Origin of the sequence: Cognatundibacterium luofuense (assembly GCF_018139685.1) — a bacterium.
In the GTDB taxonomy this organism is placed as follows: domain Bacteria; phylum Pseudomonadota; class Gammaproteobacteria; order Burkholderiales; family Burkholderiaceae_D; genus Undibacterium; species Undibacterium luofuense.
On the sequence record NZ_JAGSPN010000010.1, the window covers coordinates 115,343 to 172,634 of the forward strand.

Genomic DNA, 57,292 nt, shown 5'->3' on the forward strand with positions numbered 1-57,292 from the left:
CGACATCTTTTCGCTGTGCGGCGTTATGATGAAGCATGTCATTCGATTAATGCCAGACCAGATAAATAATGAGTGTGTTGCAGTTGACGGAATCAAAGCAGACAGACCAGTCAGATATCAGTCGCTTACGGCTGGGTCTGTTGTTGTCGTTACTGGTACATGTACTGTTGTTGTCACTGCAGTTTGGCGGTGACAGCAAGGAAGCCGCTGAATCATCCGAAGCCGGAGCAGTCGCCGATCCGGTGTCGCCGCCTTTGCAAATCCGTTTGCAAACGACAGAACCACCAGTGTCACAAGAGAAAACTGCACAAGCTGTGGTGCCGCCGGTGCCAGCTCTGCAGTCTGCGGTCAGCGCACCTGAGAAACCTGCGGAAACAAGGCCTGCGGTGCGTACCGGAATTCAACTGGTGGACTTGCCAAAACCTGTAGCAGTTAAAGAGGCTGCTGCTGAAAAAGCGCAGGCCAGACCAGCCCGTGCGATCAAAAAAGCGCCGGTCGCCGCAAAAAAAGGTATGCCGGATGCCGCACCGCTGATCATTGCGCAAGACCGCTTTCGTGTAGACAGCTTTACTGTGGCCAATCCGCATCCCGATGATCCTGTTAAAACGCCGGGTACGGCAGAGCAGGGCAGCGACACGCCGCAAAAAGTTGCGGTCAGTGAGGAAGTGCCCAAAACCATCACGGAACCCGAAACCAAGCCGGAAACGAAGCCTGAAGCTGAGCCGGAAACCGCGCCCGCCAAATATGTTCCGGCACCGGAAAAAGTACAGGCACGCCAGAAAACGCTGGCACCCGATGTCAATTTGCTGGCGACAAGGGCGTCGAATGCGGATCTGACGAAAGCGATGCAATCGGACGTGAAGGTGCAGGCAGACGAAATTCGCACAAAAATCGCTGCCGAACAAAAGCAACTGCGTGAGCAGGAAGCAGCAAGAGCGCGGGAAGCGCAGCGACTGGCGGAACAGCAACTTGCAGAGCAGCGTGCGGCTGAGCAGAAAACAGCGGAAGCCCAGCGTGTACAGCAAAGTCTGGCAAGTCTGGATCAGATGGCGTCTGCTGTCCTTGTGAACCGCAAGCAGGAACCGGTGCAGGATGCGGTGGCACAACATCTGCAGGAACAAATGGCGGCAGAGCGTGAGTTGCGCCGTCAGCGCACACGCGAACAGGCGAATTTCAGGGTGACTGACCGCGAGCAACAGGAACAAATCGCGGCTGCCGCCAAAGTGCCGGAATTGCCGAAGCGCGAAACAGAAGCGGTGCAGTCGCAACTGGATCAGCAAGCGGCGGCCAGCCGTCAGCAGCAAAAAGAAGAAATGCGTCGTGCAACAGAAAACCGGCTGGCGCAGATGGCTGCGGCGCAGGCCGAGGCCGGACGTTTGCAAAGTAAGCCGGTCACCACCGGGACTGGTGCAGAAGGTAAGGGAAGCGGTGCGCGTCCGGATGGTAGTGCCGCAACGCCGAAGGCTGGTGTTGCTCAGGGCGGTGGCAGTGACCCGCTGGCGACAGGTTCTAGTAAAGGTAATGAAGTGGTTTCTGCAGGCCCCGGCGATTTTGCGAGCCGTCTGAGAGATCAGGCGCGCGGGCTGAATTTGCTGAAGGGCGCGCCGCCAACCAATATGCTGACCGAGGGCGGACGTCGCAAGCTGTATCTGGGCGCTACCGAACGCAGCGTGCATTTACGCATGTATGCGGAAAGCATCGCCCAGAAATGGGAGCGTAACGGCAATCTGAATTACTCTGACAGCGCCCGCAATAAATCGCGCGGCGATGCGGTGGTGACCGTGGTGATCCGTAAAGATGGCAGTGTGGAGGAAGTGGTGATTCACCGTTCCAGCGGCAGTAACGAACTGGATCAGGCGATCCGGAATATTGCGAAACTGAATGCCCGTTATGCGATCTTTCCGGAGGCAATCAGTGCTGATTACGACGTGCTGGAAATCCGTAAAGTCTGGCGTTTTGATGAGCGTCTGAGTATCGGTGAAGAGTGGCGCTGAGTAAGCATCTGCTGTGTGGCCGTACAATGGCTGAAATTGCCTCAAATGCGGTGTTCTGCACAGCGATCCGGCGGTCGTCGGCAGAAAGTCCGGGCCTCCGGAATGACCAGATGACGATAGCTGCATCATTGCGATCTGTCGCTGCGTTGAAAAAACGGTTTTTGCGGACATATTTTGCGCTGCTCGTTGTCTTTCTTCATCGCACCGTTTTGCCTTCTGGGCCGGTGGGCGGGGGATTGCTGTGAATTGATGGTGTATCCGTTTTCAGGATAAAGAAGCATGAATATTTTGATCACTGGCGGTACCGGCCTGATCGGCCGCCGATTATGTGCAGATCTTCTTCGTCAGGGACATCAGCTGACGGTGCTGAGTCGTCAACCCGGTGAGGTTGTACGGCGTTGCGGTGCCGGCGTGAAAGCGATTGACAGCCTTGATGCTTACACGCCGGATTGTGTGTTTGATGCGGTCATTAATCTGGCCGGCGAACCCATCATCGGCGCACGCTGGACCGATGCCCGCAAAGCCCGGCTAAGGGAAAGCCGGATCTTTCTGACCGAATGTCTGGTGCAGAAAATGCGCGAAGCACGGGTAAAGCCTGCGGTTTTGCTGAGCGGATCTGCCATCGGCTTTTACGGCGATTCCGGTGATGAACGGATTGATGAAACCCGTGCAGCAGGCGGTGATTTCGGTGCGCAACTCTGCGTGGACTGGGAGGCCGCAGCCTTGTCTGCTGCGCGTGATGGTATCCGTGTGGTGTTATTGCGTACCGGTGTGGTGCTGGACACAGAAGGCGGCGCACTGACGAAAATGCTGCTGCCGTTCCGGCTAGGTCTGGGCGGTAAAATCGGTAATGGTCAACAGTGGATGAGCTGGATTCACTATCAGGATTATGTTGGGCTGATCAGTGTGCTGTTGCAGGATCAGCGCATCAGCGGCAGTGTGAATATGGTCGCGCCGGGGGCGGTGACCAATACAGAATTCACACAGGCACTGGCCGCGCAGCTGCACCGGCCAGCGCTGCTGACCACGCCGGCATGGGCTTTGAAACTGGCAATGGGTGAAATGGCGATGTTGCTGACCGGCGGACAGCATGTGTTGCCGGCACGGGCGCAGCGCGCTGGTTTTCAGTTCCGTTATCCGAAAATTCAGGGCGCGCTGGCTGACTTATTGTCTGCCCGGTAGCAGCTTAAGGAAGGGCAGTCGGGTTGGCGAGATAGTTGGTGCTCAGAGTTTTAAACTGTCCGCCATCGGTGTTAATGCTGGTCTGATTGACTTCGCCGGTACTGAATACCACGCCCAGCCCGCCAGCGGCGACCATTTCCGCAGTGTGGGTCAGGAAGTAGCTGGCGCGGTTGTCGCGGTAACGTCCGGCAACGCCGCCTGGTGTCGATGAAGGCACGCCCAGCGGTGTCTGCCACCAGATGACCGGCAATTGCAAACCTGTGTTGTAGCTCTTGGTCAGCGCAAAATGCTCGGTGAAATTCGGCGATGTCTTATTCGTCGCATCCCAGTACCAGCCGGTTCCGGCACGCTGGCAATATGATGGTTGCGGGCTGACTTCAAAGCAGCCGGAATCGCGATCCAGTGTCTGCATCACAATGAAATCCGCTTTGTCAGCGCCCAGTTTTTGCATGTAACCCAGCGCAGTGGAATACAGATCACCGAACAGTGCTGGCGGAAAGCCGACATAGGCATTATTCGGCGCATATTTGCGTGCGATCTGAATCAGACACTGGGCAATGCCAGTCACGTTATCAGGCTGATTCGTACAATCCTGATCAAAGCTGACCAGCGCTTTCACGGTGGAAGGATCTGCATTCACCGACAACCTTTGGGTATACCCCCAGAAATCCGGTTCAAAATTCACCAGTACCGGCTTGCCGTAAGTCGCGATTTGCTGAAACAGCAAGCGTACATTATTCCAGTAGCCGGTCATGAAAGTCTGATTCGTGAGGCCGGACAGATTGCCATCGCCGTTGCTTGCCATCTGATACAGCGTGAACATCGGCACTGCACCGAGCGTGTCAGCATTTTTCGCGACGACCTGCACATACGCACCGGACGGACTGTTCCATGTTGGCCATGAACCGGCACCGACGCCATTCAGATACTGATCATAAATATCAATGCGGATGTTCTGCTTCTGAATATCGGCGACGCTGGTGGTTCCCAGACCGACCAGAAAACGGCTGCTTTTGCCGAGCTTGGCTGCCAGCGCGGCAGCTTTTTTCTCCAGCGTGACTGCCGTTCCGCCACCCGTGCCGCCGCCTGTACCACCACCGGACGTACCGCCTGAACCACTGCCTGACCCCGTACCGGAACCGGACGTACTGGTTGCGGAATCCGTGGAACTGCTGCCTCCGCCACCTCCGCAGGCGGCAGCAAAAAGAACGATCAGGGAGGCAAAAATGGCAGGCGTTTTCATAATAACTATCTGGTTTCGGCGAATGAAATTTTCTCTGACTGTACAATAGCAGACTTTCCGTAGCCCTACCTGAGCGAGCGTAAAACAATGTTAGTTAAACGAATGCCGTGCCAGCAGTGCTTACGGATGCAGTGTCTGTGTCACCGGGTTGTTTCCGTAGATAACGGGATTCCTTTGCTGATCATCCAGCATCCGCTGGAACTGACGCATCCCAAAGGCAGCGGGCGATTACTGCATCTGAGTCTGCAGCAGTCATCGCTGATCAGCGGCGAAACATTTGATGAGAATGATTTACGTGGCGAGCTTTTCACCAGCGTTGCAGATGCTGCGCTCGCGGGAACGGTTTTGCTGTATCCCGATACCAGTCTGGATCAGTCGGAAGATGTGGTGCAGGGACCGCTGCATGTCTGGCCGGAAGATTGTCGTCCGCAAAGGCTGGTTGTGATTGACGCTACGTGGCGTAAGAGCCGGAAAATACTGTACGCCAATCCCTTGCTGCAAAAATTACCTCGACTGAGTCTGACAGATGTTGAAACCGGCAGTTACCGGATTCGTAAGGCGCATCGCGAAGGGCAATTGTCGACGCTGGAGGCCAGCGTGCTGGCATTGTCGCGCTGGGATGGAGACTCAGTTTATACGCCCTTGCTTTCGGCATTCAGTGCGCTTATGCAGGACTATGAAGATAATCTGCAGGCACAGAAAAACAAAAAAGCCCTGTCGTGAGAGACAGGGCTTTTTTTATACTGGTACTGGATTTGTCCGGCTGATGCTGGTTTTTAAGCAGTTAAGAACAGTCAAGCCGGTTGTAAGGGATCACAGCAGTACGTTAATGATCGCGTTACCGATACCCATCAGTGCTGCACCGGAAATCAGGCCTGCACAGATTGGTTCGCAACCTTCCACCCAGAACTGGTGACCGGAGGTTTTCGGATCAGGATGTTTGCGACCCATCCACCAGAACAGCGCTGCGCCTATCCACATTGCCAGACAGGAATCCGGTGGCAGTACCACACCCAGACCGATCGAAACAGCCGACAACGGGAATTTACCCTTGGTCACGATACGACTGACTTCGATGACGACGGCTGCAATTGCAGCAACTGCCATCGCAATAATCGCAGATGCAGGCAGGCTGCTGACGCCCTTAGCGATCAGTTCCGCAACACCTTTCCATTGCATTGCTGCAGGGAAAGCGAATTTTTCAGAAATGATGGTCGCGGTTGAGCGCAAACCGTCAGCATCCGGCGGCAGGAATAACAGGTAGTAAAGCGGAATACAGGCGATAGCACCGGAGAAAATGCCGATCACGTGGCCAACCGCTTGCTGACGTGGCTTTGCACCCAGCATGTAGCCCGGTTTGATATCAGACAGCAGATTGGATGCATTCGACGCGACTTCGGCAGTCATACCGGCCGGAATCAGATTGCTGGCCGGATTGCTGGAATCAATCGCACCCATACTGAACTGGGTGATTTTCGACAGTGCGCCGGTCGGTGTCCAGGAAGTCAGCGCCATTGCATTGGCACAAATGACGGTCAGGATAAAGATCAGTGGCAGACTGATGAAGGACAGTAACCATGGCACATTGAAGAACTCATGTGTAGTCCATGCAGCCAGAACACTGAAAATCGGGATGCCGATGTAAGATACCATCAGTGGCAGTTCGATGTGTGCGACAGGGTCCGGGCCGGTATTCTGTTCTTTTTTACCGAAGCCTTTGAACAGGCCGGTGAACAGTTCAGGTTTTGCCAGCAGACCGACAATCGAACCAACCACCATGATGGCGACCGCCCACCACAGGCCCCACTGGTTGACGATTTCAACGCGGGAAATAGGAACCACTTTGCCGCTCGGTGCAATGCGTTCGATGATATCGCCACGCTGAATCATCCACGGAGCGAGGAATACGAAGTTAATGATGGAGCCGAGCAGGATACTGTTCGCAACGCGGATACCCATCAGACCACCAACACCGACCATGGCCAGATCAGCATTAAAGCGCAAACCCAGTGCACGGAAATCGGTGCCGAGAATTTTCGGAATCAGCAAATCGGCTTTTGCCGCATACATGTAGTAGTAGTCGTCAAAACGCTCATGTAAATGCCACGGTTCAACCAGACCGGCCCATTTATCCATCATCAGCAATTTGAACTGAATCAGTTTCATCCAGCCATCGCTGACAATCGCCTGGAATGCGGCAGTCCACAATGCGGTTTTTGCCAGCAGTTTGGCCTGGCGCATACCGGTGTCACCATCGTCGGAATACAAAGTATCCAGCACCACGCCACAAGCACGGCCTTCTGGAAACGGCAACTGATCTTCATTGATGAAGCGGCGTTTCAGCGGGAATGCGACCAGTACACCCAGAATCGAACAAGTCGACATCCAGATCATCATTTGCCACCAAGGGATGATTTTTCCGGTAATCAGCATATAGGCTGACAGCGCGGAAATCATTGGCATCACCATGTAGCCGGCAGCGGTGGCGATGGATTGCGAGCAATTGTTTTCCAGAATCGTGAAATCTTTTGCCAGACCGGAACTTGCCAGTAAGCGGAACAAAGCGAAAGCAAGAATCACGGAAGTCAGCCCGACGCCGATGGAGATGCCGGTTTTACCACCGATATACAGTGCAGTACCGGACAAAATGCCACCCAGCAAAAAGCCGGTCAGGGCAGAGCGCAGCGTCAGCTGTGCCATATCGCCGCGATAAACGTTTTTTAACCACCATTCATCTTTCTGCGCCCGCGTCCAGGTGCGGATCTGCTCATCAGATAGTTGCTGCAGGGCCATTGTGTCTCCAGAACAAATTGAAAATCGGATTGCTTTTGTCTGATACGATTTGCTGCAATATGCAGTAATCCGTTACAAAAGCTGAAAATATACTTACAGGTGCGGCAGTATCTAAGTGCCGGTTTGCCCTGTCAAGTCGCATTGCGGTAAAGACGGCCGCACATGCAGGAATGTTGTGTTTTGATGAATTTCCGGTCGCTGAGTTCTCAGATTCCGGAAAAATAAAAAGCCCCGTGAAATTCACGGGGCTTTGACTCAGCAGACTGAGGGGGATGATTACATCATGCCGCCCATGCCACCCATACCGCCCATGTCAGGAGCAGCTGGTTTGTCTTCAGCGATTTCAGCAACCAGAGCGTCAGTTGTCAGGATCAGGCCAGCAACCGATGCTGCATTTTGCAGTGCAGAGCGGGTTACTTTTGCCGGATCCAGAATACCCATTTCGATCATGTCGCCGTAGGTGTCGTTTGCAGCATTGAAACCGAAGTTGCCGGAACCGTTAACGATAGCGTTAACAACAACGCTTGGTTCGCCACCAGCGTTAGCAACGATTTCACGCAGAGGTGCTTCGATTGCTTTCAGAACCAGTTTGATACCGGCTTCCTGATCAGGGTTGTCGCCTTTGATTGCGCCAACTGCAGCACGTGCACGCAGCAGAGCAACGCCACCGCCTGGCACAACGCCTTCTTCCACTGCTGCACGGGTAGCGTGCAGAGCATCTTCAACGCGTGCTTTTTTCTCTTTCATTTCAACTTCGGTTGCAGCACCGACTTTGATCACAGCAACACCGCCTGCCAGTTTGGCAACGCGCTCTTGCAGTTTTTCACGATCGTAGTCAGAAGTTGCCTGTTCGATTTGCGCGCGGATTTGTTTTACGCGTGCTTCGATGTTGGCAGCTGCACCAGCGCCGTCAATGATAGTGGTGTTTTCTTTACCGATTTCTACACGTTTTGCCTGACCCAGATCTTGCAGAGTTGCTTTTTCCAGTGTCAGACCAACTTCTTCAGCGATCACATTGCCACCTGTCAGGATAGCGATGTCTTCCAGCATGGCTTTACGACGGTCGCCGAAGCCAGGTGCTTTTACTGCGGATACTTTCAGGATGCCGCGCAGGTTGTTCACAACCAGAGTTGCCAGTGCTTCGCCTTCTACATCTTCAGCGATGATCAGCAGCGGACGGCCGGCTTTTGCAACTTGCTCCAGAACTGGCAGCAGATCACGGATGTTGGAGATTTTTTTGTCGAACAGCAGGATGAACGGGCTTTCCAGAATCGCAGACTGTTTTTCAGGGTTGTTGATGAAGTATGGAGACAGGTAGCCGCGGTCGAATTGCATACCTTCAACGATATCCAGTTCGTTTTCCAGGGATTTACCGTCTTCAACAGTGATTACGCCTTCTTTGCCGACTTTTTCCATTGCGTTAGCGATGATTTCGCCGACTGCAACGTCAGAGTTAGCAGAGATAGAACCAACCTGAGCGATTTCTTTGGAAGTCGTGGTTGGTTTGGACATGGTTTTTACTTCGGCAACCAGAGCTGCAACCGCTTTGTCGATACCGCGTTTCAGATCGGTAGGATTGAAGCCTGCTGCAACGTATTTGAAGCCTTCGCGAACGATTGCTTGTGCCAGTACGGTTGCGGTTGTTGTACCGTCACCTGCGTTGTCGGAAGTTTTGGAGGCAACTTCTTTAACCAGTTGCGCACCCATGTTTTCCAGCTTGTCTTTCAGTTCGATTTCTTTTGCAACGGAAACACCGTCTTTAGTCACGGTAGGCGCGCCGAAAGAGCGTTCCAGAACTACGTTACGGCCTTTAGGGCCCAGAGTGACTTTTACTGCGTTTGCCAGAACGTTTACGCCGTTAACAACTTTTGCACGTGCGTCATCGCCAAATACAACTTGTTTTGCTGCCATGTTTATTCTCCAGAATAATTCGGATTAATTCAGTACGGGAAGCGCGGGATTACTTCTGAATGATCGCGAAGATGTCTTCTTCACGCATTACCAGATATTCCTGACCATCCATTTTGACTGCCTGACCAGAGTATTTGCCGAACAGTACGCGGTCGCCGACTTTTACTTCCAGCGCGCGAACGGAACCGTTATCCAGCTGTTTACCTGCGCCAACGGCCAATACTTCACCTTGGTCTGGTTTTTCAGCTGCAGCGTCAGGCAGAACGATACCGGAAGCGGTTTTTGTTTCTTGATCCAGACGTTTAACGATCAGACGATCGTGCAGGGGACGAAGGTTCATACGAGCTCCTTTAATTAACGAGTCATTACCAGAAATTGATTTTTAGGGCTGGGGAGAAAGCCATTGTTAGCACTCTATCCCAACGAGTGCTAATTATATGGGCGACCTATGGGCATTTCAAGGAAGAAAAAAGCAGGAAATTTGCACTTACTTCCTTATTTCGTTCGGCAGTGCAGGAAAAACGGCTTTACCAGTCGGTGTAAATGGCCTGTTTTTTTGTAAGTGGTATTGCTGTTCCGCTTAGATGTTTGTTGGCCCGGCAGCCTGTCAGCGGTTTAAATTAGCCATCGGAAAAAACGGATTCAGCGGTTCGGAGGTCGTTGCCAGAGAATGTGAGTTATTGTCACGAGTGAGCGCAATTCGCTGAAAATGTACGAAAATAGTGCATATCAGAAAGCTATTTGCATTGATCTGGTGCGGATAGTAATTGTAACGGCAGGTGAGTGCGAATGCTCTCAGGCGATACGGTAAGGCAGGAGACGGTGGTGAAACGATTGTGCAAGGGAATCTTTTTGTGTCTGGCGCTGATGCCAGCATGGTGCCTTGCTATGTCAGTGGTATTCATCAACCCCGGGAAAAAAGATGAAATTTTCTGGCTGACGGCAGCCCGCAGTATGGAAGCTGCAGCTGGTGATCTTGGCATTCAGCTGGAAGTGATCTATGCCGAACGTAACCACCTGAATGCGCTGCGTTTTGCGCGCCAGCTGGCGGAACGTCCGCGTCATCAGCGTCCCGATTATTTGATTCTCAGTAACGATTACGGCGTCGGCCCCGAGGTGCTCCGCCTGCTGGAGGGCACCGGAATCCGTACTTTTTTTGCCTACAGCGGCATTACCGATCCGCGAGACCGCCAGAAAGTACAGGCACCGCGTAAGGTATACAAAAACTGGATCGGTGTCCTTGAACCGAATTCTGAAGAGGCCGGTTACCTGACCGCTTCTGCGATGATTGCAAAGGCGCGTGCGCAAGGCCTCGCTGGCAGTGACCATAAACTGCACATGATTGCGATTGCCGGTGACCGCTCAACCACCACATCGCTGAAAAGGAATCAGGGCATGCTGCGCGCTGTTACTGAGCAAAGTGATGTGGTGCTGGAGCAGCAGGTTTATGGGGAGTGGAACCGTGCCAAGGCGCGCGAACAAAGTGACTGGCTGTACCAGCGCTATCCACAGGTCAGGGTTGTATGGGCCGGAAATGATCTGATGGCCTTCGGTGCAATGGAGAGCTGGGCTGAGCGCGGCGGAAAACCCGGCAGTGATGCGGTATTCAGCGGCATTAATACATCCGAAGAAGCCATCACCAAACTTCGCACCGGCAGCCTCGCTGCGCTTGCCGGAGGCCATTTTATTGCCGGAGCCTATGCGCTGGTCATGCTGTATGACTACCATAACGGACACGATTTTGCCGATGAGGGTCTGGAGCTTGAACGCTCTATGTTCATCCTGTTCTCAGCAGATGATGCAAAACGCTTTCAGAGTCAGTACGGTGATCTGGACTTTCACAGGGTGGATTTCCGGCGTTTCAGCAAAGTGCTGAACCCGGCTGTACGCCAGTATCAGTTCAGTTTTCGTCAGATTCTTTCTCCGGGCAGGGGGCGCACATGACGCGATTTGTGCAGGAACCCATCGCATCGGTATTGTTAAGACAATTATTTAAATGGGTCATTCTTTGTGTGGTGCTGTTCAGCACGCTGCAGGGCTGGCTGAATTATCGCGCGGGCGAAGAAAAATTCGAAACCGCCGTGCGTAGCGTCGCCGAAACCCATTTGCCGCTGTTGTCCGTAGCTATCTGGGACATCGAGCCGCAAACCATCGAAAAACAAATGGGATTGTTACTGAACAGTCCGGATGTTGCCTGGGTGGCGATTTACACCAGTACAGGTAAAGTATTTACGCAAGGCAGCAAAGATAAGCTGTCACAGAGCCAGACCCTGCGTATGGATATTCCCGCGCCGATGGCCAGCAATGGCAGCGTCGGTACGCTGGAACTGGTACTCGATAAAAGCAGCCTGCGTTCTGAGCTGATCCGTAATCTGATTATCGCCGTGCTGGAAATTCTTGTGCTGGGGCTGGTGTTATTGTTTGCCGTGGCAAAAATTCTCAAGCGTGATCTGGAGCAGCCACTGCATGAGCTGGCAGCCTATGTGCGTAAGCTGGAAGCCAATCAGCTGGGCGCAGTGTTCAGCCTGCATCGCCGTAAGCGGCACGGTTACAACGAGATTGATCTGGTCGTCGATGGTTTTCGTGAAATGCAAAACAGTCTGCAGCGGCATATCCGCGATCAGGATCAGCTGGTAATGGAGCGCACGCAGCAATTGGAAAAAGCGCTGGCTACGCTGAAAACCTTGTCGAATACGGATGCGCTGACTCAGGTGTTTAACCGTCAGTATTTTAATGAGCAGATGCCGGCAGAACTGACACGCGCATTGCGTCATGGTCGTCCGGTATCAGTGATTTTTTGCGATATTGATTTTTTTAAACAGGTCAATGACACCTATGGTCATGCGATTGGTGACCGTGTACTGATTACCTTTGCCGGACTGGTCAGACAGAGTCTGTATGCAGACCGCGACTGGCTGACGCGTTACGGCGGGGAAGAATTCGTGATTGTTTTGCCGGAGACAGATCTGAACGCAGCGATGGAACGTGCAGAGCTTATCCGCAAAAAAGTAGAAAGCGACTTGCAGTTCTTTCTGGAAGATGGTCGCCATTTCAGCGTCACGTCCAGTTTCGGTGTCGCTGTCATGGATAGTCAGGACAGTGTGGATACACTGATGAAGCGCGCTGACCTTTGTTTGTATGAAGCAAAGCAAAATGGCCGTAATCAGGTACGCCCGGTTGTGCAGCGCCGTTCAGCCGCTCCGGTATTTCAGGTTCATGCACCGCAGGTAGATGGCTGGCAAAACAGCCGCGGTGGTACGGAGCGTTGATTTGCCTTGTAGGGGGCAATCGCAAAATGTGCTAAGGTGACGCCCATGCTGAATGTGTCCCGTCGATTATTGCTGTGTTTGCTGATGCTGGTTTTGCCTTTGCAAAGCCTGTTTGCATTCGCACATGCCAGTTGTCTGCCGGTGTCAGCATCTGATGTTGCGGTGATTCCGGCAGCGCCTGATATGACAGGCATGGCTGCACATCACTGTGATGAAATGCAGACTACAAACGCGACAGACCACAAGGTCAAAACAAAACTGTCTCCCGTAAAAGCACATGCCAAAACCGGGGGCTGTCATCAGCTATCGCCATGCTGTACTGCGCTTGCATTTCTGAATCCTCCTTCTCTGACATTGCCGCAACCGGCTTCCGGCGTGGCTGTTTTTCCGGTTGCTGAACTGCCGCGTTCAGTCACACCTTCCGTTCCTGTACCGCCACCACGGCAAAGCTGATCACCGGCACTGGCCGTCTTTTTTACCGTGATTAATTCGTGCTTACCTGCAAAGGTAATGTCACGCTTGTACAGGAATATCTTCTGATGAAACTGATCTTACTGACCGGCAGCCTGCTCTTACTCAGCGGCTGTACCGGTATGCCATCTGCGCCGCTGACCGATGCGGCTTATCTGCCGGTAACGACGCACCGCAGTGCGGCTGAAACCGGCTCCATTTTGCGCTTAGTACCCGGTGAAACGCTGCAACAAAGCGATGCAGTACAAATCGCACTGCAACAGCATCCGGCCATTCGTGCCATGTTTGCAGATGCTCAGTCCGGCGCTGCGCTGCGCGCTAAAGCGGCGTCATTGCCGGTGCCGGTATTCGGCTTTGAACGTGTGCATGCACCTGAACTGGAAATTGTGCGCAGTATCAGTCTGGGCTTGTGGGAGCTGATTTTATGGCCGCAGCGACGCCAGCAGGAACAGGCGTTGCAGTTGCAGGCCAGATTACAACTGACCAGCGAATTGACACAGCGCATTGCGGCTGCACGGCTTGCGTGGGTCGATGCCGTGGCTGCACAGGAACAATGGCATTACGCGCAGCAGGTGGAACAGGCTGCCGCTGCTGCCGGTGAACTGGCGACAGCGATGAAAGCCAGAGGTAATCTGAATGCGCTGAAAACCCTGCGCTACCAGCAGGGAGCGGGGGAAGCTCGTTTGCTGCGGACGCAGGCAGAGCAGCGTGCGCTGGCAACGCGGGAAGCATTGTGGCAGGCAATGGGACTGGATGCTGAAAGCGCCAAAGCCTTTCCTTTACCGGAACGTTTGCCGGATTTGCCGCAGCAGGCGATGACCGACGCGCAACTGAACAGCCCGCAGCGTCCTCAGCGTCTGGATGTGCGTCTGGCACAGGAGCGCTGGCAGACGGCGCGCTTGCAGGCAGGACTCAGCCGCGTGGAAAGTATCGCGGATATTGGTTTGCGCGCAAAGCGCGGTGATAGTCAGGGCTGGGAAGTGGAGATTGCGCTGCCCTTGTGGGATGGCGGTGCATTACAACGTCAGGCAGCTCAGTCCGGTGTGGAAGCTGCGCGCCAGCAAGCGCTGGCGGTGACACTGCAGGCGGCATCGGAGCAACGCGTGACCTATGCCGCATATTTACAAAGTTTTGATGCCGCGCGTCAGTACCGTGATGATCTGATTCCTGCGCGCCGCAAAATCTCAGATGAAATGTTGCTGCGTTATAACGCAATGCAAATCTCTGTATTTGAGCTGCTGGCGGATGCCCGTGAACAAAGGATGATGGTGACTGCAGCGATTGATGCGCTGGCAAATTTCTGGCGCGCCGATGCCGCGCTGCAAGCCAGCCTGACCGGTGCACCGCTGAATGTCAGCATCAGTCCGCTTAACCGCAATACCGGCAGTGCTGCTGCCGAAGCCAGCCACTGAATACGGAGAACAGCATGAATCAACGTAGACAATTTTTTAAACTGGCCGGTCTGACCGGTGCAGCCGTCGCCAGCGCTGTTGTCAGCCGTGTTGCCATGGCCGGATTGCCGGAGCCGGTGATACGCTCCGGCCCCGAAACCGCCGCACCGTATCTGCCGCCGGACGGCCGCCCGTACCGCCCTGTAGTCACGCTGAATGGCTGGACTTTACCGTGGCGCATGAACAAAGGTGTTAAAGAGTTCCATCTGATTGCAGAACCGGTCATGCGTGAATTTGCGCCGGGCATGACCGTGCAGTTATGGGGGTATAACGGACAAAGTCCGGGGCCGACGATCGAAGTCGTGGAAGGCGATCAGGTCAGGATTTTTGTGACCAACCGTTTGCCGGAACACACCAGTATGCACTGGCATGGTCAGCGTTTGCCGAATGGTATGGATGGCGTTTCCGGTCTGACGCAGCCACCGATTCCGCCGGGAAAAACCTTTGTATATGAATTCACCGCGCGGCGTCCGGGGACGTTTATGTACCATCCGCATGCCGATGAAATGACCCAAATGGCGATGGGGATGATGGGCGCATGGGTGACACATCCTAAACATCCGCATCCGCAGATTGATCAGGTGGACCGCGACTTCATCTTTCTGATCAATGCCTATGATGTGGAGCCTGGCGCTTCGGTGCCGAATATCATGACCATGAACGATTTTAATCTCTGGTCATGGAACAGCCGCGTGTTTCCGGGTATCGACAGTCTGCCTGTACGGCAGGGCGATAAAGTGCGTATCCGGGTCGGTAATCTGACCATGACCAATCACCCGATTCATATTCATGGTCACGAATTTACGGTGACTGGCACCGATGGTGGCCCGGTGCCGAAAACAGCGCGCTGGCCTGAAGTCACCACCGATGTCGGTGTCGGACAAATGCGTCAGATTGAATTCGTTGCGGATGAATTGGGCGACTGGGCTTTCCACTGCCATAAAAGCCATCACACCATGAATGCAATGGGACATAATCTGCCGACCATGATCGGTGTTGATCAGCGCGCAGTCGCCAGAAAAATCCATCAGCTGATTCCGGGTTATATGGCGATGGGCAGCAACGGTATGGCGGAAATGGGGATGATGGAAATGCCGCTGCCTGAGAACACTCTGCCGATGATGAGCGGCGAAGGGCCTTTCGGTTCGCTGGAGATGGGCGGCATGTTTACCGTGCTGAAAGTGCGCAAAGATCAGAAACCGGGTGATTACACCGATCCCGGCTGGTATCAAGCGCCGGAGCACACGCGGGCGCGTTTGTATGAAGGGCCTTTACCGGAATCGCTGCGCCAGAAATCCATGACGGATGCAGGTAAAGCTGCGGATGTGCACAGCGGACATCAGGGACACGCCATGCCGGAAAAAGCCAGTGAAGACGCGGCACTGAAAGTAGTGAAGCCGCGTCAGCATCAGCACTGATCAGCGTACCGCGGGCGGTTCCGGCGGCGGCAGCATCGCTTCCAGTTCCGCCACACTGCTGAGAATTTCTGTTGTACTCCAGTTGCGCGTCAGCCAGATCGTCAGGGCACTGACGGCGAGCTGGCGCGCAGCCGGATTAATAGCGGAACCGCTTTGCCGGAAGTGGTGAGCTGCAATGCGTCCTGCGAACAGCGTCATTGGTTCCGGCATTTGATCCGCGGTCAGAATATAGCTGACCGGATTCAGTTTCTGGTCTTGCGGTGCGCCCTGAAAACCGGCTTTATCCCACAGCGCCTGCTGGTCGCGGATAGAAATCAGTCTGGCCGGTTTGTCCGGCATTTTGCTGAAGCTGCTCAGCCCGAACTGATACAGGCTCCACGGAATGCCGTGTACGACTAACAGCAGAAAGCCGACTGTCAGGCTGATGCGTTTTACCCATCGCAGATTCATAATTTCCCCAGATATTGTGCTGCCCATGCAGCTGTGGCGGCTTGCCAGAATTGTTCGGTTGTGAGGATGCCGGACGGTAGTGATAAACCCAGAAAGCCGGCAGCCGGCATCAGTGCTTCCGGTAACAAATCATTATCGCCGCGGTCAAACGCGATTGCACCGGTTTGTTTGGATAATTTTTCACCACCCGGATTATTCACCACAGGAACGTGCAGATACTGCGGTGTCGGCAGCGCCAGACATTCCTGCAGATACAACTGTCTGGCTGTGGAATCGGTCAGGTCTGCGCCGCGCACAATGTGAGTGATGTTCTGAGCACCGTCGTCTACCACCACCGCCAGTTGATAAGCCCAGAAACCATCGGCACGTTTTAATACAAAGTCGCCGACTTCAGCGGACAAATCCTGCTGCAAAGGGCCGAGCAGGCGATCGGTGAAATGCCTGATTGCTGCTTCGCCATCCGGCACCCGTAAGCGCCATGCGCGCGGACTGCGGCCTGTTGCCAGACCGTTGCGGCAAGTGCCCGGATACACAAGGCTGGCGCTGTCACCAAGCCGCAGACGCGAATCGGCAATTTCACGACGCGAACAGCCGCACGGATACACCAGCGTCCCCAGTTGCTGTAAAGCGGCTTCGTACAAAGGCTGACGCTGACTTTGCCAGACGACGTCGCCATCCCAGTGCATGCCGCAGCGCTGCAGGGTTTGCAGAATGGCGTGATCGGCGCCTGCGACATTGCGGTCGAAATCCAGATCTTCGATACGGACTAACCAGTGTCCGTGATGCGCGCGCGCATCCAGATAACTGGCCATCGCCGCGACCAGTGATCCCATGTGTAAAGGGCCGGTAGGCGAGGGCGCAAACCGGCCGGTGTAAGCAGTAACAGTCATGTTGTTTCTTATTGATAGCCCAGCAAATGGTGTTGCACTGCCGGATCACTCAGTTTATCGACAAACCAGCGCAGAGCTTTACCCCGGTGGCTGCTGCGCCAGACTAAGCGGTTGCTGCCTGTGGGTTTGCTGTTGACGGTTTGTTTTTCGATCAGGCTCCGGTTTTGCAGATGCGGCATCGCCAGCCTGCGCGGTAAATGACCGCATCCGAGCCCTGCCAGTTGCGCTGCCAGCTTAGCCTCCAGCGTCGGCACCGTCAGCACATCCTGTCCGCTGAACAAGCCCGCGGTCATCGACGGCAGCTCGCGACCGGTGTCGCCGACGGCAATTGCACGGTGCGCCTGAATCACGCTGGCAGGTAAGGGATCAGGGATCGCCGCCAGCGGATGTCCGGGCGCAACGGCAAATACCCAGTCGATATCGCCCAGTAATCTGGTCTGAAATTCACCCTGCATGCGTATGGTTTCCGGCCCGTCGTAGGCAGCGCCAATCGCCAGATCAGCACGACCCGACGCCATAGCTTCCCAGACGCCGGACAGCACTTCCTGCGAAATCCGCAGGCGGGTACCGCATTCCTGCTGTTCAAATTCACGGATCAGCGGAATCAGGTCTTCAAAGCGGATGATGCCGTCGATCACGATACGGAATTCGGCTTCCCAGCCTTTGGCGGTGCGCCGCACCTGATTTTCCAGTTGTTGCGCGGCTTGCAGCAAGTGCCTGCCCTGCAGCAGCAATTCTTCGCCCGCTTCGGTCAGCCGTGCTTTATGCCCGCGCCGGTCAAACAGCAGTACATCCAGATCATCTTCCAGCTTGCGCACGCTGTAAGTGATGGCGGAAGGCACTTTATCCAGTGCTTCGGCGGCGGCTGCGAAGCTGCCTTTACGGGCAATGGCGTCCACAATCTGCAGGGATTCCAGCGTCAGATTCATAGAGTTCAAAAAATTTGAATGATTTCGTGCAAATTTACCCCTCAACTCCGTGGACGACAAGAGCTATAGTGCATCTCAGCAATCAATTTTTTTGAACAGGTGACGTATGAAAGCAATCCGATTAGCGCAGGACCGTGGTTACGCCGAACATGGCTGGCTGAAATCCTTCCATAGTTTTTCGTTTGCGGAGTACTACGATCCGCGTTTCATGGGCTTTGGCCCGCTGCGGGTGATTAACGATGACTGGATCGCGCCGGGCATGGGTTTTGGTACCCATCCGCATCAGAACATGGAAATCATCACCTATGTGCTGGATGGTGCGATTGCGCACAAAGACAGCATGGGCAATGGCAGCACGATTCTGCCGGGCAATGTGCAGTACATGAGCGCCGGCACCGGCGTGCGTCACTCGGAATTCAATCCGGATACCAGACAGGCAACCCGCCTGCTGCAAATCTGGATACAACCGGATGTGACCGGCGTTGCACCGCGCTACGACGAAAAAGCGTTCAGCCAGGAAAGCAAAGACGGCAAGCTGGCGCTGGTGGCATCGCCGGATGGTCAGGATGGTTCGATTGCGATTCGTCAGAATGCCCGTTTGCTGATCGGTATGTTCGACGGTGCGCAAAGCCAGCAATTGCCGCTGCAGGCAGATCGTCTGACTTATGTGCATCTGGCACGCGGTGCGCTGGAAGTGAACGGCGTCAGTATGAAAGAAGGTGATGCGCTGATGCTGGCGGAAGAAGATCTGCTGGACATCAGCAGTGGTCAGCAGGCAGAAGTTCTGGTGTTTGATTTGCCGCGTCTGGGCTGAGCGGTCGCAGTTCCGCAGTGAATGTTTTGTAACCCGTGCGGCAACACATTGCCGCTCAGACATACCGGACCGATCAGATGTATCAGACGTATGTCATTTCTTATTGAATATTGTAAAAGGAATCCATCATGAAAAAAGTCGCTATCGTATTTCACTCGGGTTATGGTCACACTGTAAAAGCTGCTGAAGCCGTACAGGCAGGCGTGATTGCAGGTCAGGCCGAAGCGCATCTGGTCGCTATCAGCGCCGAAGGCACACTGACCGACGACCAATGGGCCACCCTGAATACCGCTGACGCCATCGTGTTCGGCAGTCCGACCTACATGGGCATGGCTTCCTGGCAGTTTAAGAAATTTGCCGATGCCACTTCCCGTATCTGGTTCACACAAGGCTGGAAAAACAAACTGGCAGCAGGCTTCACCAATTCGGCAACCATGAATGGCGATAAAGCTTCCACCATCAATTACCTGTTCACGCTGGCACAGCAACACGGCATGTTGTGGGTAGGCACAGGTTTGCTGCCATCCAACAGCAAAGCAGCGCAGCGTAACGACATCAACTACATCGGCGCATCCGCTGGCCTGATGACCGTATCTCCTTCCGATTCCACACCGGAAGAAGGCCCGCTGCCGGGTGATCTGGAAACGGCAAAACTGTTTGGTCAGCGCATCGCAGAAACAGCAGCACGTTTGCTGCCAGCCTGAGCCGCATCGCTGTAAATCAAAACCGGCACGCCGTGAGGCCTGCCGGTTTTTTCTTTATTTGCTCTCCGGCATGCCGCCGTCTATTTCCAGTGTATTGTCGGTCAGTGCATGTTCCCACATAAATTGCTGTACTGATTCCACGGTCACTGTCGCAATTTTTCCTGCCATACGATCCCCGAAAGGATGATCATCAAAGCGGATATTTGCGCGGAACATCCTTGCACCCAGTCGTGTCATGGCGGGTACATCAATCACATCCGGTTTGTATTGCATGGCTTTCAGCCAGCGCTGGGCTTCGCTGCGTTTGTGTACACGCGGATCGGCTGCTGTCGCCAGCAACTCCAGACCCCACTGATTTGAATTCTGGTAGTGGGTGCTGAATGCATACGACAGCATATTGTATTGAGGCTCATGTAAAGACAGTGCAGTACCGTCGCTGATTTTCGCCAGCATGGCCTGTTGCAGAGTCGGTGGCGGAATCAGGATCAGGCTGCGGAATCGGAACATATCATCCAGAAAAAAATTACCCAGTCCTTCTTCAAATAAAGCAGAACTTGCGCTGCCGCACTGGTTCAGTTCATGCAGCACAAACCAGCGCCCGTCCGGCATTTTGCGAATCACGCCGAGATGGGAATACACCAGATGGTACTGACTCAGATCCTGACCGGCGCGGGCAATGATGGCGAGTTCAGCGCCGCTGTCATTCAGCGCGTCCTGCACTTTCAGTGCGAAATTCATGGCTTGCATGATTTTGCGTGCATCCGGCGGTGCATCATCGCACGCAGTACCGGCATGGGCTGGTCGTATTTGCCAGCACAGCAGCAGACAAATCAGAAAGGTGATCAGCCGGAAAAAACGCGGGCCGGTTTCCGGCAGGGCAGGGCGGACAGACATGATTACTGTACCCGGCGATGATGCAGTAAGGCCTGACCGGCTTCATTAGGAATAAATGCCAGTGCTTCACCCGAAACCACCAGCAGATAGCCGGAAGCGACCACAGTTACTTCGATAATGGTGCCGCTGGTGATGGTGGCTTCTTTGATCACGTTGCCGGATAACTTCAGCGTTACGCTGGCAGCATCGCCTGAAGCTTTGGCGACCACAACCACACTGTCACCGGTCTTTTGCGCAGTTTGTACCACCAGATAGCCGGAGGCTTTCACCATAGTCAGGCTGCCGGCGACCACCAGAGCTGTACCAAAGGAAGCTGCCTGCGATGACTGCCCTGAGGCTTCAGATAAGCGGTCGGCTGCCACGGCAGATGTACTGAGGGCGATGGCGGTGATGACGGAAACGATGCGAACAGAAAAGACCATGAAAAACTCCTGTGATGCATGTCATCCGGCGGATCACATGGCTGAGCTTTCGTTGTAGCACAGTGTTTTGTGATCCGCACCGCGTATCCGGTAAGCGCCTGAAAAGGCTACTGTCAGGCGACTTTTTCGCTGCTTTTCAGTCGGCCAGTTTCTTGCCGGGAATACGCTGACCATTTTGCTGCAGAGTCAGTTGGCTGATACGTCCGTCAGCATCACGCTGAAAGGTAATGACAGCGCCAACTTCTGGGATTTCAAAACTGTCTTCAGCGATGACCGCAGCGCGGAATGCAGGCTGACCGCTCGCCTGTATCGTCAGGCTATTGTTGCCGGGTGTAACCGTGATAATGAAAGCCGGGGTCAGTGCATAACGACCGCTGAATTGTTGCAAGGCTTCCGCAGACAAATGTACAGCCTTGTGTTCCGGCAACTGTTGCGGAAACAGGGCGGCAATACCGAGAGCTTCCGGCGAACGTGCGGTATTGGTCAGAACAATCACACCCAGTTTTCCGTCTGCACTGAACGCGGCGAAGCTCGCGTAGCCCCCGGTCATACCGTTATGCCAGACCATATCCCTGCCATACATATTGCTCAGATGCCAACCGAATGCGATCCGCGTTTTTGGCGTGGAGGTATCGCGTTGTGCAGTCTGCACCAGCTTTTCTGCTGATGCCTGATCAGTGCGCGCTGCAGCCATCAGTGTATCCAGATAGCGCAGCATATCTGCTGCATCAGATCGTACCGCTCCGGCGGCCGCCATCGCGTCAAAATCCCAGCCTGAAACCGGCTTACCACTGGCATCGTGTCCGCCCTGCAAGCGTTTTTGCATCTCAGTACTGAGTTGTATTCCTGTTGAAGGCATGCCAAACGGCTTGCTGATTTCTTCACGAATCATTTGCTCAAACGGCTTTCCTGAAACAGTAGCAAGCGCACAACCAAGCATGCCGTAGCCAAGATTTGAATAAGCGTATTTACCTTTTCCGGGAAGATTTTTTATCGTTTGAATATACGAATTAAGATCTTTCTGCGTATAGTCGGCATAGGGGTTGGCCATGTTTTTCGGCTGCAAATTTTCTGGCAGACGGGGCAGACCGGATGTATGGGTTGCGAGGTCCAGCCAGCTGATGCTGAGTCCGGCGGAAGCCGTTGGCATACAGTCAGGCGCAAGCTCCGCCACTGGCTGTGCAGCTTGTATCCGGCCCTGCTGTATTTGCTTTGCCAGTATCAGGGCCGTCATGGTTTTTGTCAGTGATCCGATTTCGTAAATGCTGTTTTTGTCCGGTACAGGCTGGCCTTTGGCACTGAAGCCGGCAAACTGATGACGCTGACCATCGCTAACCCCGATGATGACGCTGGCAAATTCTCCGTCTTCCACTTTCTGGCTGATCAGCTGTTGAACTTTGTCATGCAGCAGTGTTTGCGGAGTTGCTGCGTCAGACGTTTCAGCATACGCAAAACAACTGATTGCCGAGATGCAGGCTGCTGCTACTGTGGATTTCAGCAGTGATAAATGGTGAGCACGATACATAGCAGCCTTCCTTATTCAGATACAGAATGTTGATCGAGACGATGAATTTCTTTTTGCACACGGTGTGCTGCCAGCCAGTTGGCAAGCAAAACCAATGCAAAAATCACGGCAATCGCTAAGTTAGCGAGCAAGCCACGGGCAAACGGTGCGCCGGTGCCGAGTTCTGTTTCCACACCCCAGCGAAACACCACAGTACCGGGAATCATCGGGCCCAGATACCATAACCAGACTGCACGTAATGCATCACGCTGCCGCACTAACTGCTGACGATAAAAATGACTGCAGCCTTGCTGCGCTAGTTGCTGCGGCAATGTCGTTGCCGATGCACGGCGGTGCAACTGCCAGGCAACGACGCATGTTCCCAGAATGATCAGTACGCTGCCAGTGCGCATCAGCGGTGTTGCGAAGCTGAACCAGTAACCGGTAAATACAGCGATCACCAGCACGCAGGCGGCATATTCGATCAGGTTTCGGAACAGCACACTGCGTTCTAGTCCGCGCGCTTTTTTTCTCAGATCATCCACGGTCCAGTGCAATTCAGGCACTGGCTGGGTATGCCATAAAGACTGAATATCATCGTGACTCATGCTGCAACTCCTTTTGCCTGCAAGCGGCTGCTTAATAAAGATTTGATACGGTGAATTTTGGTAGCGACATTGCGTGCCGATAGGCCGGTGACGTCAGCAATGCTGGCGGCATCGATGCCTTCCAGATACATCAGCATCACTTCACGGTCTGGCGGCCCCATCTGATAAATCAGACGAAACAAGCGCTGCAAATCCAGCTGTCTGTCGGTGTTTTCCATATCACTGTGTTCGCAGATAAGATCTTCTGCATCTTCCAGCGGTACATAATTCTGCTCTGTCGTGCGCAGACTTTTCTGTACGTGACTGACGCCGACGTTATGCGCAACCCGGTACACCCAGGTGCGCACGGAACACTGTTCCTGAAATCCGGCAAAGCTCTGCCACAAAGCCAGATGTACTTCCTGAAGCAATTCCTGCTGACGTGCGGTATCACGCTCATAACCGGCAGTGAAGCGCGCAATACTCGGACCGAATTCCTGGATTGCAGCCAGATAACGTTGTTCCTGTAACTGATCGCTGCTGTGCGTTTTTTTATGAAATAGTCTCAGCATGTTTTGAAATTTGTTGTCATGTGATGTTGTGTGTACAGAGATAGTCAGTGGCTGCGGAACTTTCTTACACCGTGACGCAAATTTTTTTTCAAACAAAGTGCACAAAACAAAACAGCTGAATCCGGATGAGGGATTCAGCTGTTCGGGTCTTACCTGATCCGGTCAGAAGTTACCAGAGTTTGACACGCTGTTCCGGAGGCAGATACATATTGTCGCCCGGCTTCACATCGAACGCGGAATAGAATTCCGGTGTGTTACGCAGGCTGCCATTGACGCGGAATTCGCCCGGAGAGTGCGGATCAGTTTTGACCAGCATAATGGCGCGTGATTCGCGCGCTTTGAAGCGACGTGCCTGCGCCAGACCGAAGAACAGACGTTGTTCCGCACTGTAACCGTCGATCACCGGAGCAGGTTTTCCCTCCAGCGACAAATGATAGGCTTTGATTGCCATGACCAGGCCGGCATTGTCGGCAATATTTTCACCCAGAGTCAGTTTGCCATTCAGGAAATACCCGGCAACCGGACTGTATTTGTTGTATTGCTCCACCAGAATGCCGGTGCGTTGTTCAAATTTCTGACGGTCCTGCTCAGTCCACCAGTTACGCAGATTACCATCGCCGTCATATTGCGAACCGGAGTCATCAAATGCGTGGCTGATTTCATGGCCAATCGAAATACCGAGCGCACCATAGTTGAATGCATCATCGGCTTGCGGATTAACCAGCGGTGCCTGCAGGCGTGCTGCCGGGAACACGATTTCATTCATTTCCGGGCTGTAGTAGGCATTTACAGTTTGTGGCGTCATATGCCACACACTGCGGTCAACCGGCTTGCCAAGATGCGCAATTTCACGTGCATGATCTGCCGCACGAATACGGCGGATATTGCCGATCAGATCGTCAGCCTTCATCTGCAGTGAACTGTAATCGCGCCACTGATCCGGGTAGCCGACTTTGACGCTGATTTTAGAGAGCTTGATTTTGGCTTGCTTTTTGGTTTCTTCACTCATCCAGTCCAGCGTATCGATGCTCTGATCAAAGGCTTTCAGGAAGTAGTCCACCATTTTGCGGACGCGGGCTTTCCGTTCGGCCGGGAAATGATTTTCCACATACAGCTTGCCGACGGCTTCGCCAAGCATCTGGTCGGTCAGTTCGACACCGCGTTTTTCACGGCTGCGGTTTTTCTCAATACCGGACAGCACTTTGCCGCGGAAGGCGAAATGCGCATCTGTGTAAGCATCCGTCAGATACGGCGCATAAGCGTCCAGTAACTGGGTCGTCAGATAGGCTTGCCAGACTTCTGTACTGAACTGGCCAATAATCTGTTGCAAACCCTGCAGATAAGAAGGTTGCATGGCCTGCACTTCTTTGATCGCAACACCGGCGTGTTGGGCTTTCAGCCAGGTCTGCCACTGAATGGATGGCGTCAGTTTTTGCAGTTCATTAATGGAGAGTTTGTTGTACACCTTGACCGGATCGCGGTTTTCCACATTGCTCCATTGCGCTTTGGCAATTGCCGTTTCCAGTTCCAGTACTTGCGCTGCATGCTGTTCTGCAGCTTTGTCACCGCTTTGAGACAGCAAGGTCTGCACGTATTGCAGATAGGCAGCGCGTGCCTGCGTCATACGTGCATCATCCTGCTTCAGATAGTAGTCACGGTTTGGCAATCCCAGACCTGCCTGCGATAACACCAGCAGATAAGCGCTGGACTGACGCGCATCCTGTTCTACCGCTGCTGCGAACGGTGTGCGTACACCGGCTTGCTGCATTTGCGCAAACAATGCGGCTAATTGCTTTTTGTCTTTCAGTCCGGCAATCGCTTTCAAATCGGCTTGCAGTGGTTGCAGACCCAGTTCAGCCAGCTTGCCGGTATTCATAAAGCTGTTGTACAGATCACCGATTTTCTGTGCATTGCTGCCTTTGGCGCTGGCAGCATCCGTTGCGGCTTTTTCGACGATGGCTTTTAACTGTTGCTGCACCAGCTCGCGCGCCTGAATGAAGCCGCCCCAGTCAGAGCGGTCGGCGGGAATCTCAGTCGCTTTCAGCCATCCGCCTTGTGCGTGACGGTAGAAATCGTCCTGCGGACGGACGGTGGCATCCATCTGGTCGCGTACCACGCCGGAAACGCTTGTCGCGACGGTCTGGTTGGCAGAGGTGGTGGTTTGTGCTTGCAGGGCAGGTGCCCAGAGTGTCAGCAGTGCTGCGGACAGGGTGCTGAGCAGCAAAGGCTTGTTGGTCATGTTATGTGCTTTATCTTGCGTAAAGCAGCATAGACCCGTGGCCGGAACGGAAGTTCCGGCCTGCTTCAGGTTTGGTCAGACGCCGGCGCCTGCAGCTGGTTCTGCACGACCGGAGTGTTCTTTTTTGCAAATCGGGCAGGATTTGCCGGGAACATACCACGGCGACAATTGCTGGCGTGGTGTGATCACGGCGCGACAGGCAAAACATTGCTTGGTATCCGTAGCTTCTAACTGAGGATTCAGTGCTGTACGGTAATCAAAAACAAAGCAGTCGCCGTGATAATGGGCGCCGCCGACGTCTTCAAAGTACTTCAGAATGCCGCCTTCCAGCTGGTACACATGTTCAAATCCAACGTTCTGCATATGGATTGCGGCTTTTTCACAGCGAATGCCGCCCGTGCAGAAGGTCACCACGGTTTTGTCTTCCAGTTCAGGGCGGTGTTTTTCAACAATTTCCGGAAACTCGGTGAATTTCTGAATACGGTAATCAATCGTGTTGTCGAAACTGCCCACATCGACTTCGTAGTCATTGCGGGTATCCATCATCACAACCGGACGGCCAGCGTCATCGTGTCCCTGATCCAGCCAGCGTTTTAAGGTTTGCGGGTCCACTGCCGGAGCGCGACCTTCTTCCGGACGAATCAGCGGTTTGCGCATGGTGATGATTTCCTGCTTCACTTTCACCAGTAAGCGGGTGAATGGCTGACGGTCAGAAAAACTCTCTTTCGCTACCACATCCGCAAAGCGCGGGTCCTGATGCAGCCAGTCCATGTACGCATCGATTTCATGGCGGAAGCCTGCCAGAAACATATTGATGCCTTCCGGCGTCAGCAGGATCGTACCTTTCAGATTCAGTGCAGCGCACTGATCGTAATAACGCTGACGTTGTTCCGCATGGTCTTCAAACGTGATGAATTTATATGCAGAAATATTAACGTAAGGATTTTCTTCGGTCAGGGTAAGGACGGACATAATAATGGCGGATTGCATCAGATAATCCGCCATTATAGTGCGCTGCCGGTCAGATGCCGGAATAGCCCTGCAGAATTTGCGGTCGTTGCTCAGGCGTCAGCACGACGCAGCATGTCCTGGTGTTCGATGCCGTCTTCCAGATACACGGCAGAAACCGGTTCAAAGCCAAAGCTGCGGTAAAACTTGTCCAGATACAACTGTGCGCCGATCTGAATATCCTGTCCCGGATAATGCTGTTGCAAATACTGAATGCCTTGCTGCAGCAGCGTTTTACCAGCACCGCTGCCACGGGCAGCATCCGTCGTCAGCACACGTCCGAGTGACGGTTGCGGATAGCTGAGTCCCGGCGGAACGATACGCAGATAGGCTGCCAGATCGCCACTTGCTGTATATGCCGTCAAATGCAGACAATGCGGATCTTTACCATCGACTTCCTGATACGGGCAATTCTGTTCAACAACAAACACCGCGATGCGCGCTTTAACGATGTCATGCCATTGTGTCAGTGATAATTCCGAAAAAGGAAGGCACTGCCATTGCAGTGGCAAAGTCGCGGAAGCTTTCAAATTCATCGTACAGATTTCATCAGATATTTGGGAGATTCAGTATAACCCTGACGCGCATAAAAGCGATGTGCATCGGTACGACGGCTGTGACAATGGACTTCTATCCGGTCGCAGCCACGCGCTCTGGCAAGTTCCGTTGCGCGTACTTCCAGTAACGCACCGATGCCCTGACCACGTAAACCATCACCAATGCAGAAATAGCTGATACGGCAAAAGTCACCGGCCAGTGCCAGTTGCGGAATAAAGTGTAGCGATAGCACCGCGCACAATTGCCCTTGTTGCTCGGCAACCAGTAAGCGGGCATCCGGATGCGATAGCTGCGTTTGGATACGCTGGCTGATAAACGGTTCGGTATCGGGATAGCCGAGGCTTTCCAACAGCGCGGTGATCTCCGCAGCATCGGCCACGGTGGCATCGCGGATCTGAAGTTCTTTGCTCATTACATCTGACGGAACAAATGCGCATACACGCGGCTGACCGGCAGTTTAGCTTCACTGTTGCGCAGCCTCAGTGTGATTTTTCCGGCTTCGTCACGCTGTGCCAGACTGACTTCGCGGATGTTGACGACGGTGCTGCGATGAATTTGCCAGAACAGCGACGCATCCAGCTGAGGCAGTAAATCGCGCAGGCTGCAGCGTATCAGTGATTCATGTTCGCGCGTCACCACGTTAATGTATTTATCAGTTGCTTCAAAATACAGCACGTCTTCCACCGGAATCATACGGATATTGTTGCCGACCGCCGCGCGGATGACACGTAATGGCTCTGCTTTTTCTGCAACAGCAGGCAAGCCCTGTAACTGTGCTGCAGGCAGCAGATTTTGTAATTGTGTAATTAATTGGTCCAGTGCTGGTGCATTTGCAGTGCTTGCAGGTGAAGTGCTGCCGGCTTCCGGTGCACATTGTTTTTGCAGGCGGCTGACCGTGCGGCTCAGGCGTTCTTCGCTGACCGGTTTCAATACATAATCGCTGGCGCTGTGTTCAAAGGCTTGTACTGCAAATTCATCATAGGCTGTCACGAAGACGATACGCGGAAATGATTGCTGGTCCGGCCATGCATCCGCCAGTTCTTCGGCAACTTCCAGTCCGGTTTTGCCCGGCATTTTAATATCTAAAAAAATGATGTCCGGTTGCTGTTCCAGTGCCAGCTGCACTGCTTCCACGCCGTTTTCTGCCAGTGCAATGATCTGTAATTCCGGCCACAGTTTTTCCAGATGTTTTTTTAAAGTCAGTGCCAGTATCGGTTCATCTTCGGCGATCAGTGCGCGCAGTGTGCTCATGGTGTCTCGATGGTGTCAGGTTGATAGGTCAGCGGCAGGCGGAGTTCAGAAATTGCACCGGCAGGCTGATTAGCGTACAAGCGAAAACTTGCAGCGTCGCCGTACAGTGCCTGCAGGCGCTCACGCAAATTAGCGTTGCCAACATGCAGTCCCTGCGCATCCGGTCCCGGAATGTCTGCCGGATTTTCAGGTAAGCCCAGTCCTGTATCGCATATACGGATAATCAGTTGCTCTTGTTCACTAGTGGCGCTGATCTTCAGTGTGCCGCCACTGATGGCAGGCTCCAGACCATGTTTAATCGCATTCTCTACCAGCGGTTGTATCAGCATAGGAGCGATCACAGCACTCTCTAGCCCTTCGGGTAAGCTGATTTCATATTGCAGGCGCTTGCCCATGCGAATGGCGAGTAACTCCAGATAAGCCCGTATCAGCGAAAATTCCTGAGCCAGCGGGGTGCGGGCGGCACGTGATGCCTGCAGTGTGGCGCGCAGATAGGTAATCAGTTGTGCCAGCATATGCTGGGCTCGATCGGCGTCCAGCGCAATCAGTCCCTGTAAATTCGCCAGCGTATTGAACAGCATGTGCGGCTCTATTTGTGCCTGCAGCATTTGCAGCTGACTTTGTACCGCCTGACGCTCAATGGCTGCTGAGCGCGCTTTTTCGGATTCAGCCGCTGCCTGCAATTCTGATATGCGTGCGCGGTTCCACATGGACCATGCACCGATCGTTGCAGCAACTGCGCTAACGCTGAGAATGGCTTCGTAATAATGCAGCTGGTTTTTCAGGACAGCCTGGACCGGGTACGCATAAATCCATGCAGAAATCATGGAGCCAGTGAAATAGCCAACTGGCGTCAGTAACAAAGTCATGCCGATCACGCCTGCCAGCGGTGCTTTTCCATTGCGCCAGATTGCTTTGCAGGCACCGTGAACCATGAAAAAGCAGCAATAACCTATGCAGTTGGAGAACACCAGATTTTCAATAAAATGGCTGTTCCTAGCCATTAGTTTGCTGATCAGGAATGCACACAACAAATTGATGATAAAAACATGCAGCAGTCGCTGCAGCAGCGAACGGTGTCTGATCTGAATGTAGCGCATGGAAGAGTCCGTAATTCTGAAAACACGCCAAGCTTATTGCTGCCGGTGAGTTATAGCAGCAGGTAAGAGACGGAGTGCTGCTATTTGTCGCCAGCCCTGCAAAATACGGCGCAGATTGCAGCGCCGCAGTTGTCGTATCAGATGACGCCTTTGCCGGACAGCGTAGCAATATCCTGTTCGCTGTAGCCGAGTACGGTCGCCAGAATTTCTGCAGTGTGCTGTCCCAGCATCGGTGGCGGATTGCGGTATTGCACCGGCGTTTCGGATAAACGCATCGGACTGGCAACCAGTTTCACTTCACCGGCTGCCGGATGCGGCAAACCGACTTCCATGCCACGTGCTTTTACCTGCGGATCATCAAACACTTCATGCAATTGATTGATCGGGCCGCAAGGTACACCGGCTTCCTCCAGTGCAGCAATCCATTCCTGTTTGGTTTTGGTTCTGACCATGTCTGCCAATACCGGTACCAGTACATCGCGATGACGGACACGCGCCGGGTTGGTGGCAAAGCGTTCATCATCGGCCAGTTCCGGTTTGCCGCCGATGGTGACGAACTTACGATACTGACTGTCATTGCCTGCGGCGACAATGATGTGACCATCTGCGGTTGCGAAAGTCTGGTAAGGTACGATATTCGCATGGGCATTGCCCCAGCGCTTCGGTGACTGGCCGGTGGTCAGGAAATTCATATTCATATTCGCCAGCATCGCGACCTGCACGTCCAGCAGTGCCATATCGATGTGCTGGCCTTCACCGGTACGCTCACGGTGATTCAGTGCGGCCAGCACGGCAATGCTGGCATACATGCCGGTCATCAGATCGGCAATCGCAACACCGGCTTTTTGCGGCCCGCCGCCCGGTAAATCGTCGCGTTCACCGGTCAGTGACATAAAACCGCCCATGCCCTGTACGATAAAGTCGTAACCGGCACGGTGCGCATACGGGCCATCCTGCCCGAATCCGGTGATGGAGCAGTACACCAGATCGGGTTTGATTTGTTTCAGTGATTCGTAATCGAGTCCGTATTTTTTCAGCTGGCCGACTTTATAGTTTTCCAGCACCACATCGGATTTGGCCGCCAGTTCACGGATGATTTGCTGACCTTCAGGGGTCGCAATATCCACCGTGATTGCCAGCTTGCCGCGGTTGGCAGTCAGGTAATACGCTGCCTCAGAAGTCGCTTGTCCGTCCTGATCTTTCAAATAAGGCGGCCCCCAGCTGCGCGTATCATCGCCGCTGCCCGGACGTTCCACTTTAATCACTTCCGCCCCCAGATCAGCCAGATTCTGTGCGCACCACGGACCGGCTAGTACGCGGGTCAGATCAAGTACGCGAATATGCCCTAAGGCGGTTTTTGGTAATTCAGTGGAACGCATCCTGGAGTATCCTGTGAGGAAATCAATGAAACGGAAAACGGAGGAAAAGATGTGGCCGTATCCCAAGGTTTTAGCCCACCGTGGTGCCGGTACGCTGGCACCGGAAAACACGATGGCAGCCATGCGCTATGGCTGGGAACACGGTTTTGCCGCTGTGGAATTCGACGTGATGTTATCAAAGGATCAGCGCCCTGTGGTTATCCACGACGAGGATTTCGGCCGGACTGTTGCAGGAAGTGGTAAGGTCCCCGGGTATGATGCAGCTTTCATCATGCAGCAAGATGCGGGAGCCTGGTTTTCTGCCGACTACAAGGGAGAGCCTGTGCCGGACTACGCATCTGTGGTGAATTTCTGCCGTTCCAGAGGCATCTGGATGAATGTGGAGATGAAACCGGCGCAGGGCTATGAAAGAGAAACCGGTCTGGTGGTAGCAGCTGAAACTCTCCAATTGTTTGCTGACCTCAGTCCTGTGGATAAGCAACATCTGCCTTTGTTCTCTTCATTTTCCCGCGCAGCCTTGCTGGCGGCGCATGAAGTCGCGCCGCATATTCCGCGTGCTTTGCTAATACGTGAAGCAGGTCCTGACTGGAAGCTGCATTTGCAGGAAGTGGGTGCCTGCGCCCTGCATATTCGTCATGATTGCCTGACGCGTGATCTCGCCGCGCAAGTCAAAGATGCTGGCTATGGCTTGTTTTGTTACACCGTGAACTCGCCTGAACGTGCCAGAGAATTGCTGTCATGGGGCGTCGATGCATTCTGTACGGATCGCATTGATCTGATTCCTGCAGATTTCTGAAGTATGTACAAAAGGCTACAAAGCGCTACAAATTCAGGTCAGCGCATTATCGCGGGCTGCGTTGAGGATATAAGAGCTCTGAACAACCCGTAACGACACTTCAACATCTGAGGAGAAATCCATGAAAGCACTGCGTATCGTCCTGATCACTCTGGCAAGCCTGATGGTTGCACCGGTTTTTGCACAAAATACGGAAACACCGCGCATCGATAAACGTGAAGCACGTCAGCAACAGCGTATAGCACAGGGTGTCAAAACCGGCGAATTGACAGCGAAAGAAACCGCCAATCTGGAAAAGCGTGAAGCAAAGATTGAGGCAGATAAACAGGCTGCCAAAGCAGACGGTGTTGTGACGAAGCAGGAGCGCGCCAAACTGACTCATGAAGAAAATGTGGCCAGTCATAAAATTGCAGAAAAAAAGCACAATAACCGTCGCGTAACGCCATAAACGCGGTAATTGAGCACCGTTAATGCAGCTTGCAGGCTGTGTTCGAAGAAAATCCGCCCGAAAACGCCGCCATGAGCGGCGTTTTTTGTTGTGCAAGGCGCAATCTTTGCGAGTTTTGCGTACCGTTGAACCAGACTGTGCTGGCAGGCTGGCTTTATACCGTATAATCAAAGCTTACTTTTGACTGAATGGCTCTATAGCTCTTTATCTATGAAATCGTCCGAAATCCGCGAGAAATTCCTCAGTTTTTTCGAATCCAAAGGACACACCCGTGTTCGCTCTTCCAGTCTGGTACCGGCCAATGATCCGACCCTGCTGTTCACCAACTCCGGTATGGTGCAGTTCAAAGATGTATTCCTTGGTCAGGATCAGCGCGCGTACACACGTGCCACCACAGCGCAGCGCAGCGTGCGTGCGGGCGGTAAGCACAACGATCTGGAAAACGTCGGCTATACCGCACGTCACCATACCTTCTTCGAAATGCTGGGTAACTTCTCATTCGGTGATTACTTCAAAAAAGAGGCAATCAGCTACGCATGGGAATTGCTGACAACCGTCTACAAACTGCCGGCAGAAAAGCTGACCGTGACGGTGTATCACGAAGATGATGAAGCCTACGATATCTGGAAAAATGAGATCGGCGTACCGGCAGAACGTATCATCCGTATTGGCGACAACAAAGGTGCCCGCTACGCATCCGACAATTTCTGGCAAATGGCAGATACCGGCCCTTGCGGTCCGTGCACTGAAATTTTCTACGACCACGGCCCTGATATCTGGGGCGGCCCTCCGGGATCGGATCAGGAAGACGGTGACCGTTTCATCGAAATCTGGAATCTGGTATTCATGCAGTTCAACAAAGATGAGCATGGTGTTTTGCATCCGCTGCCAAAACCTTGCGTTGATACCGGCATGGGTATGGAGCGTTTGTCTGCGGTACTGCAGCACGTCCACTCCAACTATGAAATCGATACTTTCCAGGCGCTGATTAAAGCGGCTGCACGCGAAACCGGCTGCACGGATCTGGAAAATAAATCGCTGCGCGTGATTGCGGATCATATCCGTTGCGCTGCGTTCCTGATCGTTGACGGCGTGATTCCTGGTAACGAAGGCCGTGGTTATGTACTGCGTCGTATCGCACGCCGTGCATTACGTCATGGTCACAAGCTGGGTCAGACGCAGCCATTCTTCTTTAAGCTGGTCGATGATCTGGTCAAAGAAATGGGCGGCGCATATCCTGAGCTGGCAGAACAGGCGGTTCGCGTAGCTGAAGTGATTCGTCAGGAAGAAGAGCGTTTCGGCGAAACCCTGGGTAACGGTATGAAAATTCTGGAGGCAGCACTGGCGAAAGACAGTGCGAATCTGGACGGTGTAACCGCATTCACGCTGTATGACACCTATGGTTTCCCGCTGGATCTGACAGCCGATATCTGCCGCGAACGCAACGTTGCCCTAGACGAAGCCGGCTTCAACGCAGCGATGGAAGCGCAGCGTGAAAAAGCACGTGAAGGCAGCAAATTTAAAATGAACACTTCGCTGGAATACTCCGGCGATAAAACCCGCTTTACCGGTTACGAACAACTCGCGCATGAAGCAAAAATTGTTGCGCTGTATGTGGATGGTGTTGCGGTCAATGAAGTGAATGCCGGTCAGAATGCAATCGTAGTGCTGGATACCACACCGTTTTACGCGGAATCCGGTGGTCAGTGTGGCGATGCAGGTGTATTGATGGGCAGTGATGGCGCAGTGTTTGCCGTTAGCGATACCCTGAAAATTCAGGCGGATGTGTTCGGTCATCACGGCGTGGTGACAACTGGCAAGCTGACCATTGTACAAAGCGTCAAAGCAGAAGTGGACCAGGCGCGTCGCGCATCAACGATGCGCAATCACTCTGCAACCCATCTGATGCACAAAGCTTTGCGCGAAGTGCTGGGCAGCCATGTTGCTCAGCGCGGCTCTCTGGTTGATACGGACAAAACCCGTTTCGACTTCAGTCACAATGCGCCGATGACTGACGAAGAAATCCGTCAGGTTGAAGCGATTGTGAACCGCGAAATTCTGGCAAATCAGGCGACGCGCGCACAACTGATGGCATTCGATGACGCAGTCAAACACGGTGCAATGGCGCTGTTCGGCGAAAAATACGGCGATGAAGTGCGCGTACTGGATATCGGCTCTTCACGCGAACTGTGCGGTGGCACCCATGTCAGCCGTACAGGCGATATCGGTCTGTTCAAGATTGTTTCCGAAGGCGGTGTGGCTGCAGGTATCCGCCGTGTTGAGGCGGTGACTGGTGAGGCTGCGCTGGCGCTGGTACAGCAACTGAACAGCACTGTGGCGCAGGCTTCTGCGGCATTGCGTACGCAACCGGAAGAATTGCTGAACCGTATCGTACAGGTGCAGGATCAGGTCAAAGGTCTGGAAAAAGAGCTGGCGACACTGAAATCCAAACGGGCTTCCAGTCAGGGCGATGAACTGGTGCAGCAGGCTGCTGATATCAAGGGCATCAAGGTGCTGGCAGCCACGCTGGAGGGTGCGGATGTGACTGCATTGCGTGAAACTATGGACAAGCTGAAAGACAAGCTGAAAACGGCTGCTATCGTTCTGGCGTCTGTCAGCGACGGTAAAGTATCACTGATCGCCGGTGTGACAGCAGATTCAACAGGTAAGATCAAAGCCGGTGAGCTGGTGAATTTTGTTGCGCAGCAAGTTGGTGGTAAAGGTGGTGGTCGTCCTGATATGGCGCAGGCGGGCGGTACTAACCCTGCTGCATTACCAGCTGCACTGGCTGCGGTGAACGACTGGGTTTCTGCCAAGTTATGATCACCATCCGCCGTGCCACACCGGCGGATGCTGCGCAATTGCAGCGTATAAGTGAGGGTGCCAATGCCTACGGCGGCACCCTGCAATTGCCTTATTCTTCTGTCGAACTCTGGACTGAACGTTTGCGTCAGTCGTCCGGTGACGACATCGTACTGGTTGCTGTTGACGGTGAAGATGTCGTCGGCAGCGCTGGTCTCCATCCCGAAAAAAAGCGTCGCCGTCTGCATGTGGCCATGCTGGGAATTACCGTTGCGGAAAGTCACGCCGGACGTGGCATTGGTAGTCTGTTGATGGCTGAACTGATGCGCCTTGCTGACCAGTGGATGCATCTGCTGCGCATCGAGCTGACGGTCTATACCGATAACGAAGCAGCAATTCACCTGTATCGCAAGTTTGGCTTTGAAACCGAGGGTTGTTTACGGGCCTATGCTCTGCGCGACGGGAAATATGTCGATGCGTATTGCATGGCGCGCTTACATCCGAATCCGCCGCGCTTGCCCGCCTGAAAGGAAGCTCTTGGATCTCCGATATTGCCCGGTTTGTGCGCAGGAACTGATACATCGTGCTGATATTGATGATGGACAAAAGTTGCGTCAGGCCTGTCCTGATGAGCACTGGGTGCACTGGAATAATCCGGTGCCTGTACTGGCCGCGATTGTTGAATATCAGGGACAGGTTTTGCTGGCACGTAATGCACTTTGGCCTGAGGGGCATTTTGCACTGATTGCGGGGTTTCTTGAGCAGGGTGAATCACCTGAGCTTGGTATTGCTCGTGAAGTGGCTGAGGAAACCGGATTGCAAGCGGATCAGGTCAGCCTGGTGGGAGTATATGGGTTTGAACGTAAGAATCAGTTGATCATTGCATATCATGTCCGTGCGAGCGGCGAAGTGTGCCTGTCGCCGGAGCTGGCTGAATACAAGCTTGTCGGGCATGCGGATATTTTGCCATGGCCTGCCGGAACCGGACCTGCATTGTTTGACTGGCTGGTTTCAAAGGGTTATCAGCCAATCTACAAGGAGTGGGGTATTGGTTGAAATTCGCACTATTTTGGTGCAAATTGAAGGTTAAACTTCGTTAAGAATTTAAAGTTTTGTTGCATCTGTGTTGCGTTGCACCATACTGATGAAAAATTCTTGTAGAATTGGTGCATCGTTGTAGTGTGAGCGGTGAACTTATTCGCCAGTATGGGAAATATCATGCAAATCAATAAAGAACTTGACGCACGTGGACTGAATTGTCCTCTGCCGATTCTGAAAACCAAAAAAGCACTGGCAGAAATGCTGACAGGCGAGATCCTGCATGTGCTGGCGACAGATCCCGGCTCTGTGCGCGATTTCAAAGCGTTTTCTAAGCAAACCGGTAATGAGCTGGTTGCGCATCAGGAAAACACTAACGAGTTTGAGTACTTCATCAAGCGCAAGTAAGTTTGCGACTGTAAAAGTAAAAACTTGCCCAACCCGCAATTGCGGGTTTTTTTGTTGCATCTTTGCGATGCAAATCCCTTTTACATGACTGTTGATGATGCTGTGCATCATTCTTTGCGACATTTAGATAATCCGCTCTAACGCCGCGCAACAAAAAAAGGAACGATCGTGCTAAATTGCGCAAAATGTTGCCGGATTCGATTTATAATCCCTGAGATTTACGTATACGTCAATTTGCCCGGAATGGTGCACAATGTCAGTCGGGTGAGGCGACCGCAGCTTGCTGCATCCGCATGACCAATCAACAGTATTTTTTCTGTATTCCTCAATTACATAAAGGCAGAACTATGAAAGTCCTGGTACCAGTAAAACGAGTCGTTGATTACAACGTCAAAGTACGTGTGAAAACAGACGGCACAGGCGTGGATATCGCCAATGTGAAAATGTCGATGAATCCGTTCGATGAAATCGCGGTTGAAGAAGCGACCCGCCTGAAAGAATCTGGTGCAGTCACCGAAGTAGTTGCTGTTTCTGCCGGCGTAACGCAATGCCAGGAAACTCTGCGTACTGCAATGGCGATTGGTGCGGATCGCGGCATTCTGGTGGAAACAGATGCAGAACTGCAACCACTGGCAGTTGCAAAACTGCTCAAGGCAATCGCTGATAAAGAGCAGCCGCAACTGATTATTCTGGGCAAACAGGCAATTGATGATGATTGCAACCAGACTGGTCAGATGCTTGCAGCATTGCTGGGCTGGCCGCAGGCAACCTTTGCATCGAAAGTGGTTGTTGCAGACGGTAAAGCAACGGTTACCCGTGAAGTGGATGGCGGTCTGGAAACAGTTGCGCTGACACTGCCAGCTATTGTGACCACGGATCTGCGTCTGAATGAGCCACGTTACGTGACGCTGCCGAACATCATGAAAGCGAAAAAGAAGCAACTGGATGTTGTGAAGCCTGCAGATCTGGGTGTGGATGTGACTTCCCGTGTGAAAACGATCAAAGTCGCAGAACCTGCAAAACGCAGCGCCGGTATCAAAGTCGCTGATGCAGCGGCACTGGTCGAAAAACTGAAAACCGAAGCGAAAGTCATCGGCTGAGCGCTGACGGCATCAAAACGGATTTGTGATTGAATTTGTACAGCAGGTCAGCCTGCTGAATAACATAAGTGGATACCATCATGACTACACTCGTCATCGCTGAACACGACAATGCTGCACTGAAAGGCAGCACTCTGAATACCGTTACTGCTGCTGTGAAATGCGGCGGTGATGTACACGTTCTGGTTGCAGGTCACAATGCTGCAGGTGTTGCAGCAGCGGCAGCGCAGATAGCCGGCGTTTCTAAAGTATTGCACGCAGATGCTGCACATTTTGCGCATGGTCTGGCTGAAAACGTTGCTGAACAAGTGCTGGCAGTTGCAGGCGGTTACAGCCATATTCTGGCGCCAGCCACTTCTTTCGGTAAGAACGTACTGCCACGCGTTGCTGCGAAACTGGACGTTGCACAGATTTCCGAAATCACCAAAGTAGAATCTGCTGACACGTTTGAACGTCCTATCTATGCTGGTAACGCCATTGCTACAGTGCAATCTGAAGACGCTGTTAAAGTGATTACCGTGCGTTCAACTGGATTTGATGCTGCTGCAACCGGCGGCAGTGCTGCGGTTGAAACTATTGCGGCTGTTGCTGATTCCGGTAAATCTGCATTTGTCAGCCTGGAAGTGGCGAAATCGGATCGCCCTGAACTGACAGCGGCCAAAGTAATCGTTTCCGGTGGCCGCGGTATGGGTTCCGGCGACAATTTTAAAATTCTGGAGCCACTGGCAGACAAGCTGGGTGCGGCAATGGGTGCGTCCCGTGCAGCAGTGGATGCAGGTTTTGTACCAAATGACTGGCAGGTTGGTCAGACTGGTAAGATTGTTGCACCGCAACTGTATATTGCTGTCGGTATTTCCGGCGCGATTCAGCATCTGGCCGGTATGAAAGATTCCAAAGTGATCGTTGCGATCAATAAAGATCCTGAGGCACCGATTTTCTCGGTTGCTGACTACGGCATCGTTGGTGATTTGTTTGAAGTTGTTCCTCAGCTGGTCAAAGAGCTGGGCTGATCTGTAAGGTAATGCCGGCTTTCGGGCCGGTGCCGGGACAGAATGAGTATTGGTCGCGCCATTGACAGCATGGTCTTTGTTGTTGTGACTCATTGCTGATTCTGTCCCTTTTTCTTTTTTATTCTTGGGAAATGCTATGAGCTATGTCGCGCCTGTAAAAGATATGCTGTTCGTGTTGAATGAACTGGCGAATCTGGCTGAGGTAAATGCCTTGCCTGGTTGTGAGGATGCAACGCCTGAAACTGTGGAAGCAGTGCTGGAAGAAAAAGCGAAATTTACCAGTGAAGTAATCGCTCCTCTGAACTGGGAGGGTGATAAAGCACCGAGTTACTGGCACGATGGTCAGGTAACGACAACCAAAGGCTTTAAAGAAGCATTCCGCATGTTTGCTGAAGCTGGCTGGCAGGGTGTGCAGCATCCGCAGGAATTCGGCGGTCAGGGCTTGCCTAAGCTGGTAGCGACGCCGTGTCTGGAAATGCTGAACGCAGCAAATATTTCATTCGCTCTGTGTCCTTTACTGAGCGATGGTGCAATCGAGGCATTGCTGACAGCAGGTTCCGACGAGCAAAAAGCAATTTATCTGGAAAATCTGATTTCCGGTAAGTGGACAGGTACCATGAATCTGACTGAGCCACAGGCTGGCTCGGATCTGGCGCTGGTACGTTCCCGCGCCGTTCCGCAGGGTGACGGCACGTATAAAGTATTCGGTACCAAAATTTTCATCACTTACGGTGAACATGATATGGCCGAAAATATCATTCACCTGGTGCTGGCGCGCACGCCGGATGCGCCGGAAGGTGTTAAAGGTATTTCCCTGTTTATCGTGCCGAAATTCCTTGTGAATGCCGATGGCAGTCTGGGCGCACGTAATGATGCGCACTGTGTTTCTATCGAGCATAAACTGGGTATCAAAGCCAGTCCGACCGCAGTGTTGCAGTTCGGTGACCACGGTGGTGCGACCGGTTATCTGGTAGGTGAGGAAAACCGCGGTCTCGAATACATGTTCATTATGATGAATGCAGCCCGCTTTGGTGTTGGTATGCAGGGTATTGGTCTGGCAGAACGTGCATATCAGAAAGCGGTTCAGTATGCGCGCGATCGCGTGCAGTCACGTGATCTGGCGGGTTCTGCCGGTCCGGTAGCGATTATTCATCATCCGGACGTACGCCGTATGCTGATGTCCATGCGTGCGCAGATTGAGGCTTCCCGTGCACTGGCTTATGTCGCTGCATCCTACAGCGATATGGCGCATCATCATGCAGATGCTGAAGTGCGTAAGCAAAAACAGGCTGTGTACGAATATCTGGTGCCTATCGTCAAAGGCTGGTCAACTGAATTGTCACAGGATGTGACTTGCACCGGTGTGCAGGTGCACGGTGGTATGGGCTTTATCGAAGAAACCGGCGCGGCACAGCATTACCGTGATGCAAAGATTCTGACAATTTACGAAGGTACGACAGCAATTCAGGCGAACGATCTGGTTGGTCGTAAAACTGCACGTGACGGCGGCGCAGTTGCGTTGGCGATTCTGGCGCAGGTTCGTGCGACAGAGGAGGCATTGGCGCAGTCCGGCGACGCACAGTTGCAGGCAATTCAGCACCAGCTGGCACTGGGTAGTGCGGCGCTCGAAGACGTTGTGAAATATGTTGTTGCTAATGTTAAGTCTGACATCAAGGGCGTTTTCTCCGGCAGCGTTTTGTATCTGAAACTCGCTGGCATCGTTCTGGGCGGCTGGCAAATGGCGCGCGCAGCGCTGGTTGCGCATGACAAACTGCAATCCGGTGATGCTGATAAGGCATTCCTGGAGGCAAAAATTGTGACGGCACGCTTCTTTGCAGACCACATTTTGTCGGCGGCGCAGGGCATGCGTTCTGCAATCGTTGACGGCAGTGCCGGTGTCATGGGCTTGCCGGAAGAAATGTTCTGATGCGTGTGTCCGGCGGTGTCGCTTGAATTTCTCCAGAAATCAGCCGTAGGCACCGCCGGTCAGCATTAAATCCAGTGCTCTGGCTAAAATCGCCAGAATCAGGATGGCCGTCAGGCCGGCAGTCAGTACCAGAATCAGGGCTAACTGCCAGCCGGATGCGCTGGGATGCTCACTGAGTGTGTTATAGTGCGCGTCCCACTTTTCATCGCTTTGCAACCCGCTGAACAGTGCGCTGACCAAACCGGTCAGTGCGGCTGCAATCATCGGGCTCCAGGTCAGCAGACCGGGAGTGCCAAAGTAAGTGTGTTGTAACCACAGGCTCAGCGGGAAACTGGCTGCTAACAGCCATCCTGCGGGATCTTTTCTGCCGCGCAGATAAAAGCGGTGTGCTCCGGTCCAACCCAGCGTACTTGCCAGCAATGTGGCGGTGGTTTTGTTTTTGTGCATCACAATTCTCGCAGATCGTTACAGGGCGGTTGTAGCAGTAAGTGCCGCATTTGTACAGGGAAGCTGTGTGCATTTTGTTAATCGTTGCGGATAGTTCTTGCCTGCAGTTGAAATGCTGGACTATAATCTGCAGCTTTTTCCGCGTTTAGTACATTTTTTTCTGGAAATATTATGGTCGTTATTCGTTTAGCTCGTGGCGGCGCCAAAAAGCGTCCTTTCTACAACATCGTTGTTACTGATTCCCGTAACCGTCGTGACGGTCGCTTCATCGAGCGTATCGGCTTCTACAATCCAGTAGCAACCGGCAATGCAGAAGAAGTTCGTATCGCTGCTGACCGTCTGGGTTACTGGCAAGGTGTAGGCGCGCAACTGTCTCCTTCCGTTGCTCGTCTGGTTGCTCAAAGCAAACCAGCTGCTTAATAGCTGAGGCAGAATGTCTGCTGAAATGCATGTTCCTGAAGATCTGGTCCTGGTTGGCCATATCTCGGGAGCATTTGGTATTCAGGGCTGGGTAAAGATTCGTCCTTATTCAGCAGATGCCGATGCCATGTTCAATGCCCGTCAGTGGTGGCTGAATAAGCCGGGACTGCACGAAATCGGTTGTCTTGAGGTGAAGCCTCATGGCGAAGATGTTGTAGCGCGTTTGCGCGGCGTGGCAGACCGGAATGCGGCAGAAGCATTAAAAGGTTCAACCGTCAGTATTTCGCGCCAGTCATTCCCGCCTCTTGAGGACGGTGAATTTTACTGGGTGGATCTGATGGGTTTGTCCGTACAAAACCTTCAGGGTGAAGTTTTGGGTGTGGTCCGTGATCTGATGGATAACGGTGCGCATCCTATTCTGCGTGTTGCGGCAGCAGAAGTGCCGGAAGCAGAATTGCACAAGCACGAACGTCTGATTCCGTTTGTTGATCAGTTTGTTAAACAGGTTGATCTGCAGGGAAAAAGCATTCAGGTGGACTGGGGACTGGATTTCTGATGACGATGCAGTTTGACGTCGTCACTTTGTTTCCTGAAATGTTCACTGCACTGACACAATCCGGTGTCACGCGCAGAGCGTTTGAGCAGCAAAAAGCGGGATTGCATTTATGGAATCCGCGCGATTGCACCAGCGACAGGCACCGTACCGTTGACGACAGGCCGTATGGCGGTGGTCCGGGTATGGTGATGATGCCGGGTCCTTTGCGGGATACGATTGCGCTGGCGAAACAACGTCAGGCAGCAGTCACCGGACAGGCTCCGCGTGTGATTTTTATGTCACCGCAGGGGCAACCGTTCACGCACCGCAAGGCGGTCGAACTGAGTGCTTTATCCGGTGTGGTGTTGTTGTGTGGCCGTTACGAAGCAGTTGATCAGCGTTTGCTGGACAGTTGTGTGGATGAGGAAATCAGCCTCGGCGATTTTGTCTTATCCGGTGGCGAGTTACCGGCAATGGCGGTAATGGATGCGGTGATCAGGCTGTTACCAGGTGTTTTGCACGATGCAGATTCTGCGGTGCAGGACAGTTTCGTGAATGGCTTACTGGATTGCCCGCATTACACACGGCCCGAAGTGTTTGAAGGACAAGCAGTTCCACCTGTTTTAATGGGTGGAAATCATGCGGAAATTGAAAAATGGCGTCGTCAGCGCGCACTGGAATCCAGTGCGAAAAAACGACCAGACCTGATTCTGCGTGCGCGCGAAGCCGGTTTGTTAAGCCGTGCTGATGAGCAGTTTTTAAAAAGTCTGACTGGTTCTGTTGAATAACAGAGCTGGTTTTAAGTGCACAGATGACTGTGCGTTGTTTAACCCCATCCTCTGCCGGGCAGAAGTCAGGTATTGCCTGCGGCGTCGGTAAGATGGCTACTGGAGTCTGAAATGGATCTGATCCAAAAATTAGAGCAAGAAGAAATCGCTCGTCTGGCTAAAAACGTTCCTGAGTTCGCACCTGGCGACACAGTTGTTGTTAACGTCAACGTTGTTGAGGGTAACCGCAAACGTGTACAGGCTTACGAAGGCGTTGTTATCTCCCGTCGTAACCGTGGTCTGAACTCTAACTTCATCGTTCGTAAGATTTCTTCCGGCGAAGGCGTTGAGCGTACATTCCAGCTGTACTCCCCACTGATCGCTTCTATCGAAGTGAAACGTCGCGGTGACGTACGTCGTGCAAAACTGTACTACCTGCGTGAGCGTTCTGGTAAGTCTGCACGTATCAAAGAAAAACTGCCAGCACGTAAAGTGGCTGCAGAAGTTAAAGCATAATATTTGTGCTGCTTTGATAGCAAAAAAGGATGCTCCGGCATCCTTTTTGTTTTTTGAGAGTTTTGAATGAGTCTGAAGTTTCAACCACAGTATGTACCGGCAGAACCGGTTGCCGGTTTTGGTGCTGTTCCGGCAGAGCGCTTGCAGCCTTCGGCTTTGCGCATGCGCTTTCAGGAGTCTCGCATCTGGACGCCGGACACCCGTCTGGATGAGCAGCGCTTGCATGATCAGGCCTTTCTTCCGGCTGCGGTACTGATTCCTGTGCGCGAAACGGCAACCGGTCCCGAAGTCGTGCTGACGCGCAGATCGGCGCAACTACGGCATCATGCCGGGCAAATCAGTTTTCCGGGTGGACGTTACGAAGACAGTGATGCCGATCTGATTGCAACGGCATTGCGTGAAACACGTGAAGAAACCGGCATTGCAGAGCATTCGGTTGAAGTGCTGGGAACGCTGCCACTGTATCGTACCGGTACCGGCTATGAAGTGACGCCCGTGGTCGGATTGCTGCAATCCGCGGCAGACTGGGCTGGCGATGCTTCTGAGGTGACCGAGATTTTTACGGTGCCGCTGCATTTTCTGATGGATGATGCGCACCATTTTCTGCATCGCTATGTGCTGACGCCGGAGCAGGTGCGGCACTTTTATTCCATGCCTTACGGCGAGTATTTTATCTGGGGTGCTACCGCCGGAATGTTGCGGAATCTCTACCATTTCCTGCGGGCGTAGGTTTTTGTCCTGTGTCCCCGGGGCAATGCTTCATAAACCCGGCGTTTCGGTTTACACTTGCCGCATTTGCAAACCCTTGTGCGGACTGACGACCCGCCCGAATGCCTGACTCATTATGACTTTTATTTCGATTTTGCTGGCATTGCTGATTGAACAAATCAAACCTTTGCGTGCCGATAATCCGGTGTATACCCAGATTCAGCAACTGGCGCATAAGATCGAGGAAAGTTTCAATGCAGGTGCGGCAAAGCATGGCCGGCTCGGTTGGTGGATCGTGGTCGGCGTGCTGACCGTGCCGACGGCTTTGATTTACTGGCTGTGTATGAAGCTGAATCCGCTGGCCGGTTTATTGTGGAACGTGTTCATCGTCTACATGACACTGGGTTTCCGTCGCTACAGTCATTACTTCACATCCATACAACTGGCGCTGAGCGCCGGTGATGACGATGCGGCTCGCCGCCATCTGGCGGAGTGGGCGCATATTGATACGACCGGCATGGATGTTCCCGAGATTTCCCGTCTTGCCGTTGAGCGCTCACTGATTGCCACGCACCGTAACGTGTTCGGCGTGTTTTTCTGGTTCCTGATGCCGGTGGGGCCTGCCTGTGCCGTGATGTACCGCGTTTCCGAGTACCTGGCCCGCGCATGGTCTGAGCCTGAACATATGCGTAATGAAGCGTTTGGTGAGTATGCGCGCAAAGTGTTTTACTGGATAGACTGGTTGCCGGCACGTCTGACCGCAGTGGCTTTCGCAATTGTCGGTAATTTTGAAGATGCAGTGTATTCCTGGCGTAATTACGCAGATCGCTGGAAAGATGAAGCGATGGGCATCATCTTGTCCGCCGGTGGTGGTGCGCTTGGTGTGCGCCTTGGTGAGCCGGAAGAAAAAGCACTGATTATCAGCGATCCTGATGCCGAAGATGAAAATGCTGAAATCGAGTCGCAACCCGGTGCAGAAGCAACGCCGCGTTCGTTGCAAAGTGTGGTCGGGCTGGTCTGGCGAGCATTGCTGTTATGGATGCTGATGCTGGCGATTCTGTCGTTTGCCGTCTGGCTCTGAGACATCGCCATCAATCTGGCGGAAAAGCCGCTCCCGTTGTGGAGCGGCTTTTTTGTTTTCAACGCTCAGATGTACTCACGAAGCTGATCCGGAAATCTTTCCTGACTGATGTAATGCTCAGCCTGCCGGAGAGCTGAATGGTGGTTCATTGTGCAAATATCGTCATGATGACTTTCCGAACGCCCGCTGTTTTCGCCGACGAGCAGGCAGATGCTATGCAGAAACCCGCAAATCGGGGCTTTCCGGCCTTGCGCAGTCTTTTTCCCCCGTTTTGTGCCAGAGAGGGATTGCCTGCCGGTGCTGGCGGATCGTGCTCCCTGTTCCCGTGCATTTTATTGGAGGCTGCGATCCGATGGTTCGGTCAGAGGCTTCACTGTCCGTTACCGCCAGGTTCTGCGGATTGTGCAAATATCGTCAAAGCCATCTCACGGAGAGCCAGAGTTCTCGCGGGGGGTTGATGTTTTCTTGTGCTGAACACCGCATTTGCTCTGGTTTTCAGTGCTTTTTTGCACCAAACACGTGCGTGGCATATGTAAATTCATCAGATGATGCGGATGATTTTTTGGAAGCGATGCTCGGTAGCATTCGTTGTGGCAATATGCATCAGCACGCTCAGATTATGATCGTCGCCTATGTGCAAGTAAGGTTGATGCTGGAATTTAATTACAATTGGCCGGAATTGCTTTGGTTTTGATGGAAGAAGTCTGCAGCGGCAGACTTGCTTTACTGCGCGGCAAAATCGGCTATAGTGGTTAAACATGCTGTGCCAGCGGCCGGCAGGGTGGAAAATCTGTAAGTCCGGTTTCGAACTAAGTCTTCTATAAGATATAATATGGAAGTATTTTGAAAGCTGGATATCACATAATGACATTCTGCTTTTTTCAAACCTGCTTCATTGCGAGCCGAGCACATGGCCGATTCCGACAAAACACCTTCCAAACCCGTTAAAGAGTTTTTTATTCTGGGTCTGACTAATCAGGGAAAACAGTTTCGCCCGAGTGACTGGGCGGAACGGCTTTGTGGCGCCATGTCCTGTTTCAGCCCGGACGGCGGTCGCCACGCCCATTTAAAATATTCACCGTATGTTCGTCCTATTCTGATGAATGGCGTGCGTTCTGTGGTGGTCAACGAAGCCATTCGTGACATTGAGCCGATGGCATTCCACTTCGTGCTGAATTTTGCAAAAGACAATGATTTGCAAATCATTGATGCCTGCCTGATTCCTGACGACAATAACGCTGGCTGACCGCGCCAGCCTCTCCTGCCACTGTCCATGTGTTACCCTTGCATTTTTACTCAGGGGCAGGCACGGTGGCGCAACTCATTCTGGTCCGGCACGGACAAGCTTCTTTCGGCAGTCAGCATTACGATCAATTGTCTGAGCGCGGCTATTTGCAGGCGCAATTGCTGGGGCAATGGTGGCAGCAATGTCAGCGCCCTGCGGCTGCCATTGTCACCGGCAGTATGCAACGCCATCATCAAACTGCAGAACACTGCGCTGCCGCCTGGTCAGGTAGTGCGCATGCAGCGCATCTTGCCAGTGAATGGCAAACGAACAGTGACTGGAATGAATTCAATCACCATGAAATTCTGGTGCGCTATATGCCGGCACTGGAAGATCCTGCGGAGAGTCGTGCAATTCTGGCGCAGCCAGACGGTATGCGGAATTTTCAGGGTATTTTCAGTGCCGCAATGGCACGCTGGATCGCTGCCCCGGAGCAGCATGATTACACCGAAAGCTGGCCTGCATTCCGTCATCGGGTACAGCGGGCTTTGTTGAAGCAAGTACAGCAAGTAAATCAAAGTGGTCAGGACGTTGTCGTATTCACGTCGGCAGGGGTGATTACCACCGTCGCTCAGTTATTACTGGAATTTCCGCCGCTGCATTTCATGCGCTTAAGCTGGTCGCTGGTGAATACAGGCGTCACATGCCTGAATACCGCGCCGTCTGATCCATCCCTGCCTGCGGTGATTAGCAGTCTGAATCAGGTGCCGCATCTCGAATTGAAAAATCAGCCGGATCTGATCACCTTCGTCTGAAGAACTTGCACATCATTTTGTGCCTGTGATCAGAATGATGCATATTGCATAATTTTTCACACCGGATAATATGAAAAGCCTGAGTGCTGCATTCCTGTCGTTGTCAGGGCAGGCAGCATCTGTTGTCGTCTGTGATTCCATCCTGTCCGGAGGTTTGGTATGCAAGATGCACCTTGGCTTCAACACTATCCGGCTGGTATTCCGCGCCAGTTGCCTGCGGTCAGGCAACATCTGAGCGACTGGTTCACACAAACTTGCAAGCGCTGGTCTGCTCACGCTGCATTACAGGCTGGCGGACGATGCTGGACATATGCAGAACTCGCCGCGGAAACTGAAAGCCTGTGCCATCGCCTGCAGCAGGCTGGCATTCGTCCGGGACAATCTGTGGGCTTGCTGACCGGAAATTCACCGCAAGCCATCTTCAGCTATTTTGCACTCTGGCAATGTGGTGCGGTCGTTGTTCCCTTATCACCGCTGGATGCAGCGCCTCAACTGGCGCGCAAACTGGCCGACAGTCAGGCAGTATTTGTGCTGACCCAGAACCTCGCACCGTTCATTGCGGCTATATCACAGATTGCCGACGGTAGTGCGCTGCAGGCAGTGCTGGTGAACGATGTTTGCGCGTGTGCTTCCGATCCGATGGTTGTCCGTCAGCATCTGCAGGCTGCCGGTTTACTGGCGGACTTGCCGGTGCATTCGCTTTTTCGTTTTTTGCCAGATCTGCCGGTGCCAGCCAGTTCCGCAACAAATACATCAACAATTGCGAAATTCAATCTGATAAGCAATCTGACAAGCAATCCAACGAGTAATGCAGACACAGATAGAGTTTTACAGATACCTGATTGCGAGCAACCTGCTTTAATTCAGTACACGGGTGGTACAACCGGTGATCCGAAAGGAGCGCCGCTCAGTCACAGCAACTTACTGAGTGCCTGCGAACAATTGCTGGCAACCACACGCACAGAGCCTCCGGTGCTGCGGCGTGGTCAGGAGCGCCTGTTGCTGGTGTTGCCGGTGTTTCATATCTATGCGCTGACGGCAGGTATTTTGTTTGCCCTGTCCGCGGGTGCTGAAGTGATTCTGCATGCACGCTTTGACCCGGATGCAGTACTGCAGTATCTGATGCGGAAAGAAATCACCATTTTCCCCGGTGTGCCGACAATGTATGCGGGTTTGATGATGCATCCCGATGCAGGGCGTTTGCGCCAGTGCCAGCTGCGTTTTTGCTGCTCAGGCGGAGCACCGCTGCCACAGGTACTGGCAGCGCAGTTTGAGCAGCTCAGCGCTTGTCGTTTGCTGGAAGGGTGGGGCATGACCGAAGCCGGGCCATCCGGCACGTTTACACCGCGCACAGGTCAGGTTCCGCCGGGTTCTTGCGGCTTGCCGGTGCCGGGGCTGGCATTGAAAATTGTGCGCCTCGGAGCGCCGGAGATCACCGAAGCTGCAGGTGTCAAGGGAGAAATTTGTATACGCGGCCCGAATGTGATCCGGCAATACTGGCGACGCACTCCGGATGCGGAAAGTTTCACTGCAGACGGTTTTTTGCGTACCGGTGATATCGGTTATCTGGATCAGGATGGTTATCTGTATATCGTTGATCGCTGTAAAGACATGCTGATTACCGGTGGCATGAATGTCTATCCGCGTCTGATCGAAGAAGCGATTTACCGTCATCCCGATGTGGCGGAAGTGATGGTCATCGGCATGCCGGATGCTTACCACGGGCAGCTTGCACGCGCCGGTATCGTGGTGAAGCCCGGTCGTACACCGCTGACTCTCACCGTCTTAAGAGAATTTTTAAGTCCCGTACTCGGCAAGCATGAATTGCCGGCGCAACTGGTGATACGCGACAGTTTGCCAAAAACGGCTATCGGAAAGTTGTCTAAAAAAGACTTTCTGGCGGAAGAGATGGCAAAAGCGGCGTCAGGCGCGGATTGGGCGACTGGACTGCAAGCAAATCCGGCAACATAAGCATGCTGAGAAGGCAGAAAAAACGGAGATATAAAAGTGGTCTGGCAGACTTGCTGAAAGATACGTCATGGTATCAGGCAGGCTCTGGGAAAAACATTTCTTAGTGATGAATTTGTCATGAAAAATAAGGGCGGACAGTGGTAGAGTCTCGTCTGTTTTACTTAACAGGTTGAAGTATGTTGTCCGCTGTATCTGCGCCCGCCGCACCGCGTATCCTGATTCTCAGTCATGCCTGCTGGGAGGGTTTGTCACGTCTGCCGGCAATGTTGCATGCGGCCGGTGCGCGGGTGGAAGTGTTCGGGCCGGCTGGCAATTATCCGTCGTTGTCACGCTTTGCGGCTGCGAAGCATACTGCACCGCAGGCGATGGAATCTTATCTGCAAGCCTTGCAGGAATTTTTGTCGCGGAGTGCAGCGCCGGACTGGATTGTGATTGGCGATGACACCTTATGGTATGCACTGGCAGAACGACGTGAGCAGCAATGGGTGCAGGCGATTATTCAGCATGCAGTGCCATTATCTTCGCTGGATTTTATTGTTTCTAAAATAGTTTTTTCAGAAAAATGTCAGGCTGCCGGTATCCGTATGCCCGCGTTCAAGGTTTGCGGTAATGCAGCAGAGGCGCAGCAAGCTGCGACAGAACTGGGTTTTCCTGTGGTGTTGAAGGAGGCGCAGGGCTTTGCCGGATTATCCGTGCAAATACTGCACACGCCGGAAAGTCTGGCAGCAGCAGATTTTTCCGGGCCGCGTATTGTTCAGGCATTTATCCGGGGTAAAACACTGAGTGCCTGCGCCTTGTACCGGCACGGCGAACTGGCGGGTATGTTTTCTTATTACCGTAGTCGCACCTGGGGCAGCCTCGGACCTTCTGCAGCAATCCGTTTTAAAGTATTTGAAGGCTTAACTGAGATGGCGCAGAAGCTAGGCCAGCTCAGCAGATTTCATGGTTTGTGCGGACTGGACCTGATCGAATCGGAAGACGACGGGCAATTGTATTTGCTGGAACAGAATTTCCGGCCCACGCTGACGATGGATGCCGGACATCTGGCAGGCGCAGATCTGACTGGTTTGTTACCGTTGCTATGGTCGGGTAACAGTCAGTCAGACAATTTGCCGCGCCTGCAAAATCCTGCATGCGGTCAGCTGGAAGCGCTGTTCCCGCAAGACTTTTTCCGTGCCATTGATGAACGGCGCCGCCTGCAGATTGCTGGCTGGTTATTACGTCCGTGGCGCTGGCGCTGGCAGGAACCGGGGATTATGGCGCTGAACCTGCGTATTGCTATGCGTAAATTGTTTAATCGTCAGCACGGCGCGATATAAAACACTGAGCGGTTATGCTCATAACCAGCCCTGATCACGCGCAAGCCGGAACGCATCGACCCGGTTTTTTGCCTGCAGTTTGCTGATCGCTTCGGATAAATAATTTCTGACCGTGCCTTCCGATAAAAACAAACGCTTTGCGATATCGGCATTGCTCGCTCCTTCACCTGCCAGCCGCAGAATTTGCCGCTCTCGTTCATTCAAAGGGTCTGCCGCAGCACCCCAGCTTTCTACGGCCAGTTCCGGCGCAATCGCTTTCCCGCCTGCATGCACGGTACGAATTGCCGCTGCCAGTGCTTCCGCCGGTGCATCCTTCAGCATATAACCGCGCACACCGCTGGCCAGCGCACGGCGCAAAAAGCCGCTGCGGGCGAAAGTCGTCAGCACAATCACTTTGATCTGGCTGCGCGCGCTATGCAATTCGGCCGCCAGATCCAGACCACTCATGTGCGGCATTTCAATATCCGTGATCAGTACATCGGGCTGCAGCGTCTGGCACAGTTGCAGCGCTTCTTTGCCGTCCTTTGCCTGTGCCAGAACCTCTATATCGTCTTCCAGTTTCAGTAGTGCTGCCAGTGCGCCGGCAACCAGCGCCTGATCTTCGGCCAGTAAAATACGTATCATGCAAAGTCCTTTGCCAGAGTTGCGCGGATTTCCCATTCTTCTGCGCAGCGTATATCGAGATTGCCGCTCAGCGAAGCCAGACGTTCGCGCATGCCGCGCAATCCGTTACCATCGCTGACCGGCTGATGTTGTGTATCCGCGGGTAAATCGTTACTGACACTCAGCACCCATTGTCCTGCGGATTGTTCCAGGCTGATGCGGCATTGCGTTGCCTGCGCATGCCGCAAAATATTGGTTGCCGCTTCACGCAGCAACAGCGCCAGAATATTTTCGGTCGCAGCAGGAAGTGCAGGCAGGCTGGGTGGCATTTGTACCTGACATTGCACTCCGGCGGATTCCAGTGTTGCGCAGGCCTGACGCAACTCATGCGCAAAGCCGGTGGAACGGTAACCGGTAATCGCAGCGCGTACTTCTGCCAGTGCATCACGGGCGGTTTTTTCCACATCACGGATTTCCTGTTCCGCCTGTTCCGGAGCGCGTGAAATCAGCTTGCGCGCCAGTTCTGCTTTCAGTGCAATCACTGACAAGCTGTGTCCCAGCAAGTCATGCATATCACGTGCAATGCGTTCGCGTTCTGCAATGGTCGCCAGATATTCAACCTCTTCCTGTTTGCGCAGCAAATCTTCTTTACTGCGCAGCATTTTTTCACCGATGACGGCGCTGACACCGGCGGTGGTGCCGAACAACAATGCAGGTATCCAGAAAAATGGCGGCAGGTTCAGCAGCAGTGTGCATGCAATGATCAGCAGACCGGCGAAACTCAGCGTCTGATAAGCCGCACGTTCCGGTGTGATACGGCTCGCCATCGCTGCTGCGAAAATACAGAAAGTCGAACCGCCGCCATTCCACGGTGCCCAGATCAGACCCAGTGACAGCGTTGCAAACACACACAGATACAAACGCTTACCAGTGCTGTTGAAGCTCAGAAAATACACCGGCAAGAAAGCACAGATACTCAGCAGTATCAGTCCGATTTCTGTTATGTCCATGCGGGTGTACAGGGCTTTCCAGCCAAAGATCACCAGCGACAGCAACCAGAAGTAAGGCGCTTTACCGTAGCGTTCGGGTACAAGAGGAGAGGGCAGGTGCATACAGCGTTGTCCTTATCATCGCAAAAAAGAGCAGGCATCCTTGCCTGCTCCCGTTCGGGCATTATTCACTGATCAGACGAATGTCTGCAATCTCAAACTGACGTTCGCCCGCAGCGCCACCGGCATTCCAGCTGATCATGGTAATCAGTTTCATATTCAGGCCTGTAACGTCTGCGAAACGTACGCGGACTTCCTGCCAGTCCTGACTGGTCTGAAACGGAATCTGCACCGGAATAAAACTGCCTTCAATACCAAATGCCAGTGCATACGTTTGTCCGTCACCGCGCGTTCTGAAGCGCAGTTCACTGGCCTTTTCGAGATTTACAGCCTGCATAGGGCGGGTTCCCGGCAGCATGCTCAGACCTGCCCACGGATAGGCAAAACCCGGTTGAATATTGGCCTGTAACTGCAATACCGGACCAAGATCAGCATCTTCGCGTAATTGCATGCGTGCAGTGGATTTACCACCCATCATCGTGTCGGATGCTGCGCTCCAGCCGAGGCCGAATGGTGAGCCTGCCTTATTATTTTTTATTTGCAGTAGCGCAGTCACCGGATTCAGTTGCATTGCGCCACTTTGCAGGGCGGCTACTTTTTTTATCTGAGCCTGTTGCAACGGGCTGACAGGCTCACCTTGTTTCCAGGCTTCCGTGATGCGTTGCGTATCGGTGATTTTCTGATCCGGCTGACCATCGATCAGCAAAAGATTCGCGACCATGCCCGGCGCAATGCGACCCTGATCACGCAAATGAAATATCTTTGCCGGAGAACTGGTTGCAGCCTGCAAGGCTTGCACCGGCGTCAGGCCAGCCTCCACCAGTTCCAGTAATTCCTGATGCATGCTGATGCCGAACTGCGTGCCGTTATTCCCTGCATCCGTTCCCGCCAGCACCGGAATACCTGCGCGCTGGAATGCTGCCGCTGCTTTACGGGCGGGCGCTACCAGTTCCGGTTGCGGCTTACGGCCATAGGTTTGCTGTAATGCCTGTTGCTGCACCGGTGTCAGCCAGCGCATCCACACCGGATTGGCTAATACGGCATCTGCTTTGATCCCTGCAATGCTGTTTAATACCGAGAAGGTCGGAATCACAAACGCATGGTGTTTTTTTGCAGCGCGAACCATGGCTGTGATTTGCTGATCGCTGATTTCTTTTGCGGTGAATAAATGCACCAGACCATCCGCGCCATTTTCCAGTGCAAACAGGGCGTCATCAATACTGCTGATATGCACCAGTGCCAGCTTGTTGCGTTTGTGTGCGGCACTGATCAGCGCTTTCACAGTATCGCGGCTAAGGCTGGGAACGACGTGTTCGTGTCCGCCGCTTTCCATCACGATTTTGATGAAGTGCGAACCTTCTGCAATCCGTGCATCCACCCATGCCTGCGCCTGATCCGGTGCGCTCAGTGTTTCCACTGGCAATCCGTATTCTGTGCCGTGGCCGCCTTTGACAGTGGCTAGCATACCAGCCGAGTAAGTGTCCGGCAGCCGGGTATTTTTTTCTTTCAGCTGATGGTTAAACGCTTGCAATGCAGCTTGCGCAGCGAATAAGTCGATTTGCGCAGTCACGCCGAACAGCAGCGGTAATTCCTGATCTTTAAATGCGTGAACATGACTGTCGATCATGCCCGGCATCAGAGTCTTACCGGCGGCTTCCGTAATCACCGCATCTGCAGGTGCTGCAATGCTGGCGGCGACGCAGGTAATTTTGCCATCCTGAATCAGCACGTCGCGTACGCCAATGATGCGTTCACCATCAAACACGCGAGCCTGACGAATCAGGGTATCGGCAGCGCTGGCTTGGATTGCCATACCGGACAACAACAGACTCAGAACACTACGGGAAAATCGGGACATCTCAGCCTCCGTCAGAAAGAATATTGAACAGGCTTCAGTGTGCCTGTCCGGCATCAGAAACTGCAGGGCCATACGTCATGACTTTCATATGACAATTGTCATGTTCCATGTTTTATTCCGGCAAGCAGACATAAAAAAACCGTCGCCGGAGCGACGGTTTATGGCAGACCGGAAATACGGGAACCGGTCACCGCAAGGGCGTCAGCCCCCGCAGATTAAGGTGCTTTACAAAAGCAGTGCGTCACTTCTGCATAACCTTTCGGATTATTGTTCAGGTCGTTAATCCAGCGGATATCTTCCGTAACCTGATTCATCATCGCAGGTGTCATGCCGGCAGGTACCAGTGCCAGCTGGAAGTGCTTAGCCAGTGTGGCGCTGATTTGTGCATTGAACATTTCCAGCAATTTATCGAGCTTGGAACCTTCCGGCTCGATATAGCTGTAATGGTAATCGTCACCGAGTTTCGCCAGTTTGGCAGCGGAATTCAGTGCATCTTCAAAGCTACCCAGACGATCGACCAGACCACGCTCTTTTGCCTGCGTACCGGTCCAGACGCGGCCTTGTGCCACTTCATTGATTTTTTCCGGTGTGGTTTTGCGTGCGGCTGCGGCTTTGGTGGTGAACTCTGCATAGATATGGTTAATGCTGCTCTGAACCATGTCGGCAAACTTCGGATTTAAAGGACGCAGCGGATTGTAGGGTTCAGCCAGCCAGGTCGTTGTTGTGCCTGCGGTATGGATACCCAGTTTTTCAACGGCTTTGTCAGCAGTCGGCAGAATCGCAAACACACCGATAGAACCGGTGATGGTTGCTTCATCTGCAATCACTTCATCCGACGACATTGACACCCAGTAGCCACCGGATGCGGCAACGTTACCCATGGAAATGACAACAGGCTTGCCAGCTTTGCGTGTCAGTTCCAGTTCGCGGCGGATCAGTTCAGAACCGAAAGCGCTGCCACCCGGCGAATTAACACGCAGAACGACAGCTTTGATTTTGTCATCTTCACGTGCTTTGCGAATCAGATTCGATGTGGACAAACCACCGATGGAACCTGCAGGTGCTTTGCCTTCACTGATTTCGCCTTCGGCAACAATCACGCCAACCTGATCACGACCCAGATCCGGGTTGTGGCCTTTGTTCAGTGCCAGATAATCGTCAAAACCGATCTGACGGAAGCTTTTGTTTTTGCTGTCCGGTGCGCCGACGGTGTACATCAGTTCACGCAATTCATCGCGGGTTTTCAGACCATCCACCCACTTCAGATTCAGTGCCAGCTGACCACTGCTGTCACCGGCGGCTTTCAGCAGTTCCGGTAATTTGTTAATACTTTCGGTCACAGAGCCGGCAGGCAGTTTGCGCGCTTTTTCAATATCGTCCGTATAGGTTTTCCACAAAGCGTTGTACAGAAACGCATCTGCTTCAGCTGCAGCCTGAGACGGGCCATTGCCAATGTAGGGTTCTGCAAAACTCTTATAAGTACCGACCTTCAGCACATTGACCGTGACACCCAGTTTATCCAGCGCATCGCGGTAGTAATTGCGGTAACCGCCGAAGCCGGTGACCGACACCATACCCATAGGATGCATGTAGATCTGATCTGCGTGCGCAGCCAGCAGGTATTGCTTCTGGCTGTAAGAAGAACCCCAGGCGATGACTTTTTTGCCGGTGGCGCGGAATTTATCCAGCGCCGCGGCAACTTCACGTTCCAGTACCAGACCACCGCCGTTCAGTTCATCCAGCAACAAAACGATACTGGTGATTTTGCTGTCATCTTTCGCGGTATCAATCGCTTCCAGAATATCGCGTAACTGAATCGAGCGGCGCGTATCACCCTGTGCTTCAGCGAGGAAGGCATCACGTGCCGTACCTGCATGTTGTTCTACCAGATTCCCTTTGAGATCGAGGATCAGTGCCGTTTTATCTTCCAGCTTACGTGGTTTTTCAGAGGAAAACGACGCTGCGATACCGATCAGGATAATCAGTAACAGCAGGTTCAGGATTGCACGGCGGCCGTAATCAAGTACGGTCCACAGCATGCGGAATCCCTTTCCTATCCATTGCAAAGGCGTAATACGCATTGTTGCTCCTTCAGTTAAAAATTACTCCGGCCAGATGTCCTGCAAAATCTGGGTCAGATGTGCACCACCGCGTACCAGTGCATCATCTTTCATGTTTGCCATCATTTTTTCATATTCTAATGGCAATGCAATCGACCAGTTTAACCCACGCGAAGCCGGAGCGGCTTTTCCGAACTGAGAACCGGTGAATAAAGTACGCGCATCGCGGATTGCATCGTTCGCCCACAGCACCGGCAAATCGTTCAGTGGTGCTTTTGCAACATTGTAAGTGCGTGCTTTTTTCGCCAGCGCATCGTTCATGCGGCCGCGTTTGTAGTTGTACGGCACATCGTCCCACAGCGAATGCAGATTACCGCACGGGCATTGCAGTGCATTGCCGCCAACGGTGTTGGTGCTGTGATCGTAGCCGTGCTCATCCGGATTGACCTGTTTGCCGTCTTTATCGAGGAATACAGAGCCAACGTGCAGCGGCTGATGAATATCGCCGATGTAATGCACCAGCAACGCCAGTGCTTCCGCTTTATCTTTGAATGAGAACGGGGCAGGGGCTTCTTTGCCCTGCAGTACCAGTGCCGCAGCGCGGATGGCGTTCACCACATCATGATCGCTGGTGCCTGCGTAGCCGGTTTTGTAGTGATCATGCTGAATCGCGACGTCAGCATAGTGGTATTGCTTATGGCAGGTTTCTTCGCCTTCTTCCGGCTTGCACTGCGTATTGTTACGGCGGACGTAATCCGCCATGGCGGCAATACCGGCCTGGGTTTCGAACGGCGCACATTCCGGATAGCGTCCCATGGAGGTGTAGGCAAAATCTTTTTGCGGATCGATACCTTTGACGCAATCACCCCAGACCGAGACTTTTTCCAGCGTCTGACCTGCCAGAATCGCTTTGACCTGCGCACCGGCTTTCGTGCCTTCCAGCAGTTTGTCAGCAACAGCACCAACGGACTGGTGACCATCTGCACCCCACGCAAATGCCAGACCCGGCATCGCGACAGCCGCGCTCAGCAGGCTGCACAGTAATAATTTTTTCATCAATTCACTCTCTTTTTAAAAACGAAACAGGTATTCGTGACGACGATACCAGCATAGAACTCATTTCATAAATAGCCACGAGTGCGAACGCGAGGTGCCGGGATGCAGTGCGCGGCATCGTTGCGCAGCACAGGCTGGTGCCTGTGCAAGCGACGCAACAAAGCAATGCGCCCGGCACCTCCGTTCCCGGAGGGTTTGCCTCATAGCGCACGCTGGACAGCGTTGGACGCGTTGTGAATA

Annotated in this window: 54 protein-coding genes; 29 read left to right on the forward strand and 25 right to left on the reverse strand. The window is 53.2% G+C overall.

The window, feature by feature from the left end:
- Window positions 1-68 precede the first annotated feature (68 nt).
- Together KDM89_RS13800 and KDM89_RS13805 are read left to right on the forward strand one after the other, a co-directional pair.
- On the forward strand, window positions 69-1,994 hold the full coding sequence (locus KDM89_RS13800) for an energy transducer TonB (protein ID WP_212688509.1): 1,926 nt from the start codon (window positions 69-71) through the stop codon (window positions 1,992-1,994).
- Between the two features lie 279 nt (window positions 1,995-2,273).
- Window positions 2,274-3,176 (forward strand): TIGR01777 family oxidoreductase, encoded by a 903-nt coding sequence (locus KDM89_RS13805; protein WP_212688510.1) that lies wholly within the window; start codon window positions 2,274-2,276, stop codon window positions 3,174-3,176.
- 4 nt (window positions 3,177-3,180) lie between these two features.
- Here KDM89_RS13805 and KDM89_RS13810 read toward each other — a convergent pair whose 3' ends face one another.
- The gene (locus tag KDM89_RS13810; protein ID WP_230427871.1) at window positions 3,181-4,419 is read right to left on the reverse strand and encodes a hypothetical protein; all 1,239 of its coding nucleotides are present in this window, start codon (window positions 4,417-4,419) and stop codon (window positions 3,181-3,183) included.
- Between the two features lie 102 nt (window positions 4,420-4,521).
- On the opposite strand from KDM89_RS13810, the gene KDM89_RS13815 reads away from it, so the two are divergent.
- Entirely contained in the window at window positions 4,522-5,142 is a 621-nt protein-coding gene (locus tag KDM89_RS13815) for a tRNA-uridine aminocarboxypropyltransferase (protein WP_268977873.1), read from the forward strand.
- Between the two features lie 90 nt (window positions 5,143-5,232).
- Here the strand turns inward: KDM89_RS13815 and KDM89_RS13820 are convergent, their stop codons facing one another.
- From KDM89_RS13820 to groES, 3 genes are all read right to left on the reverse strand, one after another.
- Window positions 5,233-7,212, reverse strand: a complete 1,980-nt coding sequence (locus KDM89_RS13820; protein WP_212688512.1) for an OPT family oligopeptide transporter — start codon at window positions 7,210-7,212, stop codon at window positions 5,233-5,235.
- Between the two features lie 276 nt (window positions 7,213-7,488).
- Window positions 7,489-9,123: a chaperonin GroEL gene (groL, locus tag KDM89_RS13825; protein WP_212688513.1), complete on the reverse strand. Its 1,635-nt coding sequence runs from the start codon at window positions 9,121-9,123 to the stop codon at window positions 7,489-7,491.
- A gap of 49 nt (window positions 9,124-9,172) precedes the next feature.
- The gene (gene groES / locus KDM89_RS13830; protein WP_189357274.1) at window positions 9,173-9,463 is read right to left on the reverse strand and encodes a co-chaperone GroES; all 291 of its coding nucleotides are present in this window, start codon (window positions 9,461-9,463) and stop codon (window positions 9,173-9,175) included.
- Window positions 9,464-9,948: 485 nt separating this feature from the next.
- Between groES and KDM89_RS13835 the strand changes: the two genes are divergently transcribed.
- The 5 genes from KDM89_RS13835 (at window position 9,949) to KDM89_RS13855 (ending at window position 15,732) form a co-directional block, all read left to right on the forward strand.
- Window positions 9,949-11,067 carry an ABC transporter substrate-binding protein gene (locus KDM89_RS13835; protein ID WP_329604671.1) on the forward strand — a complete coding sequence of 373 codons (1,119 nt, stop codon included), beginning with the start codon at window positions 9,949-9,951 and terminating at the stop codon, window positions 11,065-11,067.
- A complete protein-coding gene (locus KDM89_RS13840) occupies window positions 11,064-12,392 on the forward strand; it encodes a GGDEF domain-containing protein (protein WP_212688514.1) in 1,329 nt (442 codons plus the stop codon). Before KDM89_RS13835 ends, KDM89_RS13840 begins: the two co-directional genes overlap by 4 nt.
- Window positions 12,393-12,437: 45 nt before the next feature.
- Window positions 12,438-12,845 carry a hypothetical protein gene (locus tag KDM89_RS13845; RefSeq protein WP_212688515.1) on the forward strand — a complete coding sequence of 136 codons (408 nt, stop codon included), beginning with the start codon at window positions 12,438-12,440 and terminating at the stop codon, window positions 12,843-12,845.
- An 86-nt stretch (window positions 12,846-12,931) separates the two neighbouring features.
- Entirely contained in the window at window positions 12,932-14,275 is a 1,344-nt protein-coding gene (locus KDM89_RS13850; RefSeq protein WP_212688516.1) for a TolC family protein, read from the forward strand.
- Window positions 14,276-14,289: 14 nt separating this feature from the next.
- On the forward strand, window positions 14,290-15,732 hold the full coding sequence (locus KDM89_RS13855) for a multicopper oxidase family protein (RefSeq protein WP_212688517.1): 1,443 nt from the start codon (window positions 14,290-14,292) through the stop codon (window positions 15,730-15,732).
- On the opposite strand, the gene KDM89_RS13860 is transcribed toward KDM89_RS13855, so the two are convergent.
- From KDM89_RS13860 to KDM89_RS13870, 3 genes are read right to left on the reverse strand one after another with little or no spacing between them, the layout of a single operon-like run.
- Window positions 15,733-16,182 carry a hypothetical protein gene (locus tag KDM89_RS13860; protein WP_212688518.1) on the reverse strand — a complete coding sequence of 150 codons (450 nt, stop codon included), beginning with the start codon at window positions 16,180-16,182 and terminating at the stop codon, window positions 15,733-15,735.
- Window positions 16,179-17,072 (reverse strand): tRNA glutamyl-Q(34) synthetase GluQRS, encoded by an 894-nt coding sequence (gene gluQRS / locus KDM89_RS13865; RefSeq protein ID WP_212688519.1) that lies wholly within the window; start codon window positions 17,070-17,072, stop codon window positions 16,179-16,181. The genes KDM89_RS13860 and gluQRS overlap by 4 nt, the downstream gene beginning before the upstream one ends.
- Before the next feature lie 8 nt (window positions 17,073-17,080).
- On the reverse strand, window positions 17,081-18,001 hold the full coding sequence (locus KDM89_RS13870) for a LysR substrate-binding domain-containing protein (protein ID WP_212688565.1): 921 nt from the start codon (window positions 17,999-18,001) through the stop codon (window positions 17,081-17,083).
- 106 nt (window positions 18,002-18,107) lie between these two features.
- On the opposite strand from KDM89_RS13870, the gene KDM89_RS13875 reads away from it, so the two are divergent.
- Together KDM89_RS13875 and KDM89_RS13880 are read left to right on the forward strand one after the other, a co-directional pair.
- A complete protein-coding gene (locus tag KDM89_RS13875; RefSeq protein ID WP_212688520.1) occupies window positions 18,108-18,815 on the forward strand; it encodes a pirin family protein in 708 nt (235 codons plus the stop codon).
- 128 nt (window positions 18,816-18,943) lie between these two features.
- The gene (locus tag KDM89_RS13880; RefSeq protein ID WP_212688521.1) at window positions 18,944-19,519 is read left to right on the forward strand and encodes a flavodoxin family protein; all 576 of its coding nucleotides are present in this window, start codon (window positions 18,944-18,946) and stop codon (window positions 19,517-19,519) included.
- 54 nt (window positions 19,520-19,573) lie between these two features.
- Here the strand turns inward: KDM89_RS13880 and KDM89_RS13885 are convergent, their stop codons facing one another.
- From KDM89_RS13885 to KDM89_RS13940, 12 genes are all read right to left on the reverse strand, one after another.
- Window positions 19,574-20,413 (reverse strand): DUF2145 domain-containing protein, encoded by an 840-nt coding sequence (locus KDM89_RS13885; protein WP_212688522.1) that lies wholly within the window; start codon window positions 20,411-20,413, stop codon window positions 19,574-19,576.
- A 2-nt stretch (window positions 20,414-20,415) separates the two neighbouring features.
- Window positions 20,416-20,835 carry a hypothetical protein gene (locus KDM89_RS13890; RefSeq protein WP_212688523.1) on the reverse strand — a complete coding sequence of 140 codons (420 nt, stop codon included), beginning with the start codon at window positions 20,833-20,835 and terminating at the stop codon, window positions 20,416-20,418.
- A gap of 136 nt (window positions 20,836-20,971) precedes the next feature.
- Window positions 20,972-22,360, reverse strand: coding sequence for a serine hydrolase (locus KDM89_RS13895; protein WP_212688524.1), 1,389 nt, complete (start codon window positions 22,358-22,360; stop codon window positions 20,972-20,974).
- An 11-nt stretch (window positions 22,361-22,371) separates the two neighbouring features.
- A complete protein-coding gene (locus KDM89_RS13900) occupies window positions 22,372-22,947 on the reverse strand; it encodes a hypothetical protein (RefSeq protein ID WP_212688525.1) in 576 nt (191 codons plus the stop codon).
- Window positions 22,944-23,498: an RNA polymerase sigma factor gene (locus KDM89_RS13905; protein ID WP_212688526.1), complete on the reverse strand. Its 555-nt coding sequence runs from the start codon at window positions 23,496-23,498 to the stop codon at window positions 22,944-22,946. Before KDM89_RS13905 ends, KDM89_RS13900 begins: the two co-directional genes overlap by 4 nt.
- A gap of 169 nt (window positions 23,499-23,667) precedes the next feature.
- Window positions 23,668-25,737: a M13 family metallopeptidase gene (locus tag KDM89_RS13910; RefSeq protein ID WP_212688527.1), complete on the reverse strand. Its 2,070-nt coding sequence runs from the start codon at window positions 25,735-25,737 to the stop codon at window positions 23,668-23,670.
- 75 nt (window positions 25,738-25,812) lie between these two features.
- Complete coding sequence (locus tag KDM89_RS13915; protein ID WP_230427873.1) at window positions 25,813-26,727, reverse strand: sulfurtransferase; 915 nt, start codon at window positions 26,725-26,727, stop codon at window positions 25,813-25,815.
- Between the two features lie 71 nt (window positions 26,728-26,798).
- On the reverse strand, window positions 26,799-27,281 hold the full coding sequence (locus KDM89_RS13920; protein WP_212688528.1) for a GNAT family N-acetyltransferase: 483 nt from the start codon (window positions 27,279-27,281) through the stop codon (window positions 26,799-26,801).
- Window positions 27,278-27,715 carry a GNAT family N-acetyltransferase gene (locus KDM89_RS13925; RefSeq protein ID WP_212688529.1) on the reverse strand — a complete coding sequence of 146 codons (438 nt, stop codon included), beginning with the start codon at window positions 27,713-27,715 and terminating at the stop codon, window positions 27,278-27,280. Before KDM89_RS13925 ends, KDM89_RS13920 begins: the two co-directional genes overlap by 4 nt.
- Complete coding sequence (locus KDM89_RS13930; RefSeq protein ID WP_212688530.1) at window positions 27,715-28,554, reverse strand: LytR/AlgR family response regulator transcription factor; 840 nt, start codon at window positions 28,552-28,554, stop codon at window positions 27,715-27,717. The genes KDM89_RS13925 and KDM89_RS13930 overlap by 1 nt, the downstream gene beginning before the upstream one ends.
- Window positions 28,551-29,558, reverse strand: a complete 1,008-nt coding sequence (locus KDM89_RS13935) for a sensor histidine kinase (protein ID WP_212688531.1) — start codon at window positions 29,556-29,558, stop codon at window positions 28,551-28,553. Before KDM89_RS13935 ends, KDM89_RS13930 begins: the two co-directional genes overlap by 4 nt.
- A 233-nt stretch (window positions 29,559-29,791) precedes the next feature.
- Entirely contained in the window at window positions 29,792-31,033 is a 1,242-nt protein-coding gene (locus KDM89_RS13940; RefSeq protein WP_212688532.1) for a CaiB/BaiF CoA transferase family protein, read from the reverse strand.
- Between the two features lie 49 nt (window positions 31,034-31,082).
- Between KDM89_RS13940 and ugpQ the strand changes: the two genes are divergently transcribed.
- The 9 genes from ugpQ to KDM89_RS13985 all read left to right on the forward strand — a co-directional run bounded on the left by ugpQ (window position 31,083) and on the right by KDM89_RS13985 (window position 40,562).
- On the forward strand, window positions 31,083-31,829 hold the full coding sequence (gene ugpQ, locus KDM89_RS13945) for a glycerophosphodiester phosphodiesterase (protein WP_212688533.1): 747 nt from the start codon (window positions 31,083-31,085) through the stop codon (window positions 31,827-31,829).
- Window positions 31,830-31,950: 121 nt separating this feature from the next.
- A complete protein-coding gene (locus KDM89_RS13950) occupies window positions 31,951-32,277 on the forward strand; it encodes a hypothetical protein (RefSeq protein WP_212688534.1) in 327 nt (108 codons plus the stop codon).
- A gap of 210 nt (window positions 32,278-32,487) precedes the next feature.
- A complete protein-coding gene (gene alaS / locus KDM89_RS13955) occupies window positions 32,488-35,100 on the forward strand; it encodes an alanine--tRNA ligase (RefSeq protein ID WP_212688535.1) in 2,613 nt (870 codons plus the stop codon).
- Complete coding sequence (locus KDM89_RS13960) at window positions 35,097-35,606, forward strand: GNAT family N-acetyltransferase (RefSeq protein ID WP_212688536.1); 510 nt, start codon at window positions 35,097-35,099, stop codon at window positions 35,604-35,606. The genes alaS and KDM89_RS13960 overlap by 4 nt, the downstream gene beginning before the upstream one ends.
- Window positions 35,548-36,135: an NUDIX domain-containing protein gene (locus tag KDM89_RS13965; RefSeq protein WP_438947522.1), complete on the forward strand. Its 588-nt coding sequence runs from the start codon at window positions 35,548-35,550 to the stop codon at window positions 36,133-36,135. Before KDM89_RS13960 ends, KDM89_RS13965 begins: the two co-directional genes overlap by 59 nt.
- A 162-nt stretch (window positions 36,136-36,297) precedes the next feature.
- Complete coding sequence (locus KDM89_RS13970; RefSeq protein WP_189357298.1) at window positions 36,298-36,525, forward strand: sulfurtransferase TusA family protein; 228 nt, start codon at window positions 36,298-36,300, stop codon at window positions 36,523-36,525.
- 347 nt (window positions 36,526-36,872) lie between these two features.
- Window positions 36,873-37,625: an electron transfer flavoprotein subunit beta/FixA family protein gene (locus KDM89_RS13975; protein WP_189357299.1), complete on the forward strand. Its 753-nt coding sequence runs from the start codon at window positions 36,873-36,875 to the stop codon at window positions 37,623-37,625.
- A gap of 80 nt (window positions 37,626-37,705) precedes the next feature.
- Window positions 37,706-38,635 (forward strand): electron transfer flavoprotein subunit alpha/FixB family protein, encoded by a 930-nt coding sequence (locus KDM89_RS13980; protein ID WP_212688538.1) that lies wholly within the window; start codon window positions 37,706-37,708, stop codon window positions 38,633-38,635.
- Window positions 38,636-38,771: 136 nt separating this feature from the next.
- A complete protein-coding gene (locus KDM89_RS13985; RefSeq protein ID WP_212688539.1) occupies window positions 38,772-40,562 on the forward strand; it encodes an acyl-CoA dehydrogenase in 1,791 nt (596 codons plus the stop codon).
- Window positions 40,563-40,601: 39 nt separating this feature from the next.
- Here the strand turns inward: KDM89_RS13985 and KDM89_RS13990 are convergent, their stop codons facing one another.
- The gene (locus tag KDM89_RS13990; RefSeq protein ID WP_212688540.1) at window positions 40,602-41,009 is read right to left on the reverse strand and encodes an NINE protein; all 408 of its coding nucleotides are present in this window, start codon (window positions 41,007-41,009) and stop codon (window positions 40,602-40,604) included.
- Window positions 41,010-41,180: 171 nt separating this feature from the next.
- Here KDM89_RS13990 and rpsP point away from each other — a divergent pair, with 171 nt between their 5' ends.
- From rpsP to KDM89_RS14040, 10 genes are all read left to right on the forward strand, one after another.
- A complete protein-coding gene (gene rpsP / locus KDM89_RS13995; RefSeq protein ID WP_189357303.1) occupies window positions 41,181-41,429 on the forward strand; it encodes a 30S ribosomal protein S16 in 249 nt (82 codons plus the stop codon).
- Between the two features lie 13 nt (window positions 41,430-41,442).
- Window positions 41,443-41,985: a ribosome maturation factor RimM gene (rimM, locus tag KDM89_RS14000; RefSeq protein WP_438947523.1), complete on the forward strand. Its 543-nt coding sequence runs from the start codon at window positions 41,443-41,445 to the stop codon at window positions 41,983-41,985.
- A 5-nt stretch (window positions 41,986-41,990) separates the two neighbouring features.
- Window positions 41,991-42,752 (forward strand): tRNA (guanosine(37)-N1)-methyltransferase TrmD, encoded by a 762-nt coding sequence (trmD, locus tag KDM89_RS14005; protein WP_212688568.1) that lies wholly within the window; start codon window positions 41,991-41,993, stop codon window positions 42,750-42,752.
- A gap of 111 nt (window positions 42,753-42,863) precedes the next feature.
- Window positions 42,864-43,247, forward strand: coding sequence for a 50S ribosomal protein L19 (gene rplS, locus KDM89_RS14010; protein WP_212688541.1), 384 nt, complete (start codon window positions 42,864-42,866; stop codon window positions 43,245-43,247).
- Between the two features lie 66 nt (window positions 43,248-43,313).
- Window positions 43,314-43,976 (forward strand): CoA pyrophosphatase, encoded by a 663-nt coding sequence (locus KDM89_RS14015; RefSeq protein ID WP_212688542.1) that lies wholly within the window; start codon window positions 43,314-43,316, stop codon window positions 43,974-43,976.
- A gap of 115 nt (window positions 43,977-44,091) precedes the next feature.
- Window positions 44,092-45,036: a CobD/CbiB family protein gene (locus tag KDM89_RS14020; RefSeq protein ID WP_212688543.1), complete on the forward strand. Its 945-nt coding sequence runs from the start codon at window positions 44,092-44,094 to the stop codon at window positions 45,034-45,036.
- Window positions 45,037-45,946: 910 nt separating this feature from the next.
- Window positions 45,947-46,282, forward strand: a complete 336-nt coding sequence (locus KDM89_RS14025; RefSeq protein WP_189357307.1) for a DUF3579 domain-containing protein — start codon at window positions 45,947-45,949, stop codon at window positions 46,280-46,282.
- 65 nt (window positions 46,283-46,347) lie between these two features.
- Window positions 46,348-47,076, forward strand: a complete 729-nt coding sequence (locus KDM89_RS14030) for a histidine phosphatase family protein (protein WP_212688544.1) — start codon at window positions 46,348-46,350, stop codon at window positions 47,074-47,076.
- A gap of 159 nt (window positions 47,077-47,235) precedes the next feature.
- Window positions 47,236-49,047 (forward strand): AMP-binding protein, encoded by a 1,812-nt coding sequence (locus KDM89_RS14035; protein WP_212688545.1) that lies wholly within the window; start codon window positions 47,236-47,238, stop codon window positions 49,045-49,047.
- Between the two features lie 176 nt (window positions 49,048-49,223).
- Entirely contained in the window at window positions 49,224-50,366 is a 1,143-nt protein-coding gene (locus KDM89_RS14040) for an ATP-grasp domain-containing protein (protein ID WP_212688546.1), read from the forward strand.
- A gap of 18 nt (window positions 50,367-50,384) precedes the next feature.
- Here the strand turns inward: KDM89_RS14040 and KDM89_RS14045 are convergent, their stop codons facing one another.
- The 5 genes from KDM89_RS14045 to KDM89_RS14065 form a co-directional block, all read right to left on the reverse strand.
- On the reverse strand, window positions 50,385-50,990 hold the full coding sequence (locus KDM89_RS14045; protein ID WP_212688547.1) for a response regulator transcription factor: 606 nt from the start codon (window positions 50,988-50,990) through the stop codon (window positions 50,385-50,387).
- Window positions 50,987-52,081, reverse strand: a complete 1,095-nt coding sequence (locus tag KDM89_RS14050; protein WP_212688548.1) for a sensor histidine kinase — start codon at window positions 52,079-52,081, stop codon at window positions 50,987-50,989. The genes KDM89_RS14045 and KDM89_RS14050 overlap by 4 nt, the downstream gene beginning before the upstream one ends.
- A 61-nt stretch (window positions 52,082-52,142) precedes the next feature.
- Window positions 52,143-53,936 (reverse strand): CIA30 family protein, encoded by a 1,794-nt coding sequence (locus KDM89_RS14055; protein ID WP_212688549.1) that lies wholly within the window; start codon window positions 53,934-53,936, stop codon window positions 52,143-52,145.
- A 215-nt stretch (window positions 53,937-54,151) separates the two neighbouring features.
- Entirely contained in the window at window positions 54,152-56,017 is a 1,866-nt protein-coding gene (gene sppA, locus KDM89_RS14060) for a signal peptide peptidase SppA (RefSeq protein ID WP_212688550.1), read from the reverse strand.
- Window positions 56,018-56,038: 21 nt separating this feature from the next.
- The gene (locus tag KDM89_RS14065; protein WP_230427881.1) at window positions 56,039-57,052 is read right to left on the reverse strand and encodes a S1/P1 nuclease; all 1,014 of its coding nucleotides are present in this window, start codon (window positions 57,050-57,052) and stop codon (window positions 56,039-56,041) included.
- Between the last annotated feature and the right edge of the window lie 240 nt (window positions 57,053-57,292).

Excerpts from the sequence above, each read along its gene's own strand:
- KDM89_RS13800 (WP_212688509.1), top strand. The coding sequence starts at position 69 with ATGAGTGTGTTGCAGTTGACGGAATCAAAGCAGACAGACCAGTCAGAT.
- KDM89_RS13805 (WP_212688510.1), top strand. The coding sequence starts at position 2,274 with ATGAATATTTTGATCACTGGCGGTACCGGCCTGATCGGCCGCCGATTA.
- KDM89_RS13810 (WP_230427871.1), bottom strand. The coding sequence starts at position 4,419 with ATGAAAACGCCTGCCATTTTTGCCTCCCTGATCGTTCTTTTTGCTGCC.
- KDM89_RS13815 (WP_268977873.1), top strand. The coding sequence starts at position 4,522 with ATGCCGTGCCAGCAGTGCTTACGGATGCAGTGTCTGTGTCACCGGGTT.
- KDM89_RS13820 (WP_212688512.1), bottom strand. The coding sequence starts at position 7,212 with ATGGCCCTGCAGCAACTATCTGATGAGCAGATCCGCACCTGGACGCGG.
- groL (WP_212688513.1), bottom strand. The coding sequence starts at position 9,123 with ATGGCAGCAAAACAAGTTGTATTTGGCGATGACGCACGTGCAAAAGTT.
- groES (WP_189357274.1), bottom strand. The coding sequence starts at position 9,463 with ATGAACCTTCGTCCCCTGCACGATCGTCTGATCGTTAAACGTCTGGAT.
- KDM89_RS13840 (WP_212688514.1), top strand. The coding sequence starts at position 11,064 with ATGACGCGATTTGTGCAGGAACCCATCGCATCGGTATTGTTAAGACAA.
- KDM89_RS13845 (WP_212688515.1), top strand. The coding sequence starts at position 12,438 with ATGCTGAATGTGTCCCGTCGATTATTGCTGTGTTTGCTGATGCTGGTT.
- KDM89_RS13850 (WP_212688516.1), top strand. The coding sequence starts at position 12,932 with ATGAAACTGATCTTACTGACCGGCAGCCTGCTCTTACTCAGCGGCTGT.
- KDM89_RS13855 (WP_212688517.1), top strand. The coding sequence starts at position 14,290 with ATGAATCAACGTAGACAATTTTTTAAACTGGCCGGTCTGACCGGTGCA.
- KDM89_RS13860 (WP_212688518.1), bottom strand. The coding sequence starts at position 16,182 with ATGAATCTGCGATGGGTAAAACGCATCAGCCTGACAGTCGGCTTTCTG.
- gluQRS (WP_212688519.1), bottom strand. The coding sequence starts at position 17,072 with ATGACTGTTACTGCTTACACCGGCCGGTTTGCGCCCTCGCCTACCGGC.
- KDM89_RS13870 (WP_212688565.1), bottom strand. The coding sequence starts at position 18,001 with ATGAATCTGACGCTGGAATCCCTGCAGATTGTGGACGCCATTGCCCGT.
- KDM89_RS13875 (WP_212688520.1), top strand. The coding sequence starts at position 18,108 with ATGAAAGCAATCCGATTAGCGCAGGACCGTGGTTACGCCGAACATGGC.
- KDM89_RS13880 (WP_212688521.1), top strand. The coding sequence starts at position 18,944 with ATGAAAAAAGTCGCTATCGTATTTCACTCGGGTTATGGTCACACTGTA.
- KDM89_RS13885 (WP_212688522.1), bottom strand. The coding sequence starts at position 20,413 with ATGTCTGTCCGCCCTGCCCTGCCGGAAACCGGCCCGCGTTTTTTCCGG.
- KDM89_RS13890 (WP_212688523.1), bottom strand. The coding sequence starts at position 20,835 with ATGGTCTTTTCTGTTCGCATCGTTTCCGTCATCACCGCCATCGCCCTC.
- KDM89_RS13895 (WP_212688524.1), bottom strand. The coding sequence starts at position 22,360 with ATGTATCGTGCTCACCATTTATCACTGCTGAAATCCACAGTAGCAGCA.
- KDM89_RS13900 (WP_212688525.1), bottom strand. The coding sequence starts at position 22,947 with ATGAGTCACGATGATATTCAGTCTTTATGGCATACCCAGCCAGTGCCT.
- KDM89_RS13905 (WP_212688526.1), bottom strand. The coding sequence starts at position 23,498 with ATGCTGAGACTATTTCATAAAAAAACGCACAGCAGCGATCAGTTACAG.
- KDM89_RS13910 (WP_212688527.1), bottom strand. The coding sequence starts at position 25,737 with ATGACCAACAAGCCTTTGCTGCTCAGCACCCTGTCCGCAGCACTGCTG.
- KDM89_RS13915 (WP_230427873.1), bottom strand. The coding sequence starts at position 26,727 with ATGCAATCCGCCATTATTATGTCCGTCCTTACCCTGACCGAAGAAAAT.
- KDM89_RS13920 (WP_212688528.1), bottom strand. The coding sequence starts at position 27,281 with ATGAATTTGAAAGCTTCCGCGACTTTGCCACTGCAATGGCAGTGCCTT.
- KDM89_RS13925 (WP_212688529.1), bottom strand. The coding sequence starts at position 27,715 with ATGAGCAAAGAACTTCAGATCCGCGATGCCACCGTGGCCGATGCTGCG.
- KDM89_RS13930 (WP_212688530.1), bottom strand. The coding sequence starts at position 28,554 with ATGAGCACACTGCGCGCACTGATCGCCGAAGATGAACCGATACTGGCA.
- KDM89_RS13935 (WP_212688531.1), bottom strand. The coding sequence starts at position 29,558 with ATGGCTAGGAACAGCCATTTTATTGAAAATCTGGTGTTCTCCAACTGC.
- KDM89_RS13940 (WP_212688532.1), bottom strand. The coding sequence starts at position 31,033 with ATGCGTTCCACTGAATTACCAAAAACCGCCTTAGGGCATATTCGCGTA.
- ugpQ (WP_212688533.1), top strand. The coding sequence starts at position 31,083 with ATGTGGCCGTATCCCAAGGTTTTAGCCCACCGTGGTGCCGGTACGCTG.
- KDM89_RS13950 (WP_212688534.1), top strand. The coding sequence starts at position 31,951 with ATGAAAGCACTGCGTATCGTCCTGATCACTCTGGCAAGCCTGATGGTT.
- alaS (WP_212688535.1), top strand. The coding sequence starts at position 32,488 with ATGAAATCGTCCGAAATCCGCGAGAAATTCCTCAGTTTTTTCGAATCC.
- KDM89_RS13960 (WP_212688536.1), top strand. The coding sequence starts at position 35,097 with ATGATCACCATCCGCCGTGCCACACCGGCGGATGCTGCGCAATTGCAG.
- KDM89_RS13965 (WP_438947522.1), top strand. The coding sequence starts at position 35,548 with ATGTCGATGCGTATTGCATGGCGCGCTTACATCCGAATCCGCCGCGCT.
- KDM89_RS13970 (WP_189357298.1), top strand. The coding sequence starts at position 36,298 with ATGCAAATCAATAAAGAACTTGACGCACGTGGACTGAATTGTCCTCTG.
- KDM89_RS13975 (WP_189357299.1), top strand. The coding sequence starts at position 36,873 with ATGAAAGTCCTGGTACCAGTAAAACGAGTCGTTGATTACAACGTCAAA.
- KDM89_RS13980 (WP_212688538.1), top strand. The coding sequence starts at position 37,706 with ATGACTACACTCGTCATCGCTGAACACGACAATGCTGCACTGAAAGGC.
- KDM89_RS13985 (WP_212688539.1), top strand. The coding sequence starts at position 38,772 with ATGAGCTATGTCGCGCCTGTAAAAGATATGCTGTTCGTGTTGAATGAA.
- KDM89_RS13990 (WP_212688540.1), bottom strand. The coding sequence starts at position 41,009 with ATGCACAAAAACAAAACCACCGCCACATTGCTGGCAAGTACGCTGGGT.
- rpsP (WP_189357303.1), top strand. The coding sequence starts at position 41,181 with ATGGTCGTTATTCGTTTAGCTCGTGGCGGCGCCAAAAAGCGTCCTTTC.
- rimM (WP_438947523.1), top strand. The coding sequence starts at position 41,443 with ATGTCTGCTGAAATGCATGTTCCTGAAGATCTGGTCCTGGTTGGCCAT.
- trmD (WP_212688568.1), top strand. The coding sequence starts at position 41,991 with ATGCAGTTTGACGTCGTCACTTTGTTTCCTGAAATGTTCACTGCACTG.
- rplS (WP_212688541.1), top strand. The coding sequence starts at position 42,864 with ATGGATCTGATCCAAAAATTAGAGCAAGAAGAAATCGCTCGTCTGGCT.
- KDM89_RS14015 (WP_212688542.1), top strand. The coding sequence starts at position 43,314 with ATGAGTCTGAAGTTTCAACCACAGTATGTACCGGCAGAACCGGTTGCC.
- KDM89_RS14020 (WP_212688543.1), top strand. The coding sequence starts at position 44,092 with ATGACTTTTATTTCGATTTTGCTGGCATTGCTGATTGAACAAATCAAA.
- KDM89_RS14025 (WP_189357307.1), top strand. The coding sequence starts at position 45,947 with ATGGCCGATTCCGACAAAACACCTTCCAAACCCGTTAAAGAGTTTTTT.
- KDM89_RS14035 (WP_212688545.1), top strand. The coding sequence starts at position 47,236 with ATGCAAGATGCACCTTGGCTTCAACACTATCCGGCTGGTATTCCGCGC.
- KDM89_RS14040 (WP_212688546.1), top strand. The coding sequence starts at position 49,224 with ATGTTGTCCGCTGTATCTGCGCCCGCCGCACCGCGTATCCTGATTCTC.
- KDM89_RS14045 (WP_212688547.1), bottom strand. The coding sequence starts at position 50,990 with ATGATACGTATTTTACTGGCCGAAGATCAGGCGCTGGTTGCCGGCGCA.
- KDM89_RS14050 (WP_212688548.1), bottom strand. The coding sequence starts at position 52,081 with ATGCACCTGCCCTCTCCTCTTGTACCCGAACGCTACGGTAAAGCGCCT.
- KDM89_RS14055 (WP_212688549.1), bottom strand. The coding sequence starts at position 53,936 with ATGTCCCGATTTTCCCGTAGTGTTCTGAGTCTGTTGTTGTCCGGTATG.
- sppA (WP_212688550.1), bottom strand. The coding sequence starts at position 56,017 with ATGCGTATTACGCCTTTGCAATGGATAGGAAAGGGATTCCGCATGCTG.
- KDM89_RS14065 (WP_230427881.1), bottom strand. The coding sequence starts at position 57,052 with ATGAAAAAATTATTACTGTGCAGCCTGCTGAGCGCGGCTGTCGCGATG.